General features: G+C 36.3%; 38 protein-coding genes and 1 other annotated feature. Of the genes, 23 read left to right on the top strand and 15 right to left on the bottom strand.

Going from position 1 to position 41,183, the window contains the following annotated elements:
- Positions 1–205: 205 nt before the first annotated feature.
- Positions 206–925 (bottom strand): glucosamine-6-phosphate deaminase, encoded by a 720-nt coding sequence (nagB, locus tag Q0Y84_RS07595; RefSeq protein ID WP_297952338.1) that lies wholly within the window; start codon positions 923–925, stop codon positions 206–208.
- Between the two features lie 125 nt (positions 926–1,050).
- On the opposite strand from nagB, the gene Q0Y84_RS07590 reads away from it, so the two are divergent.
- On the top strand, positions 1,051–1,878 hold the full coding sequence (locus Q0Y84_RS07590) for an aldo/keto reductase (protein WP_297952336.1): 828 nt from the start codon (positions 1,051–1,053) through the stop codon (positions 1,876–1,878).
- 106 nt (positions 1,879–1,984) lie between these two features.
- Here Q0Y84_RS07590 and Q0Y84_RS07585 read toward each other — a convergent pair whose 3' ends face one another.
- The 4 genes from Q0Y84_RS07585 to Q0Y84_RS07570 form a co-directional block, all read right to left on the bottom strand.
- Entirely contained in the window at positions 1,985–2,941 is a 957-nt protein-coding gene (locus tag Q0Y84_RS07585; protein ID WP_297952334.1) for an ABC transporter permease, read from the bottom strand.
- On the bottom strand, positions 2,941–4,092 hold the full coding sequence (locus Q0Y84_RS07580) for an ABC transporter permease (RefSeq protein WP_297952332.1): 1,152 nt from the start codon (positions 4,090–4,092) through the stop codon (positions 2,941–2,943). Before Q0Y84_RS07580 ends, Q0Y84_RS07585 begins: the two co-directional genes overlap by 1 nt.
- The gene (locus Q0Y84_RS07575) at positions 4,085–5,623 is read right to left on the bottom strand and encodes an ABC transporter ATP-binding protein (protein WP_297952330.1); all 1,539 of its coding nucleotides are present in this window, start codon (positions 5,621–5,623) and stop codon (positions 4,085–4,087) included. Before Q0Y84_RS07575 ends, Q0Y84_RS07580 begins: the two co-directional genes overlap by 8 nt.
- 69 nt (positions 5,624–5,692) lie before the next feature.
- The gene (locus Q0Y84_RS07570) at positions 5,693–6,781 is read right to left on the bottom strand and encodes a BMP family ABC transporter substrate-binding protein (protein ID WP_297952328.1); all 1,089 of its coding nucleotides are present in this window, start codon (positions 6,779–6,781) and stop codon (positions 5,693–5,695) included.
- Between the two features lie 258 nt (positions 6,782–7,039).
- On the opposite strand from Q0Y84_RS07570, the gene Q0Y84_RS07565 reads away from it, so the two are divergent.
- Positions 7,040–7,645 carry an ECF transporter S component gene (locus tag Q0Y84_RS07565; protein ID WP_297952326.1) on the top strand — a complete coding sequence of 202 codons (606 nt, stop codon included), beginning with the start codon at positions 7,040–7,042 and terminating at the stop codon, positions 7,643–7,645.
- A gap of 52 nt (positions 7,646–7,697) precedes the next feature.
- Here the strand turns inward: Q0Y84_RS07565 and ppc are convergent, their stop codons facing one another.
- The 3 genes from ppc to Q0Y84_RS07550 form a co-directional block, all read right to left on the bottom strand.
- Complete coding sequence (ppc, locus tag Q0Y84_RS07560; protein WP_297952324.1) at positions 7,698–10,436, bottom strand: phosphoenolpyruvate carboxylase; 2,739 nt, start codon at positions 10,434–10,436, stop codon at positions 7,698–7,700.
- A gap of 107 nt (positions 10,437–10,543) precedes the next feature.
- The gene (locus Q0Y84_RS07555; RefSeq protein ID WP_297952322.1) at positions 10,544–12,883 is read right to left on the bottom strand and encodes an ABC transporter ATP-binding protein/permease; all 2,340 of its coding nucleotides are present in this window, start codon (positions 12,881–12,883) and stop codon (positions 10,544–10,546) included.
- A 14-nt stretch (positions 12,884–12,897) separates the two neighbouring features.
- On the bottom strand, positions 12,898–14,001 hold the full coding sequence (locus tag Q0Y84_RS07550) for a YdcF family protein (RefSeq protein ID WP_297952320.1): 1,104 nt from the start codon (positions 13,999–14,001) through the stop codon (positions 12,898–12,900).
- Between the two features lie 88 nt (positions 14,002–14,089).
- Here Q0Y84_RS07550 and Q0Y84_RS07545 point away from each other — a divergent pair, with 88 nt between their 5' ends.
- Positions 14,090–14,743 (top strand): type II CAAX endopeptidase family protein, encoded by a 654-nt coding sequence (locus Q0Y84_RS07545; protein WP_297952318.1) that lies wholly within the window; start codon positions 14,090–14,092, stop codon positions 14,741–14,743.
- Between the two features lie 28 nt (positions 14,744–14,771).
- On the opposite strand, the gene Q0Y84_RS07540 is transcribed toward Q0Y84_RS07545, so the two are convergent.
- Positions 14,772–15,641, bottom strand: coding sequence for a helix-turn-helix transcriptional regulator (locus Q0Y84_RS07540; protein WP_297952316.1), 870 nt, complete (start codon positions 15,639–15,641; stop codon positions 14,772–14,774).
- Positions 15,642–15,747: 106 nt separating this feature from the next.
- Between Q0Y84_RS07540 and Q0Y84_RS07535 the strand changes: the two genes are divergently transcribed.
- Entirely contained in the window at positions 15,748–17,016 is a 1,269-nt protein-coding gene (locus Q0Y84_RS07535) for an MFS transporter (protein WP_297952314.1), read from the top strand.
- A 227-nt stretch (positions 17,017–17,243) separates the two neighbouring features.
- A complete protein-coding gene (locus Q0Y84_RS07530) occupies positions 17,244–17,600 on the top strand; it encodes a hypothetical protein (RefSeq protein WP_297952312.1) in 357 nt (118 codons plus the stop codon).
- Positions 17,601–17,894: 294 nt separating this feature from the next.
- Here the strand turns inward: Q0Y84_RS07530 and Q0Y84_RS07525 are convergent, their stop codons facing one another.
- Entirely contained in the window at positions 17,895–18,752 is an 858-nt protein-coding gene (locus tag Q0Y84_RS07525; protein WP_297952310.1) for an Rgg/GadR/MutR family transcriptional regulator, read from the bottom strand.
- A 94-nt stretch (positions 18,753–18,846) separates the two neighbouring features.
- Here Q0Y84_RS07525 and Q0Y84_RS07520 point away from each other — a divergent pair, with 94 nt between their 5' ends.
- A complete protein-coding gene (locus Q0Y84_RS07520) occupies positions 18,847–20,406 on the top strand; it encodes an ABC transporter ATP-binding protein (RefSeq protein ID WP_297952308.1) in 1,560 nt (519 codons plus the stop codon).
- A 38-nt stretch (positions 20,407–20,444) separates the two neighbouring features.
- Here Q0Y84_RS07520 and Q0Y84_RS07515 read toward each other — a convergent pair whose 3' ends face one another.
- The 3 genes from Q0Y84_RS07515 to cbpB form a co-directional block, all read right to left on the bottom strand.
- The gene (locus tag Q0Y84_RS07515; RefSeq protein ID WP_297952306.1) at positions 20,445–21,611 is read right to left on the bottom strand and encodes a cation:proton antiporter; all 1,167 of its coding nucleotides are present in this window, start codon (positions 21,609–21,611) and stop codon (positions 20,445–20,447) included.
- Between the two features lie 36 nt (positions 21,612–21,647).
- Positions 21,648–21,704: a sequence feature (sodium ion sensor (DUF1646 type); this cis-regulatory element may regulate processes involved in with the transportation of sodium ions), on the bottom strand.
- Between the two features lie 75 nt (positions 21,705–21,779).
- Positions 21,780–23,642 carry a heavy metal translocating P-type ATPase gene (locus tag Q0Y84_RS07510; protein ID WP_297952304.1) on the bottom strand — a complete coding sequence of 621 codons (1,863 nt, stop codon included), beginning with the start codon at positions 23,640–23,642 and terminating at the stop codon, positions 21,780–21,782.
- 133 nt (positions 23,643–23,775) lie between these two features.
- Entirely contained in the window at positions 23,776–24,246 is a 471-nt protein-coding gene (gene cbpB / locus Q0Y84_RS07505) for a cyclic-di-AMP-binding protein CbpB (protein ID WP_297952302.1), read from the bottom strand.
- A gap of 588 nt (positions 24,247–24,834) precedes the next feature.
- On the opposite strand from cbpB, the gene Q0Y84_RS07500 reads away from it, so the two are divergent.
- From Q0Y84_RS07500 to Q0Y84_RS07465, 8 genes are all read left to right on the top strand, one after another.
- Positions 24,835–25,971, top strand: a complete 1,137-nt coding sequence (locus Q0Y84_RS07500; RefSeq protein WP_297952300.1) for a hypothetical protein — start codon at positions 24,835–24,837, stop codon at positions 25,969–25,971.
- Between the two features lie 18 nt (positions 25,972–25,989).
- Positions 25,990–26,157: a hypothetical protein gene (locus Q0Y84_RS07495; protein WP_297952298.1), complete on the top strand. Its 168-nt coding sequence runs from the start codon at positions 25,990–25,992 to the stop codon at positions 26,155–26,157.
- A gap of 96 nt (positions 26,158–26,253) precedes the next feature.
- Positions 26,254–26,406: a teichoic acid D-Ala incorporation-associated protein DltX gene (locus tag Q0Y84_RS07490; RefSeq protein WP_013087053.1), complete on the top strand. Its 153-nt coding sequence runs from the start codon at positions 26,254–26,256 to the stop codon at positions 26,404–26,406.
- A 15-nt stretch (positions 26,407–26,421) separates the two neighbouring features.
- Positions 26,422–27,936 carry a D-alanine--poly(phosphoribitol) ligase subunit DltA gene (gene dltA / locus Q0Y84_RS07485; RefSeq protein WP_297952295.1) on the top strand — a complete coding sequence of 505 codons (1,515 nt, stop codon included), beginning with the start codon at positions 26,422–26,424 and terminating at the stop codon, positions 27,934–27,936.
- Positions 27,936–29,174 carry a D-alanyl-lipoteichoic acid biosynthesis protein DltB gene (gene dltB, locus Q0Y84_RS07480; protein ID WP_297952293.1) on the top strand — a complete coding sequence of 413 codons (1,239 nt, stop codon included), beginning with the start codon at positions 27,936–27,938 and terminating at the stop codon, positions 29,172–29,174. The genes dltA and dltB overlap by 1 nt, the downstream gene beginning before the upstream one ends.
- A gap of 36 nt (positions 29,175–29,210) precedes the next feature.
- On the top strand, positions 29,211–29,450 hold the full coding sequence (gene dltC, locus Q0Y84_RS07475; RefSeq protein ID WP_003549523.1) for a D-alanine--poly(phosphoribitol) ligase subunit DltC: 240 nt from the start codon (positions 29,211–29,213) through the stop codon (positions 29,448–29,450).
- Positions 29,443–30,729 carry a D-alanyl-lipoteichoic acid biosynthesis protein DltD gene (gene dltD, locus Q0Y84_RS07470; protein WP_297952285.1) on the top strand — a complete coding sequence of 429 codons (1,287 nt, stop codon included), beginning with the start codon at positions 29,443–29,445 and terminating at the stop codon, positions 30,727–30,729. Before dltC ends, dltD begins: the two co-directional genes overlap by 8 nt.
- Positions 30,729–31,670 (top strand): serine hydrolase domain-containing protein, encoded by a 942-nt coding sequence (locus tag Q0Y84_RS07465; protein ID WP_297952283.1) that lies wholly within the window; start codon positions 30,729–30,731, stop codon positions 31,668–31,670. Before dltD ends, Q0Y84_RS07465 begins: the two co-directional genes overlap by 1 nt.
- A gap of 37 nt (positions 31,671–31,707) precedes the next feature.
- Here Q0Y84_RS07465 and Q0Y84_RS07460 read toward each other — a convergent pair whose 3' ends face one another.
- Positions 31,708–32,565, bottom strand: a complete 858-nt coding sequence (locus Q0Y84_RS07460) for an Rgg/GadR/MutR family transcriptional regulator (RefSeq protein ID WP_297952281.1) — start codon at positions 32,563–32,565, stop codon at positions 31,708–31,710.
- Positions 32,566–32,885: 320 nt separating this feature from the next.
- Between Q0Y84_RS07460 and Q0Y84_RS07455 the strand changes: the two genes are divergently transcribed.
- From Q0Y84_RS07455 to Q0Y84_RS07430, 6 genes are all read left to right on the top strand, one after another.
- A complete protein-coding gene (locus tag Q0Y84_RS07455) occupies positions 32,886–33,062 on the top strand; it encodes a hypothetical protein (protein WP_297952279.1) in 177 nt (58 codons plus the stop codon).
- A 1-nt stretch (position 33,063) separates the two neighbouring features.
- Positions 33,064–33,246 carry a hypothetical protein gene (locus tag Q0Y84_RS07450; RefSeq protein ID WP_297952276.1) on the top strand — a complete coding sequence of 61 codons (183 nt, stop codon included), beginning with the start codon at positions 33,064–33,066 and terminating at the stop codon, positions 33,244–33,246.
- 72 nt (positions 33,247–33,318) lie between these two features.
- Positions 33,319–34,017, top strand: a complete 699-nt coding sequence (locus Q0Y84_RS07445; protein ID WP_297952274.1) for a CPBP family intramembrane glutamic endopeptidase — start codon at positions 33,319–33,321, stop codon at positions 34,015–34,017.
- 7 nt (positions 34,018–34,024) lie between these two features.
- The gene (locus tag Q0Y84_RS07440) at positions 34,025–36,172 is read left to right on the top strand and encodes a peptide cleavage/export ABC transporter (RefSeq protein ID WP_297952272.1); all 2,148 of its coding nucleotides are present in this window, start codon (positions 34,025–34,027) and stop codon (positions 36,170–36,172) included.
- Positions 36,173–36,182: 10 nt separating this feature from the next.
- Positions 36,183–37,304, top strand: coding sequence for an HlyD family efflux transporter periplasmic adaptor subunit (locus Q0Y84_RS07435; RefSeq protein WP_297952269.1), 1,122 nt, complete (start codon positions 36,183–36,185; stop codon positions 37,302–37,304).
- A 16-nt stretch (positions 37,305–37,320) separates the two neighbouring features.
- The gene (locus tag Q0Y84_RS07430; RefSeq protein WP_297952266.1) at positions 37,321–37,881 is read left to right on the top strand and encodes a helix-turn-helix transcriptional regulator; all 561 of its coding nucleotides are present in this window, start codon (positions 37,321–37,323) and stop codon (positions 37,879–37,881) included.
- Between the two features lie 20 nt (positions 37,882–37,901).
- Here the strand turns inward: Q0Y84_RS07430 and Q0Y84_RS07425 are convergent, their stop codons facing one another.
- Complete coding sequence (locus Q0Y84_RS07425; protein WP_297952264.1) at positions 37,902–39,080, bottom strand: IS256 family transposase; 1,179 nt, start codon at positions 39,078–39,080, stop codon at positions 37,902–37,904.
- Positions 39,081–39,100: 20 nt separating this feature from the next.
- On the opposite strand from Q0Y84_RS07425, the gene Q0Y84_RS07420 reads away from it, so the two are divergent.
- From Q0Y84_RS07420 to Q0Y84_RS07410, 3 genes are all read left to right on the top strand, one after another.
- A complete protein-coding gene (locus Q0Y84_RS07420) occupies positions 39,101–39,631 on the top strand; it encodes a hypothetical protein (RefSeq protein ID WP_297952262.1) in 531 nt (176 codons plus the stop codon).
- A 29-nt stretch (positions 39,632–39,660) separates the two neighbouring features.
- Positions 39,661–40,068, top strand: a complete 408-nt coding sequence (locus Q0Y84_RS07415; protein WP_297952260.1) for a hypothetical protein — start codon at positions 39,661–39,663, stop codon at positions 40,066–40,068.
- 268 nt (positions 40,069–40,336) lie between these two features.
- Entirely contained in the window at positions 40,337–41,041 is a 705-nt protein-coding gene (locus tag Q0Y84_RS07410) for a DUF975 family protein (RefSeq protein WP_297952258.1), read from the top strand.
- Positions 41,042–41,183: the final 142 nt, after the last annotated feature.

Below are 41,183 nucleotides of genomic sequence, written 5' to 3'. Positions count from 1 at the left end.
CCTACTTTGATTAAATAAATAATTAAAAAATCAATTTACGAGAAAGATCTATTTACACAAAAGATTTGACAGTTTCATTTATCTCCTTATTCTTTAATCTTTTATAACAATTATAATATCAAAAAGTAAAAAATCAAACTGCTATATAAAAAAGCTAGGCAATTTTGCCTAACTTTTTTCGTGATTTTTGGAGAGCCTTTGTTCACTAGTTCTTATAATTGTCATCTAATTCCTGTGCAGCAGCCTTGTCTACGATAACTGTTACGTCAGGGTGCTTTTGCAAAATAGTTGCAGGAACTTCTTCAGTGATTGAGCCTTCAATCATTTCCTTGATTGCGTGTGCCTTCTTTTCGCCAAAGGCCATTAAAACGATCTTCTTTGATTGCATAATATTAGCAGTACCCATGCAGATCGCACTCTTTGGCACTTCATCGATGCTGTCAAAGAAGCGAGCGTTAGCTTTGATAGTATTTTCGGTTAATTTAACTTCGTGAGTACCAATGTCGAATGGAGTACCTGGTTCGTTGAAGGCGATGTGGCCGTTTTGACCGATACCTAATAATTGAATATCAATTGGGTTGTCTTTGATAATTTGGTCATATTCTTTACAAAAAGCCGCAATATCCTTGGCCATACCATCAGGAATGTAAGTCTTCTTGAATGGCTTTTGGTCAAATAAGTGTTTTTGCATAAAGTAGTGATAACTTTGAGGATTATCTGGGGTTAAGCCTACATATTCATCGAGGTTGATGCTAGTGAGGTCTTCACAATTAAGATCACTTTGTACCCAATTTTGGTAAAGTGTTTCAGGGGTTGAGCCAGTTGCTAAACCTAAGACTTTAGCACCATTTTTAATGCCTTTTTCAAAAATCTCGAATGCCTTTGCTCCACCTTGAATTTTGTTTTCAGTAACAATAACTTTCATAATAAATCCTCCTTATCTAATGGTCTAGCCCATTATAAAATGGAATAGACCATTTTGTCAATTGGTAAAGCAAAATAATTGTAAAGTAAGTATGTTAGAATTTGAGTATAAGGAAGTGAGCGAGGATGGATTTTGAAAAGCTAACCGGTTTAGGGATCGGTACTTGGGGCTTAGGTGAAGATCCTAAAAAGAAAAAAGATGAAATAGAAGCTATTCGTTATGGTTTAGATCATGGCTTGAAGGTAATCGATACAGCTGAGATGTATGGTGATGGTCAGAGTGAACAATTAATTGGTGAAGCAATTAAGGGATATGATCGTGATCAGCTGTTTTTGATTTCAAAATTCTATCCCTACCATGCAACGCCAGAATTAGAACGCCGGAGTCTAGAAGCTAGTCTGAAACGACTTGGGACAGATCATTTAGATCTTTATTTATTGCATTGGCGGGGCAGTCACCGCTTGTCTGATACAATTCGCGGTTTGCAGTCACTGCAAAAGGATGGTCTTATTCGCTATTGGGGTGTATCCAACTTTGATACGGCTGATATGCAGGAACTTTTTTCAGTACCAGGCGGAGAAGAATGTTTTGCCAATGAGGATCTGTACAATATTAGTGAACGCGGCACAGAATTTGATTTGCAGACTTGGCAAATAGAGCATGGAGTGAATTTTATTGGTTACTCACCATTTAATTCAGGCAAGGGCGATACTATTAGAATTACGCGTAATTTAAAAATCGTTGCACGTGATCATGGCGTAATGCCGCATCAAATTATGCTTGCTTGGGCGATGCGCAACGGTAATGTCTTAACGATTCCTAAGGCAAGTAGCGTAAAACACATGAAGGAAAATATTGCAGCGCAAGAAATAAAACTGACAGATGATGAATTAAGATTAATTAATAGTGATTTTCCAATGCCAACAGAGAAAACACCATTAGCTGTAATTTGATACAAGATATAGAAATGACAAATGATTTATACACTATATCTTGTGGATAACTATGTGGACATGTGTAAAGAAAAAAAGCTGTTTCATGTGAAACAGCTTTTTTCTCTTATTTAGATTTGATGTAATTAACCCCATCTGCGGCAGGTGCCACAGATTTTCCGAGAAAGAGGACTAGGACAATAATTGTAATGACATAAGGGGCGATTTGCATGTAGACGGATGGAATTTGACTAATGCCAGGAACTTGATGACCGATAATGCTTAAACTTTGGGCAAAGCCAAAGAAGAGGGATGAAAGCATGGCACCGATTGGGCTCCACTTACCAAAAATTACGGCAGCTAAAGCCATGAAACCTTGACCCACAATAGTAGTAACGGAAAAGTTGCCAGAAATCGCTTGAGCAAAAACGGCACCGCCAAGTCCACCCATGAAGCCGGAAATTAACACGCCAGCGTAGCGCATCCCGTAAACATTAATTCCCATTGTATCAGCTGCTTGGGAATTTTCGCCACATGAACGTAAGCGTAAGCCAAAGCGAGTCTTATATAAAATCCACCACATTAGGATTGCAAGAATAATGGCAATCCAAGCGGGAGCGGAGGTGTTTTTAAAGAAAATTGGTCCAATAACGGGGATGCTGCTTAAGCCAGGAAAACTGAAATAGCCAAAATTAGCAGTAATGTTTTCAGTTTGCCCCTTATCATAAATTGCTTTAACTAAGAAAACTCCTAATGGTGGAGCCATGATGTTTAAGACTGTTCCTGAAATGACGTGATCAGCATGAAAGTTGATTGTGGCAACAGCGTGAAGCAAAGAAAAGATCAGACCTGCCACGCCGCCGACTAAAGCACCTAACCAAGGGGTAGCCGAACCAAAGGTTGAAGCAAAAGTTAAATTAAAAACAATTGCTGCAAAAGCCCCTATAGTCATAATTCCTTCCAGACCAATATTAACGATCCCAGAATTTTCACTATAGACACCACCTAAGGAGGTTAAAATTAGAGGTGCAGAATAGACTAAAGTAGATGAAACAATTAAGGCAAGTATAGTAACAAAATTCATTAGTTGGTACTCCCTTCAATGATTTTTTCGCTAGGACCATCAACACTGTTGTTAGGTGCCTTTTCTTTACGTGTAGGGATGTAATATTTGCTGCGGTTATTTTTAGTTTTAAAAAGCAAACCAATAACGTAGTTGATAGCAATGAAGAAAATAATAGCGGCAATGACAATTGAAACAATTTCATAAGGAATTCCAGCGATTGTCTGCATCCCTAGACCACCAATTTTTAAAATGGAGAATAAAATTGCAGCTAGTAGAATGCCCCAAGCAGTGCCGCCACCTAAAAGTGAAACAGAAAGTCCATCCCAGCCGATATCAACGCTGCTAGTTTGGGTAAAGTAATTTTGGTAAGTCCCTAATCCTTGTACTACACCACCCAATCCGGCAAAAGCACCCGATAAAAGCATTGAAACAATAATATTTTTCTTTGCTGACATCCCGGCGTAACGGCTGGCAAATGAATTGAGACCAACAGCTTTAATTTCGAAGCCAGTAGTTGTTTTTTTCATTAAGTACCAATAAATTACTAAGCCGATTATAGCTAAGAAAATTCCGCCGTTGATACGTGAATTGCCAAACATAGCAGATAGCCAACCGATTTTTAAACTACCATTAGCAGAAATGGTCTTGGTGGTATCAGTATTTATGCGTAGCGCAGTTGGCATTACTTGCTGCATCAAGTATTGGCATACATAAAGCACGATGTAGTTAAGCATGATCGTAGTAATTACTTCATTGGCGCCAAATTGAGCTCTTAAGTACCCAGCAATTCCAGCTACAATTGCGCCAGCAAGGGCACCGGCGATAATTGCAAATGGCAAAAGGAGATAGCTGGGCCAGTTAGAAAAGGCAAGGACAATCCAGATTGAAGTAAGCCAACCAGCTTGAGCTTGACCAGGCAGACCAATATTAAAAAATCCAGCTTTTGTAGCAACAGCAAAACCAGTAGCGATCAAAATCAAAGGGGTTGCTTCACGAATAGTTTCACCAATGCCGTTCATATTGCCTAAAGCACTAGAGAACATTGAACTATATGCTTCAATGGGGTTATAGCTCCAAGCTAACATGATTAATGCACCGACTAAAAAACCAGCGATTATTGAGATTAGGGGAACAAGAATATTTTTTGTTTTTGTTGTAACTTTAATCATTTATTACTTCTTCTTTCTTAATTCCAGTCATCAGCAGACCTAATTCTTTATCATTAGTTTCTGTTGGTTTAACTTCACCTGAAATTTGTCCATCATGCAAAACGGCAATTCGATCAGATAATTGCATAATTTCTTCAAGCTCATAGGAAACTAATAAAATAGCTTTACCGGCTGCTCGCTGTTTAAGTAATTGTCTGTGAATATATTCGATTGCTCCAACGTCTAGACCTCGAGTAGGCTGAAAGGCGATGATTAAGTCACTATTACGGTCTAATTCACGTGCAATAATAACTTTTTGCTGATTCCCACCGGATAAATCACTTGTTGGGAGTTCAGCACCAGTAGTACGAATGTCGAATTTTTGAATTAATTTTTTAGCATGAGCAAAGATGGCAGGGTGGTTAATAATCCCATGTTTAGAAAAGGGCTGTTGGTAGTAAGTTTGTAAAACCATGTTGTCGGCTAAAGAAAGGCTTAGGATTAGGCCGTATTTTTGGCGATCAGCGGGGATATGGGCGACACCAGCTTGAGTAATTTCACGGACTTTGTGGTTAGTTAGATCTTGACCGTTAATTAAAAATTGTCCGCTTTCAACATGACGTAATCCTGTAAGAGCCTCAACTAGTTCATCTTGACCATTGCCATCGATACCAGCTAAACCTAGAATTTCTCCACCGCGAATAGTTAAAGAAAGTTTCTTCACGGCTAAGCTACCTTGCTGGCTCTTAACTTCTAGATCTTTTACGGAAAGGATCTTTTTACCTAATTGAACTTCTGGCTTGGCCAATTTCATGTTTACATGGCGACCGACCATTAATTCAGCTAGACGGTCATCGCTGACTTGTGCAACGTCAAAAGCCCCTACGTCATGACCGCGCCTGATAACTGTAACCTGGTCAGCCACTGCTTTGATTTCTTCAAGCTTATGAGTGATCAAGATAATGGATTTACCTTCATGAGCTAAACTTTTAATAATTTGAATAAATTCAGTAATTTCTTTTGGGGTTAAAACTGCTGTCGGTTCATCGAAAATTAAAATATCAGCCCCTCGATAGAGCACTTTTAGAATTTCTACGCGTTGCTGTTGAGCCACTGTAATATCAGCTACTTTTGCATCAGGATCAATTGCTAGACCGTATTTACGTGATAAAGCTAAAACCTGCTCACGAGCCTTTTTTAAATCAAGAATCATACCTCTGGTTGTTTCATGGCCTAAGATGATATTTTCTAAGACGGTAAATGAATCCATTAACATGAAATGTTGATGAACCATTCCGATACCTAAATTTTTGGCTTCAGTTGGGTTATTAATTTCGACTTTTTTTCCTTTAACCCAAATTTCGCCTGAAGTAGGTTCGAGTAACCCTGATAGGATACGCATTAAGGTGGATTTACCAGCACCGTTTTCACCTAAGAGCGCCAGGATTTCACCTTGGTGTAAGGTAAGATTAATATCGTCATTTGCCTTAAAATCGCCGAAAGCTTTAACAATATGACGCATTTCAATAACTGTTTTTGTTTTTTGAATCATTTGTTTATCTCACTTTTAAAGAAAAACTCTTCGCTAGGAAACGAAGAGTTCATTTTGATACTAATAGTTTTACTTAGAAGGAGCGGTTGCCACTTTGATCTTACCGTCGAGGATTTGTGTACGTGCTTTTTGAACTGCTGCCCAAGTCTTAGCATCTAAGTTACCCTTAGTGATAGAAACGCCATTATCTTTTAAGCTGTAAACGATATGTTTGCCACCAGGGAACTTCCCTTTGTAAGCATCGTTGGCAATACTTTTAGTTACTACATTTAAGCCTTTAAGAACAGAAGTTAAAGTAAAGTTCTCTTTCTTACCATCTTTTGATTTGTAATTGCCTAAGTTAGCTTGATCAACGTCAACGCCGATAACCCAAACTTTTTTGTTGGCTGGACGAGCTTGATTGTAATCCTTAGCTTCTTGGAAGACGCCGTTACCAGCATTACCAGCAGCTTGATAAATAATATCTACCTTATTGGCATACATTGATTGAGCAATTGATTTGGCTTTATCAGTAGAAGTGAAGTTACCAATATATTGAGTTTGAACAGTAATCTTTTTCTTAAGCGCCTTGGCACCGTCGGCAACGCCTTGCTTAAAGCCAGCTTCGAAAAGGTCGATCACAGCTGATTTTGCTCCACCGATAAATCCAACCTTATTGGTCTTAGTAGTGTAAGCAGCAGCTAAACCACCTAGATATGAAGCTTGGTTACTTTCGAAGGTTGCAGAAGCGACATTCTTTTGTCCTGAAACTACGCTATCGATGATCACGAAGTTCTTTTTAGGATTTTTCTTGGCTGCTTCTTTAACAGCGTCTGCTAACTGGAAGCCAACACCGAAAATGGTTTGATAACCGGCATTGGCTGCCTGATCAAAGTTAGGGGTATAATCAGCAGCACTACCGGATTGGAAGTATTGGTAACCGCCACGGCCACGTGATAAATCATGTTCTTTGCCATAGGCTTTGAATCCAGCCCAGGCAGCCTGGTTAAAGGAATGATCATCAACCCCATTTTCATCTGTAATTAAGGCTATGCTATGTTTAGAGTCTTTATTACTAGTTGATTGACCGGATTTTTTGCCTGAGCAGGCAGTTAAAATGAGACCAACTGATGCTAAAACAACACCGAATGACAAGATTTTCTTGAACTTTGCGTTCATGTAGTTTTTCCTCCACGTTTAATACGAATTATTTTACTAAGACTATACTAATTAGTACGTAATTTGTCAATTGAAATAGAAAAATTACTGACTATTTAATATATATTTAATTATAATACGAATTATTTGTGGACCGATGATACGAACGTTAAGAAAAAAGCTTTTTAATTTTTCATGAATTAAAGATATTTTTACTAAAAAATATTTCTAATCTGTGTTTTAATAAAAAAATAAAATAATAACTCTGGAGAATAAAAAATGAGAAGAGAAGAGACAAAAAGATTAGCAATTACTGCTGTTTTTGCGGCTTTGTTAATTGTACAGACCTTTGTACCGAATATCGGTTATGTAAGAATTATTCCAGCTTTACCAGCTGTGACTACAATTCCGATGACAATTGCAGTCTATGGTACATTAATGGGACCTAAGGCAGGATTAGGTTTCGGTCTATTCTGGGGGATTACTAGATTAATTATTGCTTATACGCAACCAGGTGATATGGTCAGCTTGATGCTGTTTCAAAATCCGGTAATTTCTTTAGTGCCAAGTATTTTAGCAGGTTATTTCCCTGGACTTATTGCTAAAGCAATGAATAAAACTAAGTATGCAAAGCTGGGGTATATTTTAAGTGGAGCCGCAACTTCGCTAACTAATACCGTGATGGTTATTTTGCTGACAAGTATTTTCTTTATGCATGATCCAGCTAGCTTAACGCATTATTTAGGAAATTATAGTTCAAGTACGCCTTTGATTTTAATTTTGATTATGGCATTAGGGATGAACGGTTTAATAGAAGCAGTTTTTACGGCAGTTGTCGTTCCAGTGATCGTAACGCCACTTAATTTGGTTATGAAAAGAGTGTAAAAAAATGCAGCCTTACACAAGAGCTGCATTTTTTGTTTGAATTTTATTAATTTTATCCCGAATTACGTAAGCCAGATGCTACACCGTTAATGGTAATCGGAATAATACTTTGGTAAACACCTTGAACTTCGTCTTCACGATCACGCTTGATCATCTCTAGTTGAATATAATTCAAGATATTGAAGTAAGGCATTCTGTATTCAAGACTCTTTTTAAGAGTTGGAGCATCTTCGATTAATTCATCATGACCTTCAATTTGGAGAATAACCTTCTTAGTTAATTCCCATTCTTGCTTGATAATATCAAAGACTGCTTTGACTTGTTCATCCTCGCATAAGCCAGCGTATTGTTCAGCAATTCTCATATTTGACTTGGATAAAACCATATCAACGTTAGAAAGCAAAGAGTGGAAGAATGGCCAGCCTTGGTACATATCTTGTAATTCCTTTAAGTTAGCTGAATCGGCATCGATAAAGGATTTAAAGCCGGAGCCAACGCCGTACCAACCTGGGAACATTACGCGACTTTGTGACCAAGAGAAAACCCAAGGAATAGCTCTTAAGCTAGAGAAGTCAGTAAGTTTCTTTCTAGAAGCTGGACGTGAGCCAACGTTAAGACCAGAGATCTCTTTGATTGGTGTTGCTTGGAAGAAGTACTTGATAAAGTTAGGATTTTCAAAGACTAGTTTACGATAGACTTCATTACTTTTAGCTACAATTTGATCCATTGAAGAACGAAAATCAGTAATATGATCTTCACTAACAATTTGCTTAGATGCCATGCGGTCAATTGTAGCGGAAGCTAACATTTCCAAATTATAGTATGCGGTATCTTTATTGCCGTACTTATTTTGGATAATTTCACCTTGTTCAGTCATCCGAATCCGGTCATTGATTGACTTAAATGGTTGAGCGGTAATTGCTTCATATGATGGGCCACCACCACGGCCAACAGTACCACCGCGACCGTGCATAAAGGTGATCTTAATACCCATATCTTCACCAATTTTAGTCAAATCTTTTTGGGCTTTGTAAAGGTTCCAGCAAGAAGCTAGGTAGCCACCATCTTTGTTAGAATCGGAGTAACCTAACATTATTTCTTGATAATTGTTTTGCGAAACTAACCACTTTTTAACTAGGTCAAAGTTTAAGTATTCTTTGATTATTTCCCGGGCATTATTCAAGTCTTCAACTGTTTCAAACAATGGTACAACTTGAATGCGTGCTTTTTGATTGTCGAGCAAGTCGTATTCTTTTAGCATGATTGCTTGCTCAAGCATATCTGAAACACTTTCAGTATGAGAAATAATATGTTGCTTGATGACATCTTTGCCCAAGCGATCTTTTAATTGTCGAGCGGACTTGTAGATCTTTAGTTCTTTTTGCAACAGCTCTGACTTGGGTTGATTGTTGGCATGTAAGTTACGTGGATCATTGTTTAGTTCGTTAAGTAAAAGCTTGTTTTTTTCTTTTTCACTTAAGTCACTGTAATTGTCACAAATTCCAGCACTCTTAAGCAGTTCAGCTACACAAGCCTCATTAACGCTGGAGTCCTGGCGCATATCGATCGTAGCCAAATGGAAGCCGAAAATGTCGATCGCTTCAAGAATTTGGGTAAAGTAACTAGTTACAACAGCTTGATCGTTGTCTTCTTCAAGTGAAGCTTTAATAATTTCCAAATCTGCCTTAAATTCTTGAGCATTTTGATAGACAGGAATTTTAGCCAGGTTTTGCAAGTCACGTTCTTTTAAGAAAGTATTCTTATTAGTTACTTGCAAAAGTTTTTGTTCAGTGTGAACTAAACGACTTTGAATGTAGTAAAAGGCCCGGCGATATGGTTCGTTGGTTCTAAATGGTGAATCATCATTAGAAAGTTGAGATAGCCGCATTACTTCATCAGATGGCTTCATATAAGAAGTGGACATCGAGATCGCTCTATATAGCTTGTTGATCTGGTTGATGTAATATTCAAAGATCACTTGGCTTTGCAAAGTTGCGCTTAGTTCTAATGTATCAGCGGTTACATAAGGATTACCGTCACGGTCACCGCCGATCCACATGCCCATGGTAATTGGGGTAGCGTGACTAACATCCAAACCGTGTTTTTTAGCTAATTCCTTGTAACGATTAGTAAACTTAGTGATTGCAGGAATTAAAGCCTTAGGATAGTAAGCTAAAACGTTGGTAATTTCGTTAGCTACCTTTAATTTGTGACCACGAATGATGTCAGTTTGCATCAAGATTTCAATGCAAGCCCGCATTTGTTCAGTCCATTCGTCACGATCGATTGTACCGTTTTTTACGTCACGATAATTCCGCAAAAGTTGATGGATTTGGTCGGTTAATTCAAGAATAGTTTTTCTTTGAACTTGGGTAGGGTGAGCAGTTAAAACGGGCACTACATTTACGTGCTTCAGAATATCTTCTGCGTTCTTTTTTTCTGCCACAATATCAATGGTGTCACTCAATTTACCTAAATAATCTTGATGGGTATTATTGAGCAAATTGACCTTGCTGGCCAACTCTACGTCTTCTGAGATATTGATTAAGAGTGGTAGTGTCGCAAAATAACGAGCAACAACAATCATCTCTTGGTCATTGAGACTAGCAATTTGTTTTTCAAGTTCTTGGTAGTCTTTAGCAGCAGAGATTTTAATTAAGTTTTGAATCTTGGCAAAAGCAGCTTGACCAATTACCTGCTTAGTTGATTCATTAAGTAAATTGGTTAAAACCTTGCTTTCTTCTGCCACTACATTAACATCACTGTTATTTTCAAGTTTTTTAACAGTCATCGTGAAAAAAGTTCCTTTCTTACTTGTTTAATCACAGTTAAGATACCACATATTAAGTTAAAAATTTAGGCTATTGTGAAAAACATAACAAATTCTTTATGAATATGTTATTCACTTCTAAGAGCAATCGCAGCGTCTTTTTTGGCAGCTATGCGAGCTGGAATGTGACCACCTAAGAGAGTTAAGACAGTTGAAATAATAATCAAAATAATAGCAGCTGTTGGGTCTAATTGGGCTACATTAGCTAGATCAGTGATCTTGTAGATAATGCTGTTAATTGGGAAGGTCAGCAAGTAAGCAATTAAAACGCCCAAAATACCGGAGAAGACACCCAGAATTAAAGTTTCGGCATCAAAGACTCGGGTAATATCTTTCTTGCGCGCACCTAAGGCTTTTAGGACACCGATTTCTTTAGTTCTTTCAAGAACAGAAGTGTAAGTCAAAATACCGATCATAATCATTGAAGTGATTAACGAAATACCAGCAAAGGCGACTAAAATGGTGGTGATTCCGTTCAAAAGACCACCAGTCATTGTGGTAACAGCACTTGACATATCAGTATAGAGAATTTGATTGGATTTTTTCTTGCCTTTGTTCCACTTATCAAGATAATCTAGTACCTTATCTTTATCGTCAAAATTATTTGGATAAATCATAATGCCGGTAGGGATGCTGCTGCCACCAAGAGTTTGCATCGTAGCTTTCTTTTCATTGGCGTTTAATTTTTGGTTGGTTAAAACGCTGTGGTTGCTCTTCTTTTGTGCTTTAACAATCGCAGAGTTTTGGTTGTCATCAATAATCTGTTGTGAAAGGCGGTCGCTATAGGCGATTCCAGTTGACAATAAGGCCATTGAATCTTCGTTTTTAGGGCGAATGACGCCAACAAGCTGTAGCTTGGTTTTAGCACCGTTATACATGGCGTTATTGGCCTTTTTAGGAATAAACATACCGGTTGGTAATTCTTGGTAGTAATCATCATTATCAATTACCCGGAATTGTTTACCAACTAATTTATTGAACTTAACTTGTTCCTTATTCTTTAAATCTAGGCCTAAATTCTTTAAAGCATTGATATTAACAGTATTTTTATTATCGGTAACTAAAACTAGGTCAGTTGCTTTGCTAGGCCAAGTTCCAGAAAGTAATTGGTAATTTTGCTTTAAAAATGAACCTTTTTTATTATTTAAAGTGGTAGGGAAAACGCTAGTGCCTAAGCCCATGGAGCTCATTGCCTGTGATCTAGCGGCTAAAACAGAGTTAGCTTGGTCAGGGTCAGCGTTTGAAAATTGTACGCGTTCTACCTTGCCTTTGTTTTTAGCAAGGAGGTTTAAATTGACACCACGCTGATAAGACACGTTGTTGGCGTAATTAGGGTTGATATGTTTAATGTAGTCAACGTATTTTTCGCTAATCTTGTTAACGTGTTGTGCTTGTTGGCTTTGGTCTTGCTCTGCTATTACATAGCCGCGATTTTTGACGTTTTTGTCTGAATCCTTACGCATATTGGCGGAAGTAATATCAGTGGTGGTTTGTGAAATAGAAATTGGGTACTTTGCCAAAGCTTTGCTCATGGTAGTGTTGATTTGCTTTTGAAAACCATTGGAGATGGCTAAGACAACGGCAATTGAAATAATACCAATACTAGAAGCGAAGGCAGTTAATAGTGTGCGTCCCTTTTTAGTCATAATGTTGGTAAAGCTTAGCTTAATAGCATTCCAATAAGACATTTTAGTACGCTTAAGTTTAAACTTGTCTTCTTCTTCCTTAGGCTGGAATGGATCGGAGTCGTGGCGGATTTTACCATCTTGGAAATTAACAATTCTGGTGGCGTATTCCTTAGCTAGCTCAGGATTGTGGGTCACCATGATCACTAATCGGGCTTTGGACAGCTTTTTAATTAACTTCATGATTTGAATGGAAGTTTCAGTGTCCAGTGCTCCGGTTGGCTCGTCACAGAGCAGGATGTCAGGATCATTGGCAATAGCTCGAGCAATCGCTACTCGTTGCATTTGTCCACCAGATAATTGGTTAGGGCGTTTGTTGATATGCTCCTTTAACCCAACTTCAGTTAAGGCATCGATAGCTTTTTGGCGGCGTTCTTTTTTAGGTACGCCTGATAGATTCATTCCTAATTCGACATTATCAATGATTGATAGATGTGAAATCAGGTTATAATTTTGAAAAATAAAACCAACAGTATTGTTGCGGTAAGCGTCCCAGTCGGTTTCTTTAAAATCTTTGGTAGATTTACCATTAATAATCAAGTCTCCCTTGTCATAACGGTCAAGTCCGCCAATAACGTTTAACATCGTGGTTTTCCCAGAACCACTGGGACCTAGGATAGCAACGAATTCCTGGTCACGAAATGAAATTGTGACATCGTTTAGGGCATGGATGATGTTGTCGCCCACCTTGTATGATTTGAAAATATGCTTTAGCTGCAGCATGTCATTCCTCTTTTCTAAATGATGTTGAATCTTCCTAATCCTGTTATCGTTAAGATAGTTTGCAAGATAAAGAATAAAGCAATTACTCCCATGATAACGAAATGGCGGCGTTTATGCATAACAAATACACCGGCAAATTCACGAATAATTGCATTAGGCAGGTAGTAAAGCCTAGTGTAGGCACCGACACCATTGGCCTTTAGGCCAACGTCTCTGGCTAACAGACCAGCGCGAAAAATGTGGTAGTTATTACTAAAGAAACGGGCCTTAAAGTGAGAATTACCAAAGTCTTCAGTAGCAACTCTTTTAGAAAAGAGCATATTTTGGTAAGTATTTTTGGATTGATCTTCTAATAAAATTTGTTCGGCTGGTATGCCACGTTGTTGAGCAAAGCGGGCCATTGCAAGTGCTTCCGGTATTTTTTCATCGGGACCTTGGCCACCGGACATGATCAAAATTGGGCGCTTGCGGCCTTTTTGATACTGACGATTAGAATATTGAATTGCTCGATTAATTCTCGCTGCCAATAATTTAGAAACCTGATCGCCATTAATTAAACCAGCACCAAGAACTATTAAGTAGTCTTGGTGATAGGTGCGAGGATAGATTTGATATAAAAGCAGATTTAATAAAAAATTGTAGAGAACTAGTCCAAGATAGATTGCGACTGTAGGAATTAAAGCCAGAAGGATACTTAGCCAACGTGGTAAATATTTTCCGGGACCTAAAATTACAATAATACTGATGATTAAAGCAAAAAAACCTGTAATTAAGGTAAGCAGGTTCGGCAAAGTGTGACTTTCGTATTTCCAGACAAAGTAGGCGTTCCAGAAAAGAAAGATCCAAGCGAAAATTAGTAGTAGCACGATTCCAAATAGGGCAGCTAAGACTAATAAATCATAGGCGCGTTGCAGGCCGTGACTAGTACTTTTGTGGACCATGACGGTGATCCATAAAAGCATAGAAACTAAAAAGATAGTAAATAAAACGCCATTGATTAAGCGACGCGGCTCGATTAGCCAAGAAATTAGGAAAATGAAAAAGATCAGCAACATAAAGACCGATATATAGAAAAATTCGCCTCTTCTTTCCAAAAAAGCGAGGACTTGATTAAGCATGAATACTCCTCCTTAGGTATTTTTTCTTATTTACATTATAATTAAAATAATGATTAATAGGTGAAAGAATCAAGGTGTGAATGAAATAATGAAAAAACTGGGACATTACCTGGGAAATATTGCAGAAGCCGTTTTAGCTTTTGTGCTTTATGCGGAATTAGAAGTGCTTTATTTTAGGCCGCACCAATTTGATTTAGGGCGGTCTCGTGTATTTGTAACGGCGTTAGCTACGGTGCTGGTGCTGTATCTAATTTCTTATATTTATCGCAGACAGTTAAGAAAAGAAAATGATTGGGGCTTTGATCAAACGCCACACTGGGACATGCATCGGCTAGGAATTGCCATGATTGGCTTTGTGTTGATTATTGTTGGTTCGATTGTAATGCTTAATTTAGTTGGTGGCGGTGTTTCAGCGAACCAACAAAGTTTAGATAGAATAGCGGAGCATAACGCTAGTTTATTTAAAATTCTGGTAGTTTTTATTGCGCCATTTTGTGAAGAGCATATTTTTAGAGGGATGTTCTTTAACATCTTCTTTACCCAAAAGAGTACTAGCAATAAATGGCTAGGTATTGTGGCCAGTGGATTTTTATTTGCATATTTGCATGATCCAGCACTGAGTAAGTATATTTTTGTCTATTGGGTTTTAGGCATGGTGCTAGCTTGGGTCTATATGTCAACCAAGGATTTGCGCTATTCAATTTTGGTGCACATGTGCTATAACGCGTTAGGTTTTATTTAGAGATTGAAACAAGAGGATTAGCTTAAAGCTAGTCCTCTTTAACTTCATTAATAATTTCTTGCGCACCTTTACAAAAATCTTCTAGACCAGTAATTTGATAAGTTTGTGCGATCATCTCAGCTTTAGCTAAATCTGCTGGTTTTTTATTAAAATGATAACTAATAATGTATTTTAGCAATGAGATTCCGGTTTGAGGAAAGTATAAGTCTGGTAAAAAGGGTAAATGCTCACTAGCTGCTATAAATGGTGCAGTTTCTTGATAATGATGTTCTTCGACTAATTGTGAAAGGAGATTGAATAGAATACCAGCGATTGCTAATAACTCTTTATCGCTCTTAAACTGATCTATTTTATGGATCACTTGTTTGGTGATCATAATATTAGTTGTATAATCATAAAATTGCATGAAATTAGTATAGAGTTCAAGTTTGAATCTATTAAAATTAGGAATACTAAAAATTTTATCTTTTAGTTGTTGAACGATGTTTTTATCTGGATGATAATTGTCACTTAGATCATTTTTGATAGTTTCGATAAACCCCTTATTGATTAAGACAAGTTCTTGTTTTTGCTTAGTCGGTAGATCCATTTTTTTAATAATTTGAATGACTTCATTAACTTTGGAAACATCAGAATGATAAACAGCATCAATTACTGTTTTATTTAGCGAGTTTACTTGTGCTTTTAGTTCATCCTTTTTGTCTGCTAATTCTTCGAAAAAGTCAGTAATTGAAAGATCATTATGTTTAAGAATGGCTAATAAATCCTCTGCTGTAATTCTATGAATATTCTTTTCAACTTTAGCATAATAAGAAGTACTGATAATATGACCAACCCATGCTTTTTGAGTTTTGTTTTCTGCTAGTCTTTTTTCTTTGAGTAATTCACCAATTGTCATAGGTTTATCCTCCGAATGTCGAATACGCCATTTTTTAAAATTAATTTCTTTTTCACTTTATTATAATTTCAACAACAAACGAAACAAAGAAAAAGGGGTAAGATTTATGAACGTATTTCTTAAAAACGCAGACTTTAGAAGATTTTCAGTAGCTAGTTTTCTTTCAGGCGCAGGCGATATTCTTTTCTACTTGGCTTTCATGACTTATGCTAGCAAATTACAAAACTACTCATTAGCACTTTCATTAATTGCAATTTCTGAATCAGTTCCAAAATTATTCGAGATCTTTGGTGGTTACCTTGCTGATAAGACTAAGAAAAAGTTTCGCAATATCTTTTTAGCAGCATTTGTCCGATTCATCTTATATGGTTTAGTAGGATTATTGTTTATCACTAAAATGTCACAGTGGAATTTGGTTTTAATCATCGTTGTTGTGAATTTCTTATCAGATACTATTGGTTCATATTCAGGTGGCTTGGTTGCACCATTAATTGTTGATATTGTTGGTAAAAAAGAATACGGGAATGCAGTAGGCTTTAATGGCGGCGTAAATCAAATTATTAGTATGGGTGCTCAATTCATTGGTTCAGCACTTTTGCTAGTAATGTCATACTCAACTTTAGCCTTTGTTAATGCAGGTACTTTCTTGTTAGCAGGTTTGTTATTTGCCAGTGTTGGCTTAAAACATCAGAAGGATCAGGAGCCACTTGAAAAACAGGAAGTTAATGATCAAAACTTTTTCCAAACAATGAAAACTTCATTGACCCAAGTGAAGAAACAATCAGGATTATTGACTGTGGTATTAGTAATCGCATTATTAAATGGAGCTTTAGATACCATTACTCCATTGACAACAATTGTACTTGCAGCTCATCGTTCAACTATGCTAATCGGCACTTATAGCTTTACTATTGCTTTGTTTGGTGTGGTTACTGGCGCAGGCTTTGCATTGGGTTCAATGTTTGGACCACAATTATTCAAAAAATTAACAGTTTTTAGTTTAGTAATTATCTCTGCCAGTTTAAGTATTGTTACTACAACAAGCATTTTCCTAGGAAATACTTACGTAATTATGATAACAATGTTTTTCTTGGCAGCTATTGCAGGAGTTGCTTCAATTAAAATGGAGCAATGGCTAGTAACATCAGTTGATCATAAAATCTTGGCTTCAACTGTTGGCTTATTAAATACAATCTTAATGGCTGTTGCTCCAATTATGACAACAGTATTAACCACAATTTCTGGTTCATTCAATGTTACTGTTGCTTTGGTTACATTATTAGTAATCCAGGTAATAACACTAATTGTAGCGATTTTTGTCAGTTTAAAAACTAGAAAAGTGACTCAAAATTCAAACGAAGTAGCAGCTGCTTAAAAAAGTGTTTGGGAAAGAACGGTTTCTCAGACACTTTTTTAATGCTTTTGGACAAAAAATCCCAGCAATCGTTATTATAGCAACACTTTGAGACAACTGAATTATTTTTAAAAAACTTCAAGAAATCACTTGCAATTAATAACGGATGTTATACAATAAAACTGTAAGGAATGAGGGAACAAAAAGTTCCAACAAATTAAGTGATATAGAAATTAGAGGTATTCATTATGTTAGTTTCAAAGAATTTAGTTAAAGTTGTTTCAGTTGCAGTTGCTTCAATGAGTTTAATGGGTATCAGTGCTTCAGTTAGTCAAGCTGCTAGCTTCACTGCTCCAAAGTTAGGTGTTGCGGAAACTATGCCAACTAACCCAGCAATCAAGAAGGGCGACAAGATCTTTGTTACTGTTAAGGACACTAAGAACCAAAAAGTTAACGTTTTGAACGCTCAAGGTCACAAGACTACTCAAAAAGTTTCAATGGGTTCAACCTACACCGCCAAGGATGTTAAGAAGGCTGCTGGCAAGAAGATCGTTAAGATCAACAAGAGCCAATGGTTGAATGCTAAGGACGTTGTTAAGAACTAATTAAAAGTTTGCATAATGAATACCGTGTAAAAATAGAGAAATAATAGTATAGTAACCTTCGAAATTTGGATACGAATTTCGAAGGTTTTTATTGTCTTGGTCGTTGCAGTTAAAATGAGTGTGAAGATAAAAACTGAAAAAGTAGGGGGTTAACACTACTGCGGCAGCTACTAAGTAATTACTGCAATAATGAAAAAAGCTAACCACAAGGGTTAGCCGCGATAGTTATTACTCAGGCAATAATTGCAATGAATGCGGAAAACTTTTTAACTAAGTATATTTTTTCACTAGATTTCATTCATCTTTCTCCCAAATTTGTTTAACGTCTTTAAATACCTCTAGCAATTTTTGTGCATGTTGTGAGCAGTTCAATTGTATCAAATCATTGAATATTGCTAGAACTGGTTGTTCATCCCCGATCTGACAGTAATTAATGACCCTTTGCAAAAAAGTTAAAACGAGATTGAAAAACATAAAATGAGGTGGCAATTCAACCTTGCGTAGTTCATCTAATAGCTGCTGTGCATAATCTAGCTTCTTCTTAAAAATAAAGGCAATAACAGTATCTGAAAGGCCACCCATGAAGATCGTTAGGTTATCACTCAAGTCACTCATTTGATCAAAGCTATGAATAATCCGCATGGCAATTTTGAAACCAATTTCTGAGTTTAACAAAAACGGTGCGTTGGCAAACAAGGTAATGTTGTATTTAGACCAGACTGTATTGTGTAATAGATAGGAGCCAATTCTTTGAATATCGGCAGGAGTTAGATAGTTTTTACCTTCAATTAGTAATAGCTGATTGCAGAGTATCAAGACATTCTTTAATTCCAGGATATTTTTACTAGCATGATATTTAGCTAAATGACTTTGTGTGTAATTACGTAGTACAGGTAAATTTTTATCTCTGATAGCAGTGACGATCTCGTCTGGTAACTCAAACTCTGTTTTCAATTCAGCGTAGTGAGTGAATTCAGCTACCGTAATATTGATGCGTTTGAGTAAGGCAAGAGCAGTGCTGAATTCAACTTCGACTTGATTATTTTCCCAGCGTGATAATTTAGAGATTGAACAAATACCGCTGCAAGCTTTAGTTTGAGTGATTTCTTGGTCTTTGCGTAATTGTTTGTAAACTGATCCATATTTGAACATTGTGTTTCACCTTAATTTGCAGATCTGCAAATTTTTAACATTTTGGGTCATTATCCTGCGATACTAGCTTAAAATCAACACAGGAGGACGAAAAATGATTTACAAATATTCTTCACATGTAAAATTCATTATGTTAACTATTTTAGGCTTGATTGCTAGTACACAACAAGTCATTTTTGCATATATGGTACAGACATTGACCAATATTGGTACGCAAAGAAGGTTTGGCGATTTAGCACAATTTCTAGCTATTGTTATTGGGGCGTTTATCGCGACATTCATTGCTTCGCTGATTTTCAATCGGTTAAAAACAAGGGCTATTCAAGAGACCAACACAACGCTGCGAGCAGGTATTTTGAAAGGGATGCTGGGTCAGACTAGTGAAGAAAATACTGCTAGCTTAGGCTTTTTAACTACAGATTTCAAGTTGCTGGAAACTAATCGTTTTGATGCTGAAATTGAAATAATGATGCAGGCCTATATGATTGTCTTTGCGTTAGGGTATGCTTTATGTGTTAATTGGCTAGTTACATTATTATTTTTAATTGGTTCATGTTTGCCGATGCTAGTTTCTAATTTGTTCCAAAAGAAGATTCAAACAGCAGCGGAAAATTGGACAACTGCTAATGATAAATATGTTAGTCATATTAAAAACTTTCTGGCTGGTAGCACAACGTTAAACTTATACAACAAGCGCGATAATGCGGTTAAGAAAAATCAAGTTTTGATCAATCAATTAGAAGATGCTTTGCGTAAAATGAACTTACTCAATCTAGATACTAGTTCTTGGATTAACTTGATTGCTAGTTTATTTACGTTCTTAACTCCATTCTTAGTGGGAATTTACATGGTGGTTAAGGGGCAAACTACTTTAGGTGCTTTATTTGCAATTGTTCAACTATCAAATTCATTCCTTAATCCAATTTTGACTATTTTGGAAGATCGAAACAAATTGGCGACAACGAAGAAAATTGTTGCTAAAGCTGAAAAATATATTGCTAAGGGCAAGGTTGAAAAGGCAAAAGCTGATTATAATTTCGCAACTTTGCAAATAGAAGATCTAGCTCTCACTAGAAAGGGCAAGAAGTTAGCTAACCAAATTACTTTTGCAATTAAAAAAGGACAAAAGGTCGCAGTTATTGGACCCTCTGGCGTAGGTAAATCAACGTTGTTGCAGTATTTATTAACTGGAAAACATGGTACTGCTAAAGCAATCTTGCTCAACAACGAGAAAGAAAAGGCAGGTTCATTCACAGATCTGTTTGCTTATGCTAGCCAGTCCCCAGTAATTTTTGCCGAAACTTTATGGTTTAATCTGACTTTAGGTGAAAATATTTCCCGGGAAAAGGTGAGCGAAATTTGCCAAAAAGTAGGATTAAATCAAGTTGTTGAAGAAAAGGGCTGGGATTACTCTTTAGGCGATAATGCTGATCAATTATCAGGTGGACAGCTGGCAAGAATTGAATTAGCCCGGGCAATTTTGGCTGATAGATCAGTTTTGCTGCTAGATGAAATTAATGCATCCCTCGACAAGAAAATTTCAGATCAAATTCATAATTACTTGTTAAATTCAAACTTTACCTTTATTGAAGTTATTCACCACTATGAACCAGCAGATTTGGAAAAATATGATCAAGTACTTGAATTAAATTAATGATAAATTAAAAATCCAGCTTTGACTGGATTTTTAATTTATATAAACTCGGTAGAGTTCTGTTTTTTAATAAAGTAATTTAAAATAAATGGCGAAATGACCGTTGTAACGATGATAACCAAAATCAAGCTAGAGTAAATATCTTCTGGGAAAAGGTGATGGTTAATGCCGATTTGAGCCACAATCAAGGCGACTTCACCACGTGATACCATCCCGGCACCAACGATGTTGCCCTCGCCTTTGGTAAAACCGAAAAATTCGCTGGAGTATTTCCCAGCCCAAAATTTTGATAAAATAGCTAAAACAGTCATCGCAATGATGAACCAGATATCCTTGATAAAGCTAGCAAAGGTCATTGAAAGACCAATATCGGCGAAGAAAACAGGGATAAAGACAGAATAACCAATTGCTGAAACTGAAGAATGAACTTCTTTATATTGCGGCGTCTGGCGAATAGCTAAACCACCGAAAAAGGCCCCTACGACAGCTGAAAGACCAACAAAGTCGGCAGCCCAAGCCATCGTTAGAGCTAAAACAAGCGAGCCGATTACAACGGAATAATCCACATCAATTTTTTCAGATATCTTCATAAAATATGGCGCAACAAACTTGAAAATGACCCAAACAATTACGAAGTAAATTACTTCAATTAATATATTAACAAAGAAATTGTTAGTTAAGCCGCTTTTGCCGCCTTCATGACTGAATGTGGTGAACAGACTCAAAACTACCACTGCTAAAATATCATCGACTACAGCAGCTCCTAAAATAGCAGTTCCCGCGCGAGTATGAAGCTGGCGTGCTTCTTGCAAGACCACAACAGAGATTGAAACGCTAGTAGCGGCGAAAACGATGCCGATAAAGAGTGCTTCAAGTGGACGCATTCCGAAGAAGAAGCTGGCTAATCCCATAAAAATAACTGGCAGAATAACGCCAACTGTAGCGACAGTAAAACTTAGTTTGAAGTATTTTTTTAGTAAATCTAAGTCACTTTCAAGGCCGGCTAAGAACATTAACAAAATTACGCCAAATTCAGAAAATAGACTAATAATGTCATTTGGCTTAACCCAATTTAAAATAGCAGGTCCCAGCAAGATTCCCGATAATAATTGTCCGATAACTGCAGGCATGTTGAAGCGGGCAAATAATTGTCCCAGCAATACTGTAGTTAAGAGGATTAAAATAAGTTGTCCTAAAAAATGCATATTTTCCCCCTTCTATAAACAAAAAAACTTTCAAGTGCTTCCTGACCCAAAGAAGCTAATCTTGAAAGTTTTTAATTTGATAAAAACCCAACCACTAAATAAAGTATTCAGTTGAGCTTAATTTTAATAGTTTTCTAAGTTAGATGCAAATTGATCTAGTAGTAAATTTTATGCATCTTCCAAACCAAATTGCTTATCACTTGGCTTGGTCTTAGCCAGAAGGCCTAAGCTAATCGTAATCATGTCGACTACTTCCTGTAAAATAGCTCCCCAGAAGGCTGGAATAACACCAGTAAAGGCAATTAATTCAATGATAATAACCACACCAATTGCAGTTAAAACGTCGATATTAGCAACCTTCATCGTGTGCTTAGAAATAGCGACTGCGTCATTAACCTTGGAAATGTCATTAACCATGATTACGGCATCAGCACTTTCACTGGCAGCAGTAGCACCCTTGGCACCCATGGCAATACCAACGTCGGCTGCAGTTAAACTAGGAGCGTCGTTAACGCCATCACCAGTCATGACAACAGGACGTAAGTCTTTTGGCACATCTTTAATAGCTTGAATTTTTTGTGCTGGTAAAAGATCAGAACGCACATCGGTAATACCGGCTTCTTTGGCAACTTTTTCAGCAACTTGCTTGTGGTCACCCGTCAGCATCATGATATCTTCAGCACCTTGACGACGAAGACGTTCAATCGTCTTAGGACTTTCTGGACGCATCTTGTCTTTCAAGGTGATATAACCAGCGAACTTGCCATCAATTGAAATGTAGACTGCAGTTGAAGCAACGTTCATTTTATCGTGATTTGGATCAACGAAAGATAATTTGCCGACTTTAACGTGCTTGCCGTCAACGTCACCTTCGACCCCTTGAGCGGTTGTTTCTTTCAAGTTAGTAACGGCATGAATCCAATCTTTATTAGTAGCCTTAACTAATGAGCTAGCAATAACGTGGCTTGATTGTTGTTCAACACTAGCAGCTAAGCTTTGTAATTCTTTTTGATCAACTGAATCATCTGCCGTAACCACTTGGTCAACGATCAATTGATTTTCAGTTAAAGTACCTGTTTTATCAAAGGCAAAGGTCTTAGCTTTGGCCAATTTTTCAAGTGTTGGACCTGACTTAACAATAATGTGGTGAGCTGACATTGAACTCATCCCTGAAACTAGGGCAACGGGAGCCGCAATTAATAGTGGACATGGAGAAGCAACAACCATAACTTCCGCAAATCTTGTTGCATCCCCAGAAACGGCCCAAGCAACACCACCAATAACTAGTGAAATAACTGTAAATGGGATGGCATAACGGTCAGCCATTTTAACGAACTTGGCCGGTTGAGCTTGTGAGGACTTAACCAAGGCAACGATGGACTGATATTCTGAATCTTTAGCTGCCTTAGTTACTTCCATTTCAACCGCTACATCGCCGTTCACTGAGCCGGACATCAGGCTATCGCCTGTTTTTTTAGCTACTGGAACTGATTCACCAGTTAATGATGATTGGTCAAAGTTAGAACTGCCTTTCACAATTTTACCGTCAACCGGGACTTGTTGACCTGGTTTAATTAAAACGTGGTCGCCAACTTGTAAGTCGTCAACCTTAACTTCAGTAATTTTACCGTTAACTAATTTATCAGCGATTCGAGGCGTTTTATCAAGTAAGGCACGCAATTCCTTATTAGCTTGACCTGTAGCGTAATCTTCTAGCGTTTCACCACCGGTCATCATGACTAAAATCATCCATTCAGCCCAAACATCGCCAATTAAAATGGTAGAAACAACAGCAATAACAGCCAGGATGTCTACACCGTAACGGCCACTTTCCCAATCATGGAAAATCTCCAAGAGTAAAGAAATTGCCATCATAATCCCGATAATATCGATAATGATGGCGTGAACTGGAAATTGGAGATTTCCAATTGAAAAGAGGCTCTTTGAGTGAAGTGTAAATTGACTAATCAGGCCAATCACACCAGCAATCAAAACGACAATAAACTTCCATTGACGTTTCAAATTCTTCATCTATATTGCCCTCCCAAAAATACAATCGTATCTGTTTACCGCTTAATTTTAACATTCTTTATTGGTCTGGACACATTTTTGCTTAATAAATGTTGTAATACTAAAAAAAGCGGTCCTGAGGACCGCAGATTGGTTATTTTATTTTCTTTGCTTCATAATGCATATCATAAGTGTGGACTACATAATTGAAAGCTTTGATCCATTCACGCCGGGTAAGCAAACCTTGGAAGACGCCACGATCATCTACAACTGGCAAGAAAGCATTATTGATTAACAAATGCAGTTGTGTTTCTAGAGTGGTTTCAACGAAGTTTATTTTATCGAACTTGGTTTGCATTACATCTTCGACCTTTAATTTGTCCAATGGGGCAGTGGAGATTTCATCAGTCGTCAGCATCTTGTCCGTAATCATTGCCAAACTAAGTAGACCGACGACTCGTTTTTCTTTATCTAAGACCGGAATTTTAGAATATTTGACTTTGGTTAAAATCAAAAAGGCATGATAAAGCGGATTATCTGCTTGGACAAAGGCAATTCGGCTAGCAGGAATCAAAAATGAACCAGATTTTTCTTCTATTAAATGTTTGATTGATGGTGAAAACATATCGGCACCTCGCTTCTGCTTTAATTATACAGAAAAAAGTGCAAGAAAAGGAAAAGGCCCGCAAGTTTTTGCGGACCTTATTAGTTTCATCTACTTTGGAGGAGTAAGAATGAATGAAATAAAAAAGTGGGAGTATTGTAGCAAGTTTCTACCACCTTGCTACGATTTATATAATACTGGGTAAATGTGAAGTAAAAATGTTCAAATTATTATGAAAAGGTAAAGATTTACTTGAGAAGAAATTAAGATATAAGAAAAGCTCACGCAACGCACGTGAGCCGAAAGGGATAGATATGAAATTGACTAATTGGAGTAAGTCAATTCTTTTTATTTTCATTATTTACTTGGAGGAGTATGAATGAAAAACAAAAAAGTTGAGTTGTAGTAGAGGAATTGTTCTCCCTCACTACATTTAATAGTATAACCTTAATTTGTGAAAAAAGTGTGACGAAAGCACTTTTTTCGCAAAAAAATTATCTTTTTAGTAAATAATGCTTATAGCAAGGGGCTGAAGACAAAAAATAATTGTTTTTTCGCTATAATGAATTGCATAATAGGAACGATTCCTAAACAGAAGGGAGTAATTTTTTGAAAACAATTGGTAAAAGAATCTTGCGCTTCTTGTTGGTGCTGCTTTTGCTTGCAGGAATTGGTACAGGAGGTTATTTCGGTTACCAATGGTGGCAGAAGCAGGAGATGATCCGCCAACGACCAAAAGAAAAAGTTGCTAAGGATGGGACAAGCACTAGTCCCGCTTGGCACAATTTTGCCAATTACCAAAAAGCATTGCGTGAAAAGTATCCTTTTATTAATAAGATTGCCAATTATGTGCCCCCGCGCACTTGGGATGGAAAAGACTTTGTTTTGCCAGGATTAGTCGCTACTAAAAGTTATGATTTTAAAACTAAAAAAGTAAATACAGCGACTGCAATGACCCCGCAGGGGATTACGGTTGCAGGCAAATACATTTTGTTAACGGCTTATGATGGGGAACATGAGCATGCTTCGGTTGTTTATGTCTTGGATAAGAAAACAGGCAAATATCTTAAGACAATTCAAATCCCCGGTCGGCCACATCTAGGTGGGATTGCTTATGATCCAGTAGCCAAAAATATTTGGGTAACTGGCTCAGTGGGTAAATCTTCAGCACTAGCCGCCTTTTCAATGGCGGAATTAAAGGCCTATCAAGATGGTAGTCAAATACCAATTAAGTATAAGTATCAAATTGCCATCCCTGCAGTTGAAAAAGCATCAACTGTTACCTACTATGACGGTCAATTGTTCGTTGGCTTTTTTAACATGTATGGCCGAGGAAAAGTTGCGGCTTACACCATCGCACGTAGCGGCAAAAATCGTGGCTCAATTACTAATAATGAAGTTAAATCTGTTACCGGGACGCTGCAATGGTCCGATCCAACTGGCGAAACTTCAATGGATAAGCAAATTCAAGGAATTGCAATTTATCAAAATAAGATCTTTTTGAGCCAGTCTTATGGTGGCGGCGATTCGAAACTTTATGTTTTCCCAACTTCGGCTTTAAATGCTTTAGATGAAAAGAATGCGGAATTGGTAATTTCTATGCCGCCGTATTTAGAGCAAATTACTGCTTATAAAGGCCAACTGCTATGCGTATTTGAATCAGGTTCTAAGATCTATGCTAGACCAGAAATTGTCGTCATGGATCGAATTTTGTCGGTGAATATCAATGCATTATTTGGCAGTTAATGATGAAAGGAAACTATAATGAAGATAGATTATCGTAAAAAAGAAATTTTTTTACGTTTTTCAGGATGGTTTTGTTTATTTCCGGCAACAGTTATTTTTATTCCATTATTTTTGCTTACCGTGACTGCAAGAAAATACAATAAAGAAAACGCTTTCGTAATATTAAATAAGTGGGTAAAGATTTAAGAAAAAGTTTAAATTTGTTAAAATATATGCTGTTAGTGCGTTTGTTGCCGCTATTTGTAGTAATATAAGGCGAAAGCTAAAGTTAAGGGAGAAAAAATGAATAAAAAGACGAAGGTTGATTCTCGAGGCAAACGTATTGGTATGTTTGTTTTGAAAACAATTATTTATTTTGGAATCCTGATGGCTCTTATCTATTTATATGAATATAGTGGACTTACATCTGTTCACTTCATTTATAACGAATTTTAAGGTAGGTGCTGTCACATGATTCAAGATATTATTAAGAAAATTGATGAGATCGCCGCAAATGAACCAGAGCGGATTGTTTACGACTATCTCGGTGAAACTAATACGTACGGTGACCTTAAGCAACGTTCTAATGCATGGGCACATAAGATTGCCAGCTTAGACATTCCAAAAGATGCTCCAATTATGATTTGGGGTGGACAAACTTTTGAAATGATTGCTAGTTTTTTAGGTTGTGTAAAATCAGGTCACGCTTATATTCCGATCGCTAGTTACTCTAATGCGGAACGTTTAACTATGATTCAAGACGTTTCCAAATCACCACTAGTTTTGGAAATTGATCCATTACCAGAGGTTGATTTAACTGGGGTTAAGGTACTTAAGGCAAGCGAAGTTGAAGACGGCGACTTTGAAGTCAATGAAAAAGACTTCGTTGAAGGTGATGACAACTACTACATTATCTTTACCTCAGGTACTACTGGTAAGCCTAAGGGTGTACAAATTAGTCATGATAATTTACTTAGTTTTGTTAACTGGGAATTGTCAGACTTCAATTTGCCAGAACATCCAAGTTTCTTGGCACAAGCACCTTACTCATTTGATTTATCAGTAATGAGTCTTTACCCAGCACTTGTTTCTGCTGGTAAGTTAGTAGTTTTACCACATGATGTTACCCAAAACTTCGGTAAGTTGTTCCAAACTTTACCGAAGATGCAATTTAACGTTTGGGTTTCAACTCCTTCATTTGCGCAAATGTGTTTCTTAGATAAAACTTTTGATCAAGAGCACCATCCAGACTTAAGTCACTTCTTGTTCTGTGGGGAAGAGTTGCCTCATAGTGAAGCTGAAATGCTTAAGAAGAAGTTTCCAGACAGTCATATTTTCAACACTTATGGCCCAACTGAAACGACAGTTGCCGTAACGCAAGTTGAAATTACTGATGAGGTACTTAAGAAGTACGACCGTTTGCCAATTGGTAAGGTTAAGGAAGATACCAAGATTACAATCGATACTACCAAGGGTGATAAGCCTGGTGAAGGTGAAATTATCATCAGTGGTCCTAGCGTTTCTAAGGGTTATATGAATAATCCGGAAAAGACGGAAGCTGCCTTCTTCCATGAAGATGGCGCTGAGTATCGCAGCTACCGCAGTGGGGATGCAGGATTCTTTGATGGTGATATGCTCTTTTACCGTGGTCGAATTGACTTCCAGATTAAGTTCAATGGTTACAGAATTGAGCTTGAAGAAATCAATTTCTACTTAACTAAGAATGATTTAGTTCGTTATGGCGTTGCAGCTCCTAAGTATAACAAGGACCACACCGTTAAGCAGATCGTTGCAGAAATCGAACTAAAAGAAGGCGTTCGTCGTCAATACTCTGATGCCACTTTAACCAAGATGATTCGTGAGGATCTAGCTAAGAACGTCATGCCTTACATGATTCCACAACGTTATGTCTACCAAGATGCGTTACCAATTTCGCAAAACGGCAAGGTAGATATTAAGGCGGTAATTAAGGAGGTTAATAAGTAGTGAATTTTAATTTCATTAACTTACAGCCTTATTCCAACCCGCAATACTTCGTCTATTTGATGATCGCTTTAATTCCGATCATTATTGGACTTTATTACGGTCACCGCTTCAAGACATATGAAGCAATTTTCTCAATTGTTTTCTTATTCTTGATTTATGATGGTGATCACTGGCAGCAAGGGGTTAACTTATTAATCTGGCTGGTTTATGAATTTGCCTTAACCTTTGCTTATCAGTATTATTGTCATCACGGTAAGAATAAGACCTGGGTCTTCAGTTTAGCTGTAATTTTGGCAATTATCCCGTTAGCTGCAGTTAAATATTTAACCGCGTTCCCTGATAATTCAATCGGATTTGTCATTGGTTTCTTAGGTATTTCATATGTAACCTTTAAGACCGTGCAAGTTATTATGGAAATGCGCGATGGGGCAATTAAGAAGGTAGACCCGATTACTTATGCAAGGTTCTTGCTCTTCTTTCCAACTATTTCTTCAGGTCCTATTGATCGTTACCGTAGATTTAAGAAAGATTATGATAAAGTACCTACACGTGATGCATATATTACTGATCTGCAATATGCGGTTAGATACTTGTTCCAAGGCTTTTTATATAAATTCATTATTGGCTGGTTCTTTGGTACTTATTGGTTACCAAAGGTCAGTGCCGCTGCTTTAGCCGTTGGGAATGCAAACGGCGGCTTGAAATTGTCATGGTGGCTTGTAGCTTACATGTATTGTTACAGTATGTATCTATTCTTTGACTTTGCAGGTTATTCATTGTTTGCTGTATCAATCTCATACTTTATGGGAATTCATACGCCAATGAATTTTAACAAGCCATTTATTTCTAAGAACATTAAGGATTTCTGGAACCGTTGGCACATTACCTTATCATTCTGGTTCCGTGATTACATCTACATGCGGTTCACTTTCTTTGCAATGAAGAAAAAATTGTTCAAGAATCGAATTAGATTATCACAAGTTTCTTACTTCCTGTTGTTCTTAATCATGGGTTTCTGGCACGGCTTAACGTGGTATTATATTGTTTATGGTATCTTCCACGCTTCAGCCATTTGTATCAACGATATGTGGCTTAGATTTAAGAGAAAGCATAAGAAGCAAATTCCATCTAACAAGTTTACTAAGTGGTTCGCCATTTTCTTAACTTTCAATGTGGTATGTTTTAGTTTCTTGATTTTCTCCGGTTTCTTAAGTCAACTATGGTTCGGCTGGAAGTAGAATAAGTATTGAGTTGTTTTTTGAGAGGTATTAATTATGGATACAAAACAAGGCGTATTAGACATTTTAAACGATTTAACTGGTGAAGACTTATCAGACCAAATGGACGAAAACATCTTTGACAATGGTTTGATGGACTCAATGGCGAGCGTACAAATGCTTTTGAGCTTACAAGAAAAGTTTGATATTGATGTTCCTGTTTCAGAATTCAACCGTGAAGAATGGGACACTCCAAACAAGATTGTGGCAAAGGTGGAAAGCTTAGAAAATGAGTAATAAACGCCGGCTGTGGCAAATCTTTGGCCCAGTTCTTTGCGCTTTTATCCTTTTGTTAGTTGTTTTCCTGATTCCTTGGGAAAGAACTTTTTCTAAGCAAACAATCTATGAAGCTGCTGCTTCACAAAATACAACTGTCTTTAAGGGCAGCACCATGAAGCGAGAAGCTTTTGAAGATGGCTATGTGCCATTTTATGGTTCAAGTGAGTTATCAAGATTTGACCCACTTCACCCTAGTGTAATTGCGGAAAAGTACCATCGAAACTACCGTCCATTCTTATTAGGTGGACCAGGTAGTCAATCCTTGGCTCAGTTCTTAGGGATGCAAGGAACAGCTAAACAGCTTAGAAACAAGAAGGCTGTTGTGATTATTTCACCACAATGGTTCACTAAAAAGGGTCAAGATCCTAATGCCTTTGCATTGTATTATTCACCGCTACAAGCATGTAATTTCTTGCTTAGTGCCAAGAATAATACAACTGATCGTTATGCAGCTAAACGTCTGTTGGAAATGCCAGATGTAAAAGGTGAAATCAAGAATAGTCTGAAGCAAATTGCTCAAGGCAAGGAGTTGACTAGCTTCCAAAAATTTTATTTACAAAACCGTCTTCGAATGTTGCGTAACGAAGATAACTTCTTCAGCTCATTCCAATTACGTGATCGTGTAAATAAGATTCAAAAGAGAGCTAAGGTTTTACCTAACAAGTATTCTGTAGCTGCTTTGAATAAGGTTGCAGCAGAGCAAGCTGCGATGCATACTAATTCAAATAACTTGGGAATTGACAATACTTTCTATAGAACTCGTTTGCCTAAGAAGGTATTAAAGCGTTTGAAAGGCAGTCAACGTAATTTCGACTATGTTCACTCAGTTGAATATGGTGACTTCCAATTAATGCTGGAACAATTTGCTAAGCAACACACTAATGTATTATTCATTATTCCTCCAATTAACGGAAAATGGATGAAGTATACTGGTTTATCAGAAAAGATGTACCAGGAATCTGTTGCTAAGATTGAACACCAGCTAACCAGTCAGGGCTTTGAAAATATTGCTGATCTTTCAAGACGAGGCAATGAAAAGTACTTCATGGAAGATACGATTCACCTTGGCTGGAAAGGCTGGGTTGCAGTTGATCAAGCTGTTCGACCATTCATGAAGGAACCTAATAAGCGTTATGACTATGATATGTCTAACTACTTCTACTCCAAGAAGTGGCAAAACAAGGATAACGTTAAGCGAGTTGATTTAAGCAATAAAGACCGTTTAAAAGCGGAGTAGTGCGCCAGGCGATTGACCATGTGGGCGTTAAAGGCTCAGTTTTAGTAATAAATCATGGCAAAGTTTTGCTTAATTATGCAACGGACAATAAGACTGACACTAGCTATTTGATCAATTCAGTTCAAAAGTCAATGACAGCTGCAATGGTGATGCATGAGGTTGAAAAAGGAAAGTTGAAGCTAAGCGATAAGCTGGCCAAGTTTTATCCTAATGTTCAGGGCGCCGATTCGGTTAAGATTAGTAACTTGATCAACATGACATCAGGCCTTGATCTAGCAACTGATCAACAACTGGGTACGCCAGAGTTTATCTCCGATGAAGAGAACATTAAGCATGATGCCAAGTACACCTTGTTTGATGCAAGGAAGTTAGGCGAATGGCATTACACTTCAGTGAACTACATTTTCCTTTGTGGAATTTTGGCTAAGCTTGAGAAAAAATCATACGAGCAGTTGTTCCGCGATACATATATCAAGCCGCTGAAGTTAACCCACAGTGAATTCTTGTGGTCAGACAAGGCAAAGTTATTGGCTAGTCATTGGGTACCAGGCTATGAAATGCGTAAGGGCGAATATGTCAAAGTTAACCATGCTAAAGCCGTTAGGGATGCTCATAATGAGTTAGGCGCTGGTTCAATCGTGATGTCTAACGCAGATTTAGCCAAAACCATGCAGTATATTCTAACTGGCAAGATATTGACTGATAAGAGCAGAAAGATCTTGTTCAAGGGTCAAGCTCCGAGCTATTACAATGGCGGGCTTTATAATCTGAAGCGTTATAAGGCTGCTAATGGTGCTGGTGAAGGTTATTACACCTTTATGCGGGCGACCAAAGATGGCCAGAACATGATCATTTTACAAGATAATCACACCACTAGTGGCGAATTTAAAAAGATTAAAAAGAAGATCAATCGTGCAATGACGATGATGCTTGAATTTTAAATAAAGAGGAAGACGAGGTTTTTGGACCTCGTCTTTTTTACCCATAAATTTGTTTTACTTGCTTAAATCCAGTAATGAATCCGTCTTTAAGATCAGGCAAATCTAATAATTCAGTAGTTTGAATTATTGCTTTAAATTTTGTATCATCCTTGGTTTCAATATAGTCAATGTATGATTGAAAAGCTTTAATATAAATTTTCTCAAATGCATATCGGTCTGATAAAGGTAATTGTTTGAATTGATGCAATAATTTTTTAGCTAGATTGTAGTCTTTTCTGATAAGAACAGAGATAGCGTTTAGGAGACTGTCGAGTACGCTAATATACCAACGTTTAGTGCTTATATTTGTGTTAATAGAATACTGAATTAATCGATTAGCTAGTTTATGAATTGTTTGAGAATTAAGTAATCCTAATGTATTACCAAAGAAAAAAATATCTTCATAATGCCAGTTTGAAATTTGAAGTAAAATATTAGTTAATCGTTTTTTATCATCTTCAGAAAAAATATAATCTTGGCTTAAGTCTTGATAAAAATTACAAACATAGCAGTATTTTAAAAAAACAATTTTACTTTGTGGATTATTTGTGGCAGCCTTTTGTTTGGTAATTGTGTATTTGTATAGAGCTGATATGTTGCTTTTCAAATAATATGTATTAATTTGATGAGTCATTACTAGTAATTCAGGTAAAATAGGATTTTCGATAAATTCAATTGACTGAATATGGTTATTTTCTAAAAGAGTTAAAACTTGATTAAATGATAAATTATCATTTCCTTTTTCCCATAATGATAGGCTGGATTTGGAAGTTACACCTTGTGCAGCTTTTATTAGAGTTATATGGTTACTTTTTCTTATTTTTCTAAATTTAGGACCGTATATTCTATCTTTCATTACTTTTTCCCTTCGAAAAAATATTCAAATATAAATTATTTTCCTAGTATTAGGAATTTTACCATAAGTAGGATAGAAATGGGTGTAAAATCATTTTGAAGTTAAGCGGGAAAGGTTTTTAATTATGATAAAAAAGTATATGTTGCTTTTAACTAAAATTATGTGGAACGGATCTATGATTCTTGTAGGTTCTAATTTCTTAGCTTTATTAACTCAGTTGATGAAATAGGAGAATAGGGCTTGATCTTTCCATGAAGAATCAACGTTGAGTCCTAAAGTGTTACGAAGGGGTCCTTCTTAGTAATTAAAGGAGCATAAAAATGCAAAAACTCAACAAGTTTACATCTGTTTCTGATGAAAAGCTGTCTAAAGTTAATGGCGGTGATAACGCTGATTACAACATGGGCTATGAGTGTGGACGTGATGCTCGTCGTTTCACTAATGGCCTTGTAAGATGGTGGAATCAACACTTTTTTGCAAGAAGAGAGATGAATTAGAATGACTAAGAAGTTTGATAAGTTAAGTAATTATCAAGACTTAAGTGATAAAAATTTGAAGAAAACTGTTGGTGGATCAGACTTAGGTGATCTTTGGACAAATGCTAGGGATTGGCTCTGGGGATTCAAAAATGGTTTTGAAGGTAGAGCACGTCATCACCGCTCATGGAGAGATCGTGATTAACTGATTGGAAAGGGTGAAAGTAATATCTTCCATCCTTTTTTATTTTATGCTTCGATAAAAGAGAAAACTCTTATGAAAACATTAGAAAATATATTTAAATGGATTGGTATAGCAATTTGGCTATTTCTTATTTTTGCATTTATGCAAGTGCCTGCGATAGAAAGTACTCCAGTTTATTCAATAGATAGCCAACGGCAGTTCATTGAGGCGTTTAAACAAGTAAATTTACCACATAATATATTTATGATGGTCACTTTTACGATTATCACGTTTATAATGGAATGGTTTGCTTGCATTTGGCTAAAGAACAAATTAGTTTTTTCAATAAAAGTAACCAAAAAATCTGTGATCTTAGCTTTAGCAGCAGGATTATTTAGTTTTATTATTGAGATACTAACAATGTTCTCTGCCTTTACTAATAATTCGAAGCCTAGTGTATTTATTGAAACATTAAAAACTTGGATGGCTGTGCCATTGATACTTGATTTAGTTTTAATTGGGCCAATTTTAGAAGAATTGTTGTTTCAAGCGGGAATACAGAAGGGTGTTTTTAGAAAGCTAAATCCATGGGTTGCTATTATCCTAACATCCATAATCTTTGCAGCTGCACATGATGTAACTTTAAATGTTGCATTCTTTCATCGAGTATTGGCAGGAGTAGCTTTTGGCTATGTTTATCAAAAGACTGGTGATATAAAAATGGCAATATTAGGTCATAGTATGTCTAATCTTTTACCATTAATAGTATGTTGTGCCGAAGCTTGGAGTTAAATAGAAAATGATAAATAAAGACTACGTACCACAGGTGGATGAAAATGATTGTGGCGCAGCTTGTCTGGCTATGATTTTGAAACATTACAAATCAAGTGTATCTATTGCCTATATTCGTAACTTGGCACATACAGATAATAAGGGGACTACTGCATTAGGGCTAGTAAAAACCGCTGAAAAATTGGGCTTCGAAACCAAAGCGATTCAAGCAGATATGAGCTTATTTGATACTAAGGATCTGCCTTTGCCTTGTATTGTCCATGTGGTTAAAGAAAATCTATTACACTACTATGTTGTGCTAAAGGTAAAAAATGATGCTTTGATTATTGCAGACCCCAACCCAGAAGTTGGAGTAGTAAAGATGTCCAAGACCACATTTGCTAAACAGTGGAGTGGTATTGCTATCTTCATGGTTCCTAAACCTGATTACAAACCTATTAAGCAAGCAAAACATACTTTGCTTTCACTTTTTCCTAAATTGCTTAAACAGCGTAAATTAGTTATCAATATTGTTTTGGCTGCGCTATTAATAACTGTAATCAGCATTGCAGGATCATATTTTTTACAAACAATTATTGATACTTATATCCCTAATGATATGCATAATACGTTAATTATCATAGCTATGGGATTATTTGTGTTTTATATTTTCCAGGCATTATTTACATATGCTCAAAATTTTTTATTAACAATTTTCGGTCAACGCTTTTCCATTGATATTATCTTAGGGTATATTCGTCATATTTTTACTCTCCCAATGGATTTCTTTGCTACTAGAAGAACTGGTGAAATCACTTCTCGTTTTACTGATGCTAATAAAATTATTGATGCTCTAGCTAGTGCTGTGGTTTCTATTTTCTTAGATTTAGCCATCGTTATAATTATGGGAATCATTCTTGCAATTCAAAATGCCACTTTGTTTTGGATTACGATGATTTCATTACCAATATATATTGTAATAATCATGTCCTTTGTTAATTCATTCGAAAAGCTGAATCAAAAGGAAATGGAAAGTGGAGCAGTCTTAAGTTCATCAATTATTGAAGATATTCGGGGAATTGAGACTATTAAGTCACTAAATAGTGAAGCAGACCAATATTATAAAGTGGATACTGAATTTGTAGATTATCTCCGTAAAAGCTTGAAATATGCTAAAGCAGATATTTTGCAACAAGCGTTAAAGCTAATAACACAATTATCATTGACTTTAGTAGTTTTAACAGTTGGTGCAATTTTAGTTATGCATAATAAATTGTCGGTTGGCCAGTTGATGACTTATAATGCTCTGCTTGGCTACTTCATTAATCCCTTACAGAACGTAATTAACCTACAGACTAAATTACAGAGTGCACGTGTAGCTAATAATCGTTTGAATGAAGTTTATTTAGTAAAAAGTGAATTTGAGAAGAAACGTCCCATTAATAATGAACAACAACTAGTAGGGGATATTTCATTTAAGAATTTGGAATTTCAATATGGCTATGGTCAGAAAGTTTTGACTGATGTTAATTTGAATATTAAGTCAGGCAATAAGTTAACTATTGTAGGAATGAGCGGCTCTGGCAAGTCTACATTAATGAAATTATTGGTTGGATTTTTTGAGCCGAGTGCAGGCGAAATCTTATTGAATTCACATTCATTAAAAGAAGTGGATCGTCATACATTGAGAACATACATAAATTACACACCACAAGAACCATATGTTTTCTCAGGAACTATTATGGCTAATTTGAAGTTGGGTAATCGTGCTGGCGTTACACAGAATGACATCATTGAAGCTTGCAAGATCGCTATGATTTATAAAGATATCGAAAAGATGCCGTTACAATTTGAGACTAGATTAGATGAAACAGGAAGTATTTTATCTGGAGGGCAAAGACAGCGATTGACAATAGCTAGGGCGCTATTGTCTCCAGCAAAAGTATTAATTCTTGATGAAGCAACTAGTGGGTTGGATGCAATTACTGAGAGAAAATTAGTCGATAATTTAATGAATTTAACTGATAAAACAATAATTTTTATTGCTCACAGATTGACTATTGCCCAACGAACAAATGATATTGTGGTATTGAGTGATGGGAAGATTGTTGAACATGGTTCGCATCAAGATTTAATGGATAAGAAAGGTTATTATTACGATTTAGTCAAAGGCTAGGGATGCAATTATGAATAAAAAGTATTTAGAAAGCAGTGAATTTTATTCTGCTCGTTTTAATAACTTTTCAACCATGATCATTGTGCCAATTTTTCTTATCTTTATCGGAGTAATTCTTTTTTCTTTTGTTGGGAAAAGAGAAATAACTATTGATAGTGTAGGCATTATTGAACCGCATGGATCTGTAGCTAATGTGCAAGCAAGCGTAAATGGCAAAATTGTTTATAGTGCCCTTAAAGAAGGAAGAAAAGTCAAAAAAGGACAAATTCTACTGAAATATAGTAGCAAAAGTAATAAAAACAGACTAAATCTGTATCAAATTAAAAAGGCTAATCTTGAGGATCAGATTTCAGGATTAAATTTATTGAAGAAGGGTATTTCTAGCAATTCAGATACTTTTAATTATAATGACAAATTTGGTTATAAGAATGCACTAAATAATTATTTAGATGAACGAAAAACATATTTACTTGAAAATGAACAAATAGTAAAAGAATTTAAAAAGCAAAATGCTAAAAAGAAAGCTAAGGATCGTAAAAAGAAACTAGATATTCAAAGCAGATATGCAATTAAAGAGAATAATCAAAAGATAAAGGTTCTGCAATCACAGGAATTACAAAAAGTATCTCAAGACGAGGTAAATGCTCAAGAGCAGATACAGGAATTACGTAGTGAAATAGCAGGGATTCATATTGAAAATAAAGAGTATGTTGTTAAGGCAGGTAAGACAGGAATATTACACATTAACGACAATTATGCGGGGAATAAATATGTAAATCCTGGTGTAGATGTTGCACAAATATATCCTATTCTAAGTAAACAAAATTTCGTTAAACTTAATGCTTATATTTCATCAACAGATATTTCGTCAGTAAAGAAAGGTCAGTTAATGAGATTTAAGGTCGTTAGAAATGTACCTAAGCCTGTAGTTATTTCAGGAAGAATAAGTAACATTAGTGTTTCTGCATTAAATATGGATAAAGGGAGTTATTATCACGTAACTGCTGTAGCTAGCCTAAATGATGTTCAAAAAAGTCAGTTAAAGTATGGAATGAATGGCAAGGTAACGATAATTACAGGAAAGAAGAGTTTCTTCAATTACTATAAGGATAAGTTACTGGGCAATGAATAATAAGGGACTGATGACAATGAAATATGGTAAACGATTTAGAGAATTGCGTGTTAAACAAGGTTTTTCTCTAGTAGAGGTATCTAGAGATATAACTAGTGAACCAACTTTATCAAGATGGGAAACGGGTAAAGGTCCAATGGATATAGATCGAATACCTGCTTTGTTAAAGCGAATAAATTGTACAGTCAATGATTTATTTGTATTTGATAATAATCAGATAGAAATAGAAATAATCAGATTATATGATAATAAAGATAAAGAAGGATTATATGAGTTAACACAAAAATTATTAGTTGTATTTCAGCAACAAATACGTAGCTATGATTGTTTATTTAATATAGTAATGGCTTGTAATTATTATCAAAGACTTACAAATAAAAATCTACTTACGAATCTAGCTATAAGGAAACTGTCTAGGAGAATATCTGATGTGGAAATTTGGACTGAAAATATAGTAGCACTGATAAAACTCGCATTGCCTTTAATTAGCAACGATATAATTTTCAAAATAGCTGTCAATATAAAGGATCATTATCGAGACTGTCGAGAAGTTTGTGTAAATAATCTCTCTCGTTGATTGACTTTTTTATTTATCTTTTAATCAAAATAGGATTCTAGGGTGTCTCGAACTTGCCCAAATCCTTTATGAATCCTGTTAAAGTAACGGTCATTGTAATCCATTGCCTGAACTCCAATAAAGGTGTCAAGCGACTGCTCAGTTGGAAATTCTGTTTTAGGCTTGGTTTTCCGCTTAAGCCTGTTGTTAAAGGATTCAATCATGTTAGTTGAGTAAATTGAAGCTCTAATAGCTGGCGGATAGTTGTAAAAGGTTAACAGATCAGGCTCAACCTGTCTAAGATCTCTAACTACGTTTTTGTAGGCTTTTTCCCAGTTTTGATAGAATTTATGCAGCACCTGTACAGCCATTTCTTTGTTTGACTGAGTATGAATCTGCTTGAATTCATCCAGTGCTTTTTGTCGATCGTCAACCCGCATTTTGGCATTGATATTACGCATGACGTGTACCAAGCAGCGTTGAAAATGCGCTTTAGGATAGGACTGGCAGATAGCCTCTTTCATGCCAACTACTCCGTCAGACAAGAAGAGCTCTACCTGTTCAAGGCCGCGACTCTTGAAGCCTTTGAGCATTTCGCTCCAAATCTCAATATTTTCAGTAGGCGCAATACAGTAGTCGATCACTTCTTTATGACCATTAGGTTTGATACCGATGGCGATATAAACTGCTTCGCGCTCATAAGTGACCCGCTTAAGAGGAATATAGGTGGCATCGAGATAAACGCAGAAGAACTTATCTGACAGATGTCGCTGATGATATGCCTCAACTTTGGGAATCATTTCTTTAGAAATATTGGAAACCATAGCTGGAGAATAATAGCCGCCATACATTTTCTCAATCAAATCAGCGATTTCTCGGGTTGTGACGCCCTTGGAATAGAGCTTGATAACAGTTTGCTCTAAAACATCAGTATGCCTTTTATAATCTGGCATAGTGTGTTGATGAAACTCACCGTTTCTGTCTCTAGGAACTTTGATTTCTATTTGTCCGAATTGCGTATCAACCTTGCGGTAATAAGCACCATTTCTAGAATTTCCGGTATTCCAGCCATCGCGCTCATAAGGATTGTAGCCTAAAAAGGCAGTCAATTCGGATTCAAGCAGGTCATTGACAGCCTGTTGGAGCTTTTGTCTAAATAAATCATTAATTTTATCCTGATTGAATAGAGCATTAGCCATATCTTTGGTAAAATCATTCATGAAGGAATCTCTTTTCTAGTATGTTTTTCGTTCAAATCAATCATACGGGAAAAGGATTCCTTTTTCTAATATTCAGGGAAATAAAATTAAGGAAATATTCATCCTTACACAAAATATTTTACGGTCTCGATTTTTCAGTAGCTAATATAAAAAAAGATAAATACTTAAGATATAATTTGTATAGATACATATTTATTTTAAATTTAGATCATGACTACGAAGTAGCAATAAAAGGTTGTAAAACAGCAATGCAGTTATACCCATTTGATGCTAGTTTTTTTGGTCTGTATACTTCAATATTGATAGAAATGAGTGACATCGCTGACTATAAAACTTTAAAAATAATTACTGGTAAATTAAAAGAATACCAGAAAAACATGGAACTAGTGCATGAAGAATCTCAAGGTAACGAAGGTATTTTAGACGTAATAACTGTAAAATTACTTATGAAATTGCGGTATTATAATAACGCTAAAGAACTTGTGAAGAAAATTGATTGTCCAATATATGAAGAACAATTAGACTCTGAAAAGAAGTTATTTGATCTTTAGTCTAAATATTATATGAAAGTGTGTAGAAAATGGATAAAACAGCAATTATCATTATTTCTATAGTTTTAATTTTTTTGGGAATATTACAGTTGTATTTAACATATCGATATTCACAAAATATTAAAAAATTGAAAACTCCTCCAACTACAGCTCCGTTTGCCATTTGGAGTGGTATTGTTTTTGGCATGTTTTTTATCGTTTTCCCAATTTTAGCGTTGGTTGGAAATGTAAAAGTTGCAAGTAATGCAGGTCATGTAATGTCAATTATTGGTGGGATATTATTTTGGATCGCAGCTATTTTTGCTCTCATTAGAGCTAACAATATGAGAAAACAAATGAAAGCACAAAATAAAACATTAACTAGTTCATGGCAAGTGATTGCGACTTATGTAATTGTAGTTGTCGCTGCAATTTCAGGTTTGATTGCAATTCTTTAGGATAATTAATGTTCAGCTAATTCAACACGTCTTTTCGCTTGTTTTTTAAATAGTTGAATGCTAAAATCAATCATGTACCGCCACTAGTAGTAGTCATTTTCTCCGGTAGCGAAAATGTTATCTTCTATATGTGGTCAGAGGTGGCGGTCAACACTGTGTGAGCCTAGTTCCGATGTTGGTGGAATTAGGCTTTTTTGATACTCTTTTTGTTGATTATCTAGTCCATTTAGGTGAGAATATTCATGATTAGAAAAGTGAGGAGAGGAAAATGACTACTACTAGAAAAGATTTAAAACAGCAGTCTAAAGACCAGTTGCGTGGCAATTGGGGCTGGGCAGTTTTATTAACATTTGTTGCTTGGCTAATTTTGTATATTTTAGGTGATATCCAGAACTTCTTTGAAGAAGGTGAAGATATTGTCTACAGCGTTGTACGCCGTTTCGGCAGCAATGCAGAATTATTGTATTTGGACAAGTTTAGAGCTAATCCATTTGCTTGGTTAATGACAATCATTATCTCAATTGTTATGGGCTTAATTGCTTGGGGAATAGTTTATACTGTCTTGCACTTTAGAGATAACGGCACCAAGGAAAATGTCTTCTCAGGCATTTTCAGTGCTTTTACAAGCAATTTTAAGAATAACTTTTTAACTTATATCTTGCAATCAATCTTTCTTGTGTTATGGACTTGGTTGTTCATTATCCCAGGTTTGATTAAGGCTTATTCATATTCAATGACGCCATATATTATGCGCGATATGCTTGATCATAGTCATGAGCCAACTGCAACTGAAGCAATTACGGCAAGTCGTCAGCTAATGAAAGGGCACAAGATGGACCTGTTTATCTTGGACTTGAGCTTTATCGGTTGGTGGTTATTAGGAATTATTTCCTGTGGCATTGGTTTATTATGGGTTGTGCCATATTACCGTCAGACTAAGGCTAACTTCTACCGTAATTTAGCTAATGATTAATTTACTAAGTAAAATTTTAAGCAAAATAAAATGCATCAGGTAATTTCTACCTGGTGCATTTTTGAGGCTCTATAATTTTTCCTGTTGATGACTTATCTATATGATAAGCTGTTAACAGGATTTTTTATTGCAAAAAAGAGGA

Source organism: uncultured Lactobacillus sp. (assembly GCF_947367125.1).
Classification (GTDB): Bacteria; Bacillota; Bacilli; order Lactobacillales; family Lactobacillaceae; genus Lactobacillus.
The sequence above is the reverse complement of the archived record's forward strand: the minus strand, read 5'-3'. Positions and strand labels throughout refer to the sequence as shown.

Bases quoted from the DNA above. Each gene is read 5' to 3' on its own strand.
- nagB (WP_297952338.1), bottom strand. From the start codon at position 925: ATGAAAGTTATTGTTACTGAAAACAAAATTCAAGGTGGAGCAAAGGCA.
- Q0Y84_RS07590 (WP_297952336.1), top strand. From the start codon at position 1,051: ATGGATTTTGAAAAGCTAACCGGTTTAGGGATCGGTACTTGGGGCTTA.
- Q0Y84_RS07585 (WP_297952334.1), bottom strand. From the start codon at position 2,941: ATGAATTTTGTTACTATACTTGCCTTAATTGTTTCATCTACTTTAGTC.
- Q0Y84_RS07580 (WP_297952332.1), bottom strand. From the start codon at position 4,092: ATGATTAAAGTTACAACAAAAACAAAAAATATTCTTGTTCCCCTAATC.
- Q0Y84_RS07575 (WP_297952330.1), bottom strand. From the start codon at position 5,623: ATGATTCAAAAAACAAAAACAGTTATTGAAATGCGTCATATTGTTAAA.
- Q0Y84_RS07570 (WP_297952328.1), bottom strand. From the start codon at position 6,781: ATGAACGCAAAGTTCAAGAAAATCTTGTCATTCGGTGTTGTTTTAGCA.
- Q0Y84_RS07565 (WP_297952326.1), top strand. From the start codon at position 7,040: ATGAGAAGAGAAGAGACAAAAAGATTAGCAATTACTGCTGTTTTTGCG.
- ppc (WP_297952324.1), bottom strand. From the start codon at position 10,436: ATGACTGTTAAAAAACTTGAAAATAACAGTGATGTTAATGTAGTGGCA.
- Q0Y84_RS07555 (WP_297952322.1), bottom strand. From the start codon at position 12,883: ATGCTGCAGCTAAAGCATATTTTCAAATCATACAAGGTGGGCGACAAC.
- Q0Y84_RS07550 (WP_297952320.1), bottom strand. From the start codon at position 14,001: ATGCTTAATCAAGTCCTCGCTTTTTTGGAAAGAAGAGGCGAATTTTTC.
- Q0Y84_RS07545 (WP_297952318.1), top strand. From the start codon at position 14,090: ATGAAAAAACTGGGACATTACCTGGGAAATATTGCAGAAGCCGTTTTA.
- Q0Y84_RS07540 (WP_297952316.1), bottom strand. From the start codon at position 15,641: ATGACAATTGGTGAATTACTCAAAGAAAAAAGACTAGCAGAAAACAAA.
- Q0Y84_RS07535 (WP_297952314.1), top strand. From the start codon at position 15,748: ATGAACGTATTTCTTAAAAACGCAGACTTTAGAAGATTTTCAGTAGCT.
- Q0Y84_RS07530 (WP_297952312.1), top strand. From the start codon at position 17,244: ATGTTAGTTTCAAAGAATTTAGTTAAAGTTGTTTCAGTTGCAGTTGCT.
- Q0Y84_RS07525 (WP_297952310.1), bottom strand. From the start codon at position 18,752: ATGTTCAAATATGGATCAGTTTACAAACAATTACGCAAAGACCAAGAA.
- Q0Y84_RS07520 (WP_297952308.1), top strand. From the start codon at position 18,847: ATGATTTACAAATATTCTTCACATGTAAAATTCATTATGTTAACTATT.
- Q0Y84_RS07515 (WP_297952306.1), bottom strand. From the start codon at position 21,611: ATGCATTTTTTAGGACAACTTATTTTAATCCTCTTAACTACAGTATTG.
- Q0Y84_RS07510 (WP_297952304.1), bottom strand. From the start codon at position 23,642: ATGAAGAATTTGAAACGTCAATGGAAGTTTATTGTCGTTTTGATTGCT.
- cbpB (WP_297952302.1), bottom strand. From the start codon at position 24,246: ATGTTTTCACCATCAATCAAACATTTAATAGAAGAAAAATCTGGTTCA.
- Q0Y84_RS07495 (WP_297952298.1), top strand. From the start codon at position 25,990: ATGAAGATAGATTATCGTAAAAAAGAAATTTTTTTACGTTTTTCAGGA.
- Q0Y84_RS07490 (WP_013087053.1), top strand. From the start codon at position 26,254: ATGAATAAAAAGACGAAGGTTGATTCTCGAGGCAAACGTATTGGTATG.
- dltA (WP_297952295.1), top strand. From the start codon at position 26,422: ATGATTCAAGATATTATTAAGAAAATTGATGAGATCGCCGCAAATGAA.
- dltC (WP_003549523.1), top strand. From the start codon at position 29,211: ATGGATACAAAACAAGGCGTATTAGACATTTTAAACGATTTAACTGGT.
- dltD (WP_297952285.1), top strand. From the start codon at position 29,443: ATGAGTAATAAACGCCGGCTGTGGCAAATCTTTGGCCCAGTTCTTTGC.
- Q0Y84_RS07460 (WP_297952281.1), bottom strand. From the start codon at position 32,565: ATGAAAGATAGAATATACGGTCCTAAATTTAGAAAAATAAGAAAAAGT.
- Q0Y84_RS07455 (WP_297952279.1), top strand. From the start codon at position 32,886: ATGCAAAAACTCAACAAGTTTACATCTGTTTCTGATGAAAAGCTGTCT.
- Q0Y84_RS07450 (WP_297952276.1), top strand. From the start codon at position 33,064: ATGACTAAGAAGTTTGATAAGTTAAGTAATTATCAAGACTTAAGTGAT.
- Q0Y84_RS07445 (WP_297952274.1), top strand. From the start codon at position 33,319: ATGAAAACATTAGAAAATATATTTAAATGGATTGGTATAGCAATTTGG.
- Q0Y84_RS07440 (WP_297952272.1), top strand. From the start codon at position 34,025: ATGATAAATAAAGACTACGTACCACAGGTGGATGAAAATGATTGTGGC.
- Q0Y84_RS07435 (WP_297952269.1), top strand. From the start codon at position 36,183: ATGAATAAAAAGTATTTAGAAAGCAGTGAATTTTATTCTGCTCGTTTT.
- Q0Y84_RS07430 (WP_297952266.1), top strand. From the start codon at position 37,321: ATGAAATATGGTAAACGATTTAGAGAATTGCGTGTTAAACAAGGTTTT.
- Q0Y84_RS07425 (WP_297952264.1), bottom strand. From the start codon at position 39,080: ATGAATGATTTTACCAAAGATATGGCTAATGCTCTATTCAATCAGGAT.
- Q0Y84_RS07420 (WP_297952262.1), top strand. From the start codon at position 39,101: ATGTTTTTCGTTCAAATCAATCATACGGGAAAAGGATTCCTTTTTCTA.
- Q0Y84_RS07415 (WP_297952260.1), top strand. From the start codon at position 39,661: ATGGATAAAACAGCAATTATCATTATTTCTATAGTTTTAATTTTTTTG.
- Q0Y84_RS07410 (WP_297952258.1), top strand. From the start codon at position 40,337: ATGACTACTACTAGAAAAGATTTAAAACAGCAGTCTAAAGACCAGTTG.